Consider the following 57,671-nt stretch of genomic DNA (forward strand, 5'->3'; position numbering starts at 1 on the left):
TGTCGAACAACGGCACGGTGGACTACGGCACGATTTCGGCCAAGAGCTTGAGCGCTACCGACGTCACCAAGCTGCCCGATCGTGACGTGACGATGACGATCAACTGCGAGGCGGCCACCAAGGTTGGTTTTTGGGTAAACGACAATCGGCAAGGAACAGCGTCCTTTATTTTGGAGGACATCGATCCGGCAGCGTGGGCTGTGTATCCCTTGGGCCTGGGTGCTGTGGACGGCAAGAATCTGGGCGCCTATGAAATTCAGGCCCGTGTCGCAGATGCGACGGCAGACGGCGCCGCCGTGGGCGACGTTGTGTATGCGAGCAACGCGAATTCTGGTTCTCTATCGGATAACGGAAACTATACGGATGTAAATTCGGTAGTGTCGTGGTCTGACACCGAAGGCGGCGCCCCGCATGCGTACAAGACCATCTCGCAAGTCCTTCGCATCGTCGGCGGCCTGAACAGCACGGCCAACCTGCCGTCGCTGACATCGAACGTTGAACTGGACGGTTCGGCCACGATCACGTTGGCGTACCTGTAATCGGCTTGACCCGGACGCCTCGTTGAAACCCGCATCGCAACGATGCGGGTTTTTTTTCGGCCGTCTGCCGCTGCCAAGCATTGGCCCCCAACAGTTTCTGACACGTGATTGCGCTACAGTTAGCCCCACACGATTTGTCCACTTCAATAAAAGGCTATCCGATGTCTGATTTTGTAGTCGATCGCGTATTGCTCACTAATGACGATGGTATCGACGCGCCGGGCTTGCGTGCGCTGGAGGACGTGGCGGCCGCGCTGGCGCGCGAGGTATGGATCGTCGCGCCCGAACATGACCAGAGCGGCACCTCGCATTCGATCAGTCTGCATGCGCCGCTGCGCATCGCCGCACACGGCGAGCGCCGCTTTGGCATTTCGGGCACGCCCGGCGATTGCGTGGTGATGGCCGCGCGCCAGATCATGCGCGACACGCCGCCAGACCTGATCCTGTCCGGCATCAACCGCGGCGGCAACCTTGGGCTGGAAACGGTCTTCTCGGGCACGGTCGGCGCGGCGATGACGGGCATGCTGCTCGGCATCCGCTCGATCGCGCTGAGTCAGGTGTTCACTGATCGCAACGCCGTAAAGTGGCATACCGCGCGCGCCCTGGCACCGGGCGTGATCCGCCAACTGGTGGCCACCGGCTGGAGCGACGGCGCGTGCCTTAACGTGAATTTTCCCGATGTGGAACCCGACGCAGCCGGGCCGTTGACGGTATCGCGGCAAGGCCGCGGGCTGGTCCAAGCTATCGACGTGCGCGCGCACGTCGATCCGCGCGGCATTCCTTATCACTGGCTGCAGTTTTCCCGGGCACCGCGCGCCGATGTGGACGACGCGGAGGCCGTGGTGGTGGCGCGCGGCGCCATCGCTGTGACGCCGCTGCAGTTTGAGCGCACGGCCGACGATGTTGCACGCGATCTCGCCGCCGCGCTCGGCGGGCGCTAGTAATTGCGCCCTCAGGTTGCAGACTGAGGATTCCGGCTTGCCTGTAGCAGATTCCAGGCACCAGTGTCGACGGGCGACGGGCGACGGGCGGCCAGGCCAGCGGCAGTCATGGGCCAGCGCCCCCGGCGCCCCCCTCATCGGCCGCCGCAGTCATCGCCCGAAATAGCCCCCAGAAATCAGCCGCGCCCCACCTCGGACTCACGCATCAACAGTGCCACCGGCAGCGTCGCAAACATGTCCTTGGCGCGCAACCACCCCGCATGCGACGTGAGGCTGTGGCCAGTCAGCGCGTCGGTCCATGCGCCGTCGCCCACGTGCAGGCCCGTATCGCGCCAGCATTGCGGTGGCACGCGCGGCAGGGACTGATCGACATGCCGCGCCGCCAGCCGCGTGACTGCCACCACCATCTGCACGTTGCCGCATTGCCGCGCAAACGCCAAGACGTTGTCCGCCAGCTCTCCGCTTGCCGATAGCGGCGTGTAGCTGCCCTGCGCGAACAGGTCGGGTTGCGCCTGGCGCAGCTTCAGCGCGCTGCGGATCAGTTGCTGCTTGATGCGGCCGTCCTGCCAGTGCGAGAGCCAGTGCGCCCAGCCCGCGCGGCAGTCGAGTTGCGCCTGCAGGCGCGCGTAATCCGGGGCACGCCGATTGTCGGGATCAACGAGACTGAAATCCCACGTCTCGTTGCCCTGATAGCGGTCAGGCACGCCCGGCGCGGTCAACTGGAGCAGCGTCTGCGCCAGACTGTTCAGCGCACCGGCAGGGCCGATCCGCGCGGCAAAGCGCCCGATCCGTTCCAGCACGCTGTCGGCCTCGCCGCTGGCCAGCGCAGGCAGAAAGGCTTCGCACGCGGCTTCGTATTCCTCGTCCGGATGCGTCCAACTGCCATGCCGCTTGGCTTCGCGAATCGACTTGCGTTGCCACGCCAGAATCCGCTCGACAAACGCACGCTGCGTCTCTTCCGATTGCAGTGCGAGAGGATCCGCTGGCCACGCGCCCACCAGCGTCTGATACAGCATCAGGCGGTCCACGCCATCGGGGCCCTTTGGCGATGCAATCAGCAGCGGCGCAAGTTGCGCTTCCCAGCTCGCCACGGCGTCGGCCCATTCGTCGGGCAGTTCGCTCAGTACTGCCAGCCGCATGCGCGCATCCTCGCCACGCTTGTGGTCGTGCGTGGCGACGGCCAGCATGGCGTGGGCGAATGCCTTGCGCCGCGCGGCCATGCGATCGTGAAAACGCGCCGGCGCCATGGCCAGCGTGCCGGGATCGCTGCCCACTTCATTGCGCGACAGCAGGCGTCCGTAGCGATAGAACGCCGTGTCCTCGGTCGATTTGGCGGCCAGCGCCGGCATCAGTTGCTGAAGCTTGGTGCGTAGCACGCCGGCGGGCGTGTCCAGCGGTGCGTCATCGCGCAGGCGCTGCACGATGAAATCGAGCGCCGCTGCTTCGTCGGGCGACAGATGCGCGCGCGCCGCGTTGGCTGCGGACGTGACCATGTTGTCGTCATCGGTGGCGTCCCGCTCGTCATCGGCGCAGCCATCGCGCCCGACGCTGGCATCGCCGTCATTGCCGGAAAGCGCGCGGACGTCATCACGCCCGGTGTAATAGCTGCGGTACACGGGAATCGCCGTCATGAAGGCCGACAGCGCGCGATGTAGCGCGTGACGGCTCAGGTCGCGCGTGATCGGCTGCGCACGGGCCGCGTCGTGCAGGCGCGTGCACAGCGCGTCGACTTCGGCCACCAGATGGCGCGCCAACACGCGATGGCGTCCGGCGCGCACTTCGTCGCAGAACTTGCGGTCGCTGCCGCTGATGCCCATCCACAGCATGTTCAGCCGTGCTTCGCCGCGCAGGTCGTGCATCACGGCGCTGACTTCGTCCATGAAGTCGTAGCCGGTCGTGCCGTCCGTCTGCCAGTCGCGCGGCAGCGGCTCGTTCTCGCCAAGAATTTTCTCGACCACCAGCCACGGATGCATCAGTGCCAGCGGCGCGGGCCGCCCGGCGCGCAACGTATCCAGACGCGCGCGCACGCGGCGGCAATAGCCTGCCGGATCGGCCAGCCCGTCGACGTGGTCGATGCGCACGCCGTCGATCCAGCCCTCGCGATAGAGCCGGAACACCAGCGCGTGCACCGCTTCGAACACGTCTTCGCATTCCTCGCGCACGCCGGCCAGATCCGTGATCTCGAAGAAGCGCCGGTAGTTAAGCGTCGCCGCGCCCGCTCGCCACCACGTCAGCCGGTAGTGCTGCTGTTCGAGCAGCCGGTGCAGCGCCTCGGGCTCGTGCGCGATGTCGTCGGAAATATCCTGACTGACGCTGGACTCGCACAGCGGCAGATCGAGGTCGCCATAGCGCAGGCTTGGCGCGCCATCGTCATGGCGCTGCACGGTCAGGGCGCCGGATTGCACGATGTTCCAGTATGGCTCGCCAAGGATCGGCAGCACCACCTTGCCGCGCAGGTCTGCGTCGGCGCACTGCCAGTCGATGTCGAAATAGTGCGCGTAAGGGCTTTGCGCGCCGCGCGCCAGCACATCGCGCCACCATGCGTTGTGCATCGCGTCGGCTGCCATGTGGTTCGGCACGATATCGAGCACGATGCCAAGACCCGCGGCGCGCGCGCGTTCGGCCAGCGCCAGAAAGCCTGCTTCGCCGCCAAGCTCGGGATTGATGCGCGTGAAATCGGTGACATCGTAGCCGTGCGTGGATCCCGGTCGCGCCGTGGTGATCGGCGACAGGTACAGATGGCTGACGCCAAGGCCGGCGTAGTAGGGCACCAGATCGGCGGCGTTGGCAAACGTGAATCCCGCGTGTAGTTGCAGCCGCGCCGTCGCGCGTGGCACGCCGGCGTGGTCCAGATCGGCGGATTGCGTCATGGCGATGTGTTGGGCGAATCGGATGCGGGATGCAGACAGGCGATGCAGCAGTACCCGGGCAGCGTGCCCGCAGTCAGCGACGCGATGGCACCGGCCTGGCTGGCGTGCAGCATCTGCCCGCCATCGCACTCCACCTGCACCGGTGCTTCGCCCAGATTGAGCCAGATCGCCAGATGGCTGCCGTCGCCCATGCGCCAGCGCGCCACCAGTGCCTTGTCGGCAAGCGGCGTGACGCCGGCGGTGCGGCAATCGCGCAGACGCGGCACGATTTCGTGTCGACGAATCGACAGCAGCTCGCCGTAGTAGTGGTTCCACGCGCGGCAATAGCCGTCGGTGTCGTCGCAAACGGGGCGCGACGCGTCGAAAGTTTCCAGTGCATTCGGGTCCGATATCTGCGCCGCGCGTGCGTCGTCGCGGAAGGCGCTCGACGCGGCGAATTCGCGACGGCGTCCGTCGCGCACCGCTTGCGCCAGTTCGGGCGGATGATCGGTGAAGTACAGGAACGGCGTGCGAGCGCCGTGCTCCTCGCCCATGAAGACCAGCGGAATCTGCGGGCACAGCAACTGCAACGCCACGGCGGCGCGCAGCGCATCGGGATCGGCCAGCGCAGCCAGCCGTTCACCAAAGGCGCGGTTGCCGGTTTGATCGTGGTTCTGCAGGAACATCACGAACGCTGTCGGCGAAAGCCCGGCGCTGCGCTTGCCGCGCCGTACCTCGCGCCCTTGCGTGGGACCGTCGGCGTCGCCGCTGCGGTGCGGTGAGACCTCGCCCTGCCACGCGAATCCTTCGGACAGCACGCGCGCCAGATGATGCAGCGCCGGCACGCCGGGTTGTTGAGTGCGCGCGGCGCCCGGCAACGGCGCCTGGTATTCGCGATAGTAGCCGTCATGTTCGTCCGTCAGCAGCACATGCAGCGCGTGATGGGCGTCATCGTTCCATTGCGCGTCGAATCCGGCCTGCAGCAGGCTCGCGTCGTTGTGGTCGTTTTCCAGCACCAGATGGATATGGCGATTGGGCAGGCATTCGCGCAGCGTGGCGGCCAGCTGCGGCAGCCAGCCTTCGTCTTCGATCGCGTGCACGGCATCGAGACGCAGGCCGTCGAAGCGGAACGATTCGAGCCAATAGCGTGCGTTCTCGCCGAAGAAGCGACGCACTTCGGCGCGGCGGAAATCGATGGCGGGGCCCCACGGCGTCTGCCGGTCCTCGCGAAAGAAGGCGCTCGCGTAGCGATGCAGGTAATTGCCTTCGGGGCCGAAATGGTTGTAGACCACGTCGAGCAGGACCATCAGTCCCAGGCCGTGCGCGGTGTCGATCAGCGTGCGCAGATCGTTCGGGCTGCCGTAGCTGTGCTGCGGCGCAAACGGCAGCACGCCGTCGTAGCCCCAGTTGCGCTGGCCCGGAAACTCCGCCAACGGCATCAGCTCGATGGCCGTAAAGCCGAGCGTCGCCAGCCGCGGCAATTGCGCGGCGGCGCCGGCGAAGCCGCCATACAGGCCCACGTGCATTTCATAGATCACGGCCTCCTGCCACGGCCGGCCGCGCCATTCGGTGTGCTGCCATGCGAAGTCGTTGGCCGGACTGTCCGGCGAGCACAGCACGCTGGCGCCGTGCACGCCGTCCGCCTGTCTGCGGGACGCAGGATCCGGCACGATGGTGCCGTCGTCGAGGCGGAACCAGTAGCGCGCCCCGTCACAGCATGGCGCCACCGCTTCGAACCATCCGGAGCGGGCTTCGACCATTGGCACGGGCGCCATGCCAGCCACTTCCAGTCGCACGGTCTGGCCTTGCGCGGCGGCGTCGGGCGCCCACAGGCGGAACCGCACGCGGCCATCGGCGAGCCTGACCGGGCCGAACTGATACGCCTGGGCGCTTTTGTCGCCGCATGGCAGCAGGCGCGCGTCGGCGCCCAACGTCTGCCAGTTCGGGGGAGGCGCCACACCGCCGCGCGGCGGCATGGCGGGGACAGAGCTCATCATGATGCGCTACCTCGGGCAAGAGTCCGGCAAGTTTCAGGCGAGCGTTGCGGCGGGGCCGGGGTCGGCAGCGGACAACGCCGCCGTGTCCGGCACGAGCACCGGGCGGCGCGCGCGGGCGGGCGTGGGGCGCACCGGCACGGTCCCGATCCTCTCGGCTTCAGCTTCGGCATGGGCAGGCGCCACCGGCAGACCGGCCAGCGCTGGCGACAGTGCGCCATACAGCGCCAGATACTGCTGCGCCGGCGATTCCCAGCCGAAGTCGCCTTGCATGCCGCTGCGTTGCAGGGTGCGCCAATGGCGCGGGCGGCCATACCAGCCTAGTGCACGCGCGATGGCCACGCCCATCGATTCGACCGATTCGCCTTCGAACACGATGCCGTTGGCACGCGCCAGCGGACTGGTGCCGTTGCCCACATCGCGCACGGTGTCCGCCAGGCCGCCCACACGCGACACGATGGGCACGGTGCCGTAGCGCATCGCGTACACGGGCGTCAGGCCGAACGGCTCGAAGCGGCTGCCGTGCAAAAGCGCGTCGGCGCCCGCATGCAGCAGATGCGCGTCCTCCTCGCGATAGCCGATGGTCACGCCGACACGTCCGGGATGGCGCTGCGCCAGCGCACTGTATGCCGCTTCCAGCGCCGGGTCGCCGCAGCCGAGGACCACGAACTGCACATCGTCATGCGTGGCCAGCGCCTGCTCGATCGCCGGCAGCGCCACGTCGGCCATCTTCTGATGCGTCAGCCGGCTGCCCATGGCGATGATCGGGTGGTCGGGGTCCTGCGGCAGACCGTGGCGTGCCTGCAGCGCTGCCTTGCATACGCGCTTGTTGGCGATGCTGCGCACGTCATAGCGCTGCGGCAGCAGCCGGTCGGTGGCGGGCGACCATGCATGGGTATCGATGCCATTGGGAATCGCGCCCAACGCCGCCGCGCGGTGGTTGAGCAAGCCATCGAGCCCATGCCCGAAATGCGGCGTCAGGATTTCGCGCGCATAGGTGTGGCTGACCGTGGTGATCCGGTCGGCATAGCGGATGCCGGCCTTCAGGAAATTGATCTTTCCCCAGAACTCGATGCCGTCCGGCGTCAGGCAGCTTGCGGGCAAGCCTATACGTTCGGCGCACTCCATCGGGAACACGCCCTGAAACGCGAGGTTGTGAATCGTGCAGACGCTGGGAATGCGCAGGCCGCGCAGATGCATCAGCAGCGGCGTCAGCGCGGCATGCCAGTCATGCGCGTGCACGAGGCTCGGCACCGGCAACGGCGTCTCGCCAGCGGCAATGGCCGCCGCGGCGTGCGCCAGCGCGGCAAAGCGCTGGGCGTTGTCGCAGTAGTCGCGGCCGGTGGCGTCCACGTAAAGCGAGCCAGGCCGGTCGTACAGCGACGGGCAATCGAGAAAAGCCACGCGCACGCCGCTATCGGGCATCAGCCCCAACAGCAGCCGCGCCGGACTATGTCCGGGAGGCAGCGCCATCGGCAGTTGGATCGTGCCCAGGCTGCGCACGTCGCGCGCCGCGGCAATTGCGCGCGGATAGCCGGGCATCAGGATGGTGACGTCGGCGCCGCGCTGCGCCAGTGCCTGCGCCAGCCCGCCCACGACATCGGCCAATCCGCCGGTCTTGGCCAGGGGCTGCGCTTCCGCCGCGACAAACAAGGTGTTTGCGTTCAAGGTGAGACTCCCGCTCATTGCTGTTCTGTTCTATTTGGGACGTGCTGCCTGCGGCGTCGGTGACGGCGCGGCGTACAGCAATGCGAACTTTGTGCCAGCTTGCGGCGGTGCAAAATGCAGTGCGCTTTCCTTATGCCGTCAACGGCGGACGCCGCGCGGCAGAGCGGACGACAAGGTCTCGGATGTATAAGCTGCTGGCGCTGTTGTAGAAAGTGCAGCGCCGCGCCGGCGAATGGGCCACCTCTGTAAATGTTCGCCGCGCCCTGGCGCGGGAGGGAACAAAGCTTCAGAACCGATGCAGTGGCGTGCGAGGGGGCGTGCGAACGGGCGTGCGAAAAAGCTGTGCGCATCGGCGTCCGGGATCGAGCACCCGGACGCGCATCCGGCGCCGTCTACTTGCAGCGCTCGCTGAATCCGCCGCTGGCTGGCTCGCCTGGATCGGCGGGGCGATGCGGCCCCTGCACCTGGCCGCTCGAGCGTCGCAGCAGGCAAACCGGCACGGCGTTCACATGCCATACGCGCTCGGCGTATTCGCGAATCGCACGGTCGGACGAAAACCGTCCCGAGCGCGCCGACGACAGCACCGACATCCGCTGCCAGCGCTGCGTATCGGCATAGGCCGCCGACACCTCGCGCTGGCACTGCAGATAGGATGCGAAGTCCGCCATCAGCATGTACGGATCATGCTGCAACAGGCCGTCGAACAGCGGACGAAACACCGCGGCATCGCCCTTCGAGAAGAAGCCGTGCTGGATCAGATCCACTACCGCGCGCAGTTCGGGGCTGCTGTCGTAATAGTTGGCCGGGTGATAGCCGGCCGCCTTGAGCGCGTAGACCTCCGTGGCATTGAGGCCGAACGGGAAGAAATTCTCCGCGCCGATGGCGTCGCGCAGTTCGATATTGGCGCCGTCCATGGTGCCGATGGTCAGCGCGCCATTCATCGCGAACTTCATGTTGCCGGTGCCTGACGCCTCCTTGCCAGCCAGCGAAATCTGCTCGGATAGATCGGCCGCCGGATAGATCTTCTGCCCGTAGGTGACATTGAAATTGGGCAGGAACACCACCTTGAGCCGATCGCGCACCTGCGGATCGCGGTTGACCACATCGGCTACCGACGTGATGAAGCGGATCATCAGCTTGGCGTAGTGATAGCCCGGCGCCGCTTTTCCGCCAAACAGGAAGGTGCGCGGCAAGACATCGGCGTGCGGATCGGACTTGATCTGGTGGTACAGCGCGATGATGTGCAGCACGGCCAGATGCTGGCGCTTGTATTCGTGGATGCGCTTGACCATCACGTCGAACATCGATGTCGGGTCCACCGACACGCCGGTGCATTCGTGGATCAGGCGCGCCAGGTCGCGCTTGTTGTCGAGCCGCACGGCCTGCCACTGCTCGCGGAACGCGGCGTCCTCGGCAAAAGGCTCTAGCGCCTGCAGTTGGTCCAGGTCCTTGATCCAGCCGTCGCCGATGGCGTCACTGACCAGCCGCGTCAGGCGCGGGTTGGACAGCGCCAGCCAGCGTCGCGGCGTCACGCCGTTGGTGATGCTGGTGAACTTGTCGGGCCACATGGCGTGGAAATCCTGCAGCACGTCCTCGCGCATCAGCCGCGAATGCAGCTCGGCGACGCCGTTGATGGTGTGGCTGCCCACGCACGCCAGCCCGGCCATGCGCACGTAGCGCTCGCCCTGCTCGTTGATCAGTGACAGCCGCGCCAGCCGCGTCGCGTCGCCGTAGAAGCGGATGCGCACTTCGTCGAGGAAGCGCGCGTTGATCTCGCAGATGATTTCCAGATGGCGCGGCAGGATGCGGCGGAACAGTTCCACCGGCCACTGCTCCAGCGCCTCGGGCAGCAGCGTGTGGTTGGTATAGGAAAACGCGCTGCGCGTGATGTGCCAGGCGTCGTCCCACGCCAGGTCGTGATCGTCCACCAGCAGGCGCATCAGTTCGGCAATGCCGACGGCCGGATGCGTGTCGTTGAGCTGCACGGCGAACTTCTGGTGGAAGCGCGTCACCGGGATGCCGTGCGTGGCCAGCAGCCGCAGCATGTCCTGCAGCGAACACGCGACGAAGAAATACTGCTGCTCCAGCCGCAGTTCCTTGCCCTGCACGGTCTCGTCGTTGGGGTAGAGCACCTTGGTCAGGTTTTCCGAGGTGATCTTGCGGCTCACCGCACCCAGGTAGTCGCCCCGGTTGAAAGTGTGGAAGTCGAACGCCTCGGTGGCTTCGGCGCGCCACAGGCGCAGCGTATTCACCGTGTTGACGCGATAGCCGAGAATCGGCGAATCGAACGGCACGCCGACCACCGTCTTTTCCGGCACCCATCGCACGCGATAGCGGCCGCGGTCGTCGGTGTAGTGCTCGGTGCGTCCGCCCAGCCGCACCTGTACGGCCCATTCGGAACGCTGGATCTCCCACGGGTTGCCGTGACGCAGCCAGGTGTCGGTGGTCTCCACCTGCATGCCGTCGATGATGTTCTGGTGGAAGATGCCGTATTCATAGCGGATGCCGTAGCCGAGCGCCGGGATTTCGAGCGTCGCCAGCGAATCCATGAAGCACGCCGCCAGACGCCCCAGGCCGCCATTGCCGAGGCCCGGCTCTTCTTCCTGCGCCAGGATGTCGTCGAGATCGAGGTCGAGCGACGCCATCGCGCCGCGCACCTCGTCGACGATACCGAGGTTGACGAGGTTGTTGCCCAGATGCGGGCCCATCAGGAATTCGGCGGAAAGATACGCCACCGTGCGCGACGGCTGTGCCTGATAGGTCTCAGCTGTGCTGATCCAGCGCTGTACCAGCCGGTCGCGCACGGTATGCGCCAGGGCCTGGTAGAGATCGTTGCCGCTGGCATGACCGGGAAGCTTTCCCTGCGTATAAAAAACGTGATCGAGAAACGCGCGCCGGATCGTGGCGCTGGACATCGCGGTTCTCGTGTCGTCGCCCTGGTCATGCTGCGACCGGACTTCTTGAGCGGTACTGCGGTTTGCATCGGCATGGGCCGGCCAGAGCCGGGATGCATCGGTCATCACGTAACTCCTACACGAAAAGGACAAATAATCGATATCGATGGGCGCGGCGCGATCTTTCATGCTAGAAATCGTGCCTCCGGCGTCAAGTTACAGACTGCCGGTAAAGCTGGTATGAAAGCTGCTGCACTGACGATTCCATTTTTCACGTGAACGGCTGCGAGGCGCACCATGGCGAACCAGATTCCGCACGACCCCGTACGCAAGCCGGACCCCCGGCCCGACCAGAGTCCCGATCACGGCAAGGAAAAAGGGGATCAGCCGGCACGCAACCTGCCGGACAAGCATCCAACGCCGCCCTCGGCCACTCTGCGTGGGGCGCGTGCCGCGCGAGCGGTGCGACGCTGGTCGACCGCGCGCGGCGCGCATGCAACGTAAGGATTCCAGCACCCTTGGCGCGATCGTTGTACGAATTGCATTCGCGCTATCTGCGGATCGCGAAGCGCCAGCTATGATTAAAAGGCGCTGCCATGGGGGCCACGATAAAACCCGTTGCAGCCGTATGGCAAAGCGCCGCGGAACGCTGCGACGATTGCCGCAAGAATCGTCACAGAGCGCTGCCATATTTCCATAGAACAATCCGAACAAAAGGGACTCCGCATGCCGGACCTGCAGACGGATGGCACGCCAGGCGTAGTCGTGCGCCGGGCGGGGAGGGAATCGATATCGGATGGCGCGCCCGCGCCAGGGGATCGCGCGCGTGCGCTGCTCGATGCCGTGGACGATACCGCGATCTTCGAGATCAGTCTCGACGGGCATGTCTGCCTGTGGACCGAGGCTGCACGCCGCACCCTGCTGTACACCGAACAAGAAGCGCTGGGCAGCCACCTGTCGCGCTTTCACTCCGTCGAATCCGCCGCCACCGGCGAGCCTGCGCGCTGGATCGAGGCTGCCCGGCAAAGCGGACGCGCCGAAGACCGCGGCTGGCGCGTGCGTCGCGACGGCAGCGTGTTCTACGCCAGCGCAGTGCTGGTGGCGTTGCCTGATGCCGATGGCGCACCCAGCGGGTTCGCCGTGGTCTATCGCGACATCACCATCCAGTACGCCGCCGAGGAACATGCGCGGCAGACAGAGGCGCGCCAACTTCAACTGCTGGCGCAGCTCGACGATACCGCGGTGTGCGAACTGAGCGCACAAGGCGAGATCCGCAACTGGAGCCCGGGCGCCGAGCGCCTGTTCGGCTATACCGCGGCCGAGATGGTGGGACAGCCGCTGTCGAGCCTTTATCCGGGCAACGATGCTGCGGCCGATGGCGAACAGACCGGGCTGCAAGCCGTGCGCGCAACCGGCAGCTGGTGCGGCGAGCAACGCCTGCAGCGTCAGGACGGCACAGTGGTGCGCTGCCGCATCCAGCAGGTGCTGCAGCGCGACAGCGCCGAAAGCCTGTCCGGCATCCTGTGGACCGCGCGCGATATCACCGATACGGCGCGGCTCGATGAACTGGAGCGCGCGGGCCATCGCGTGCAGGCGTTCCTCGCCATCCTGGCCCACGAACTGCGCAACCCGCTGGCGCCGATCCGCAATGCGGTCGACGTGATCCGGCTGACGCCGGGCGGCGACACGCGCATTCGCCATTGCGCCGAGATCATCGGCCGCCAGTTGCAGTTGCTGACGCGGCTCGTCAACGACCTGATGGATGTGGGGCGCGTCACCAGCGGCAAGCTGAAGGTGCAACGGGTGCCGATCCTTTACAACGACGTAGTCACCGCATCGATCGAGGCTATCCGCCCGGCGCTGGATGCGGCCAGCCAGACGCTGACGGTCACGCTGCCGCCCGGGCCGGTGTTCGTCAACGGCGACGCGGCCCGGCTGGAACAGGTCATGTCGAACCTGCTCAGCAATGCCACCAAGTACACGCCGCGCGGCGGCACGGTGACGGTGCGCGTCAGGGCCGACGATGGCCAGGTGATCACTACCATCAGCGATACGGGACGCGGTATTGCCGATGCGGCGCTCGAGCGCATCTTTCATCTGTTCGCGCAGGAGGGCGATGCCGACACCGCGCGCAGCGGGCTCGGCATCGGCCTGGCCCTGGCGCGCGCGGTGGTCGATGCGCATGGCGGCGCGATCCGGGCCAGCAGCGCGGGCGAAGGTCGCGGCAGCACGTTCACGGTGATCCTGCCCGAGGTCGAAATGGATGGCGCCGGCATGCAGCGCGCCAGCCCGGCCACATGCACGGGCCAGCGCATCCTGATCGTCGACGACAGCGCCGATTCGGCAGACAGCATGGCCGAGTTGCTGATCGTGCTGGGACACGACGCGCGGCCGGCTTACACCGGCCTGCGCGCGCTGGAGATGTTGCGCGACTTCACGCCCGACGTGGTGCTGCTGGATCTGGAAATGCCGGACATGAGCGGCTTCGAAGTGCTGGCGGTGCTGCGCCGCGAGCATCCCGGCCTGCGTGTGTTCGCTCTGACCGGCCGCGGCACGCCCGAGGACCGGCGACTGACCGAATCCGCCGGCTTCGACGCGCATCTGGTCAAGCCACTGACCGTGGAGGCGCTGTGCCGCGCGCTGGCCGGAGACCTCCGCGCGTGATTTACCCATCGCTGCGCTTGCCGGTATGCGTTGCGCTCGCGCTGGCCTCTTCGCCATTGGCGGTCAGCGCCGCAATACGGCGCCGCACTTCGGGACGGTCGAACACGTTGCGCACGTCGGCGTCGATGCGCCGTTGCCAGTTGGGGTGATCGGCGATCGTACCGGGCAGGTTGGGCTGCTCACGCAGCGCAAGCAGGTCTTCCATCGGCGCCAGGCGCAGCGGTGTCGCGGCGCGCCCGAGCCACTGCAGCACGAGATCGACCGGCGCGGCTTGCGGCGGCGGTTCGTCGCCATGCGCCACGCCTGCGTCGCACATCGCCTGCCATAGCGCGCTGCGCTCACGCGCGCGCGCCGCCATGGCCGACGCTTCGGTTTCATCGGCGCCCAACTGCCGCAGGCGCGCGCGCCACGCGATGTCGTTGCCGGACCACCATCCGACGATGGTCGGCAGATCGTGCGTGGTGGTCGTGGCCACCGCTTGCGCGGGCCATTGCCACGGCGGCAGGAACGGCGCGGACGCATCGGCGTCTTCATCGGCGTCTTTATCGACGCACGCTTCATCGGATGCCTTGGTGCCCGTGTCGGCGGATTGCGGCGTCGCCGCTTCTTTGGCCGCATCCTCTGCCCCAGCCGCGTCGTCATCCTGCGCCGCGCGTTCGAACCACAGCACGTCGATGCCAAGCACGCCGCGTGCTTCGAGCGCGGCGTTCAGCGTTTCCGGCACGGTGCCGAGGTTTTCGCCGATGATGATCGCGCGGTGCCGCCAGGACTCGATCGCCACCAGGCGCAGCAGATCGTCGAGCGGATATGACAGATAGGCGCCGGCGCTGGCGGGCGCGCCCGACGGCACCAGCCAGATGCGCGCCAGGCCCAGCACGTGGTCGATGCGCAAGCCGCCCGCGTGGGCCAGATTGGCGCGCAGCATCTCGATGAATGCGGCGTAGCCATGGCGACGCAATCCGCGCGGCGAGAACACGGCCACGCCCCAGTCCTGACCCAGCGGGTTATAGAGATCGGGCGGCGCGCCTGCATGGCAGCCGTTGATGATTTCGGTCTGGCGCGTCCATGCATGGCTGCCGCCAGGGTCTGTGCCGACGGCCAGATCGGCAATTACGCCGATCGCCATGCCCGCGCGGCGCGCACGCTGCTGCGCGTCGTCGAGCCCGTCGGCAGCCAGCCATTGGACGAAGGTGTGAAAGCCGATGGCGTCGGGATGCTCGGTCGCAAACGCGGTAACGGCCGCGCCGTTCGGTGAGCGCAATGCCACTGGCCAGCGTCGCCAGTCGGCCGCGTCGGCGATGGCTTCTTGCAAGGATTCAGGCGAGAGGCCGCCAGCGGCTTCGCGCTCGCGCACGTCGGCAAGGCGCGCGTTTTGAATCGCTTCGAAGCACGCATGGGCCAGCAGCGCATTGCCGCCGCGCGCACGGAATGCGGCAAATGCCTGACGTTGCGTGGTGCTGAGCAGCGTGTCATGCCGCTCCCACAATGCGCGCAGCAGCGCATGGCGTGCGTGCGCCAGCGCCGGCCAGTCGATTTCCGCGCGCCGCTCGGCCAGTGCCAGCGCGTCGCCCAGGCCCAGCGCGGCAATCGCGTCGGCCACGGCCTGTTGGCCGAACACACGCGCGGGATCGGCGTACAGCGCATTGAAAAAGATCCGGCTCGATGGCGAGTACGGGCTGTAGCGTTCGGGCAGGCCCATGAAGCCCGCGTGCAGCGGGTTGATCGCCACCGCATCGGCGCCGGCACGCGCCGCGGCTTCGGCGCAAAGTGCCAGCGTGCTCAGGTCGCCCAGTCCCGTATCGGCGCCGCGCCGCAGGCCGTAGAGCTGGACGGAGACGCCCCAAGGTTTGCGCGCCTGCGCCGCGCGCGGCGAAGCGGCTAGTGCGTCGGCCACGCCAAAGCATCGCGGCGGCGCCACCGCCACGATGGTTTCGGCATCGCCCAGCAACAGACGGTGATAGCCCCACTGCGCAATCGGCTCGATCTGCATGGCGCTCTCGCTGATGCGCTGCGCCACGCCCTCGATGATCGTCCCGTCCTCGAGATCGAGACGATAGGGCCGCTGCGGCACGGTATGCGCCCACGGCACGATCACGGGCTGATGCTGATCGGCGGTGATCAGCGGTGGCAGCGGCTGCGCGCCGTCGTCAGCAGCCAGCCGCGCGTGCGACGCCGCGCATTCGCCGGCGGATCCACACGGCAGCTCCAGCGCCGTGAGCACCGCGCGCAGGGCCTCGTCGGTCAACGCCTGCGGCCGGTTCCACGCATCGCGCCAGTGCACCTGCAGGCCCGCGCGCGCTGCCAGTTGACGGAGCGGATCGCCGGTGGTCATTGCGATGGACCCTCGTCCTTGGGCACGGCAGCCGCCAGCAGCGCCACGCTGTGCGCCGCCACCTTGTACGCGGGACGGCCTTCCTCGTCGGCCGGCACCGGATCGTCCTCCAGATCGGGCGCAGCGCTATCGAACAACAGACGCCAGTCCTCGCCCGGCGCTGGCGTGCGGAATACTACGTCCTCGTGGGTGGCGTTCAGACACAGCAGGATGACTTCGACCTCTTCCTGCGCCGTGTGCGTGGCGCGGCGCAAGGCCAGCGTGCGCTCTTCCGGGTTGGCCCATTGGTCGCTGTTCAGCTCGTTGCCATCGGGGCCGAACCACGCAATATCGGGCAAGCCCGGCGCCGGTTGCGAGCGTCCGTGCACGAAGCGGTTTTCGGTCAGCACCGGCAACTGGCTGCGCAGCTCAAGCAGGCGGCTCACCACGCGCAACATCGGCGCGTTGGACGGATCGCCCGCGTCATTCCAGTTGAGCCACGACAGTTCGTTGTCCTGGCAGTAGGCGTTGTTGTTGCCCTGCTGGCTGCGGCCCCATTCGTCGCCGGCGGTGATCATCGGCGTGCCTTGCGATAGCAGCAACGTCGACATCATCGCGCGCGCCACGCGGCTGCGCGTTTCCAGGATTGCCTCGTCGTCGGTCGGGCCTTCCACGCTGCCGTCCGGGCTCCAGTTGGCGCTGGCATTGTCGTCGTTGCCGTCGCGGTTGTCCTCGTTGTTGGCCTCGTTGTGCTTGTGGCTGTAGCTGACCAGATCGGCCAGCGTGAAGCCGTCGTGCGCGGTGATGAAGTTGATGCTGGCCCACGGCTTGCGATGACGGCGGTCGAACAGGTCCGCGGAGCCGGTCAGACGGGCCGCCAGTTCGCCACGCTGGCCCGCGTCGCCGCGCCAGAAGCGGCGCACGTTGTCGCGGTACTTGTCGTTCCATTCGGCAAAGCCGGGCGGATGGTTGCCCACTTGATAGCCGCCGGGGCCCAGATCCCACGGCTCGGAAATCAGCTTCACGCGCGACAGCACCGGATCCTGCAGCAACGCATCGAAGAAACCGCAATTGGGATCGAAGCCAGTCGGCTCGCGGCCCAGCGTGCTGCCCAGATCGAAGCGGAAACCATCGACATGGAACACCTCGACCCAGTAGCGCAGCGAATCCATCACCATCTGCAGCACGCGCGGATGCGAAAGATTCAGCGTATTGCCGCAGCCGGTGTCGTTGACGTAGTGCCGTTCGTCGCCCGGCATCAGCCGGTAGTAGCTGGCGTTGTCCAGGCCGCGCCACGACATGGTGGGCCCGAGTTCGTTACCTTCGCAGGTGTGGTTGTAGACCACGTCGAGCAGCACTTCGATACCGGCCGCATGCAGGCGGCGGATCGCGATCTTGACTTCATGGAGCTGGCGGCCGGACATGTACATCGGTTCCGGCGCGAAGAACGCCAGCGTGTTGTAGCCCCAGTAGTTGCGCAGGCCGCGCTCGATCAGGAAGCGGTCCTGCAGGAATGCATGGATCGGCAGCAGTTCGATCGAGGTGACGCCGAGCTTGTGCAGATGATCGATGAAGCGCGGATCGGCCAGGGCGGCAAACGTGCCGCGCGCCTGCGGCAGCAGATCGTCGCGCAGCATCGATGCGCCGCGCACGTGGACCTCGTAGATCGAGGTTTGCGGCCACGGATGGGCGGGCGGGCGATCGTCGCCCCAGTTGAAGCTTTCGTCGACCACCACGCTTTTGGGCATGGTCGGCGCGCTGTCGCGGCGGTCCGGCGTGAGGTCGGCGCGCGGGCTGTTCAGGCGATAGCCGAACAGCGCGTCGGACCAGCGCACCGGTCCGCTCAGCGCGCGCGCATACGGATCCAGCAGCAGCTTGTACGGATTGAAGCGATGGCCGCGCGCGGGCTCGTACGGGCCGAACGCGCGAAAGCCGTATTGCAGGCCAGGCTGTGCGTGCGGCAGATAGCCATGCCAGATCTCGTCGGTGCATTCGGGCAGCTGCAGGCGCTGCACTTCCTTGCGACCATTGGCCGAGAACAGGCACAGGTCGATGCGGCTGGCGTTGGCGGAAAACACGGCGAAGTTGACGCCCAGTCCATCCCAATGCGCGCCAAGCGGCCACGGTTTTCCGGGCAGCAGGCGATCCACGGTATTGCTCGCCATCCAAGAGGCTCCTGTTTGTGGTTGTTGTCGGTGTGGCGGTGATTACAAATCGGTTGCGGGGCGCAAGACCAGCGTCGCCAGCGGCGGCAGCGTCAGCGCCACCGATGCCGGCTGTCCGTGCGATGGCGTCGCGTCGGCCTGCACGCGCCCGCCGTTGCCCAGGTTGCTGCCGCCGTAGACGCCGGCGTCGGTGTTCAGGCATTCCTCCCAGTCGCCCGCAAACGGCACGCCCACGCGGTAGCCGTAGCGCGGCACCGGTGTCATGTTGACCACCACCAGCACCGTGTCGCGGCTGTCGGCCGCGGCGCGGCGCAGATAGGCAAAGACGCTGTTCTGGTGATCGTCGCCCACGATCCACTGGAAACCTTCGGGCCGGTGATCGGCGGCATGGAGCGCCGGCAGGCTGCGATACAGGCGGTTCAAATCGCGCACCAGCGAATGCACGCCGCGATGCGCGGGCTGATCGAGCAGCGCCCAGTCGAGTTCCTCGTCATGGTTCCATTCGCGCCACTGCGCGAACTCGCCGCCCATGAACAGCAGCTTCTTGCCCGGGTGCGTCCACATGAAGCCGTAGTAGGCGCGCAGGTTGGCAAAGCGCTGCCAGTCGTCGCCGGGCGCCTTGCCGATCATCGATCCCTTGCCATGCACCACTTCGTCGTGCGACAGCGGCAGCACGAACGCTTCGGACCAGGCGTAGACCATCCCGAAAGTCATGTCGCTGTGGTGCCATGGACGGTGGATCGGCTGGTGTGACAAATAGCGCAGCGTGTCGTGCATCCAGCCCATGTTCCACTTGAAATGAAAGCCCAGGCCGCCCGATTCCACACTTGCCGTGACGCCGGGCCATGCGGTGGACTCTTCCGCGATGGTCAGCGCGCCGGGGCAGCGCTCGCGCACCAGCGCGTTCATCTCGCGCAGAAAGGCCACCGATTCCAGGTTCTCGCGGCCCCCAAAGCGGTTTGGCACCCATTGGCCCGGCTCGCGGCTGTAGTCGCGGTACAGCATGGACGCCACGGCGTCGACGCGCAGCGCATCGGCGTGGAAGTGTTCGAGCCAATGCATCGCGTTGGCCAGCAGGAAGCCGCGCACCTCGTTGCGGCCGAGGTTGTAGATCAGCGTGTTCCAGTCCTGGTGATAGCCCTCGCGCGGGTCCTCGTGTTCGTACAGCGCGGTGCCGTCGAATTGCGCCAGCCCGTGCGGATCGGTGGGGAAGTGCGCGGGCACCCAATCGAGGATCACGCCGATGCCGGCCTGGTGGCAGCGGTCGATGAACGCTGCAAACCGGTCTGGTGGACCCAGCCGCGATGTGGGCGCGAATAGCGAGAGCGGCTGGTAGCCCCAAGATCCGCCGAACGGATGCTCGGTCACCGGCAGCAGTTCGATATGCGTGAAGCCCAGATCGCGCACGTACGGAATCAGCCGCTCGGCCAGGATATCCCAGCCGCGCCCGGTATCGTTGGCCGCGCGCTGCCACGACATGACATGCAGCTCGTAGACCGACATGGGCGTCGCATAGGGATCGGTGCGTGCGCGCTGTTCCAGCCACGCCGCGTCATTCCACTGGAACGGCGGCGCCATACGGCCCGCGCACGCCACCACCGACGCGGTGGCCGGCGGCAGCTCGGTGGCCTGCGCCACCGGGTCCGCCTTGTCGGGCAGCGCCTCGCCGTGCGGGCCGGTCATGTCGTACTTGTAGCGGCTGCCGCCCGCCGCGCCCATCGCCTGCGGCACGAACAGTTCCCAGACTCCGGACCCCAGGCGAAGCCGCATCGGATGCCGTGCAGGATTCCAGCCGTTGAAATCGCCGATCACCGACACACGTTGCGCGTTGGGCGCCCACACGGCAAAGCGCACGCCGGGCTCTCCCTCGATCGTCAGGCACTGCGCACCGAGGCACTTGCCCAGTTCCAGATGGCGGCCCTCGTTGAACAGATGCAGGTCGAGATCGCCAAGCAGCAGGCCGAACGCGTACGGGTCGGCGCTGATCTGCTCGCTGCCGTCCGGCCAGCGGACGCGCAGGCGATAGTCCTGGACGCCTGGCAGGCGCTGCGCGTCGGGCTGATTGCCGACCGGATTGCGGCCGGTCTCAGGCCAATCGGGCAAGCGGCCCGCGAACACGCCGTCGGGATGCAGTTGCACCATGTCGGCCAGGAAATCCCCATGCGCATCGGTAAGCTGCATGGCTGCAGCGCCGGGTACCACGGCGCGCACCGTCATGCCATGTTCGTCGCGATGCGGACCCAGCACGCCGAACGGATCGGCAAGCCGACCTTCGCGCAGTGCATCGATGACCGGACCCGGCAGGGTCGGCGCGGGCAGGTCGAGCGCGGCGTCATTGCTGGCCATGATCGTCTCCCAGAAGTCTGCGGACCAGACGCGCCAGCCCGCTGGTGGGCAGGTCGATCCACGCCACGCGATTGGCCGCTTCATAGCCCACCTCGTAGGCCGCGCGTTCCAGCAGGAACAGGTCGAGCAGCGGATGCAACTGCTCCGGCGTGGCCCACGGTTGCGCAGCGGCCGCCATGGTTTGCGCATAGCAGTGCAGGAACGCGTTGCCGGCCGTGGCGCGAAAGCGGTCGAGCAGCGCGGCGCGCCGTTGCGCCTGCGCGGGCGGCAAGGTGGCATGGGTGCGTTCACGCCGATCGGTGCCGACCGTGGCCGCCGCGTAATCGAGCGAGCGCAGCAGGCCGGCCACGTCGCGCAGCGGCGACGTCTTGCGCCGGCGGAAGGCCAGCGGCTGGCGCGGTTCGCCTTCGAAATCGACGATATAGGTGTCGTTCTGCGCGATCAGGATCTGTCCCAGATGGAAGTCGCCATGGATACGCGTCTGCAGGCTGCCCGGCGCGGCCGTGGCGAGCCGCGCCACCAGACGCGGCAGTGCGTCGCGGCTGTCCAGCAGCATGTCGATATCGCTGGCGAAATCGCCGGTGGCCGACTTGCGGTGTGCCTTCAGCAGATCGAGCGCCTCGTTCAGCGAATGCAATGCCTCGTTGGCCCATTCGCTGGCATGGTCCTCACCGGCGGATTCGGGCGCAAACGCAGCGTCTTCGGCCGGCCGCGCCAGGACCGCATGGAGTTCGGCCAGACGCCGCCCCAGCGTGCCGACCATCGCGGCATAACCGTTCAGTGACTCGTCGAATTCGTCCTCGCCGTCGGTGGAGGGCAGCGCGTCGTCGATGGTGCGGCCCAGGTAGTCGAGCGTCCAGTCCCAGCCATCGCCCTGGTTGAGGATGTAGCCCTGCAGCAGCATCAGTGTATGCGGCGTGCCGTCAGCGCCGGCGCGCACCACTTCGCCCAGCAGCGGCGCGGAATGTGTGTAGCCGTTGGCGGTCAGGTAGCGCGTCATTTCGGCCTCGGGGTGCACGCCGCCGGCCACGCGCCGCACCAGTTTCAACACCGCGCTGTTGCCGTACGCCAGCGAGCTGTTCGATTGCTCGGCCGACATCCACTGCACCGGCTCGTCTTCCAGCGGCGCGGCGGCCAGGCCCGGTTCGGCCTGGAAACGGATCACGCCGCGCGCGGTTTCCGCCTGCACGCCATTGCGCATCGCCTTCACGATGGCGCGCGCGTACGATTCGAGCACGAAGCCGTCGGTGGCCACGCCGACGCGGCTGCCGCGGCGCACGCGCGCCATTGACAGGCCGTGCACCAGTTGCGGCATGCCGTCCGTGCTTTCGCGGTCCCACAGCAGCGCCACCGGCAGTTGATAGCATTCGGTGCGGCCCGGCAGCGAGACTTCCACTTCGCAGTGCCAGATCTCCTCGCTGTTGTCGACCTGCGCGATCGGCCATGCATAGGCCACGCTCACGCGTTCGATGCGCTCGCCCTTCGATGCAAACCAGCGGCGGCGGGCGAGGTAGTGGGGCAGCACCTCGTTGTTCAGCGTACGGCGCGCGGCTTCCGTTAGCTCGCTGCGTTGGCCGACGTTCTGCAGGACCAGCGTGACTTGATCGATCATTTGTTCGGGGGCATGCACGTGCCAGGCGGGCGGCGCCGCGTCTTCGCTCAGCACAAACCAGTAGAAGCCATACGGCGGCAGCGTCAGCAGATAGGTCAGCTGGCCGATGGCGGGAAACGGCGTGGCGCCTAGCATTTCCACCGGTACGCGCCCGTTGAATTGCGACAGGTCCAGCTCTACGGCCTGCGGCGCGCGCGACAGGTTGGCCACGCACAGGATGTGCTCGCCGTCGTATTCGCGCAGATACGCAAGGATCTTGCGGTTGCCGGGAAACAGGAAGCGCAGCGTGCCGCGGCCGAACGCATGGTGCTGGCGCCGCAGCGCCAGCATGCGGCGCATCCAGTTCAGCAGCGAATGCGGATCGCGCGTCTGCGCTTCGACGTTGACGGCTTCATAGCCATACAGCGGCCCCTGCAACGGCGGCAATACCAGCCGTTCCGGATCGGCATGCGAGAAACCGCCGTTGCGGTCGGGCGACCATTGCATCGGCGTGCGTACGCCGTCGCGGTCGCCCAGGTGGATGTTGTCGCCCATGCCGATCTCGTCGCCGTAGTAGATCACCGGCGTGCCCGGCATCGAGAACAGCAGGCTGTTCATCAGTTCGATACGGCGGCGGTCGCGTTCCATCAGCGGCGCCAGGCGTCGACGAATGCCGAGGTTGATGCGTGCGCGGCGGTCGGTGGCATAGACCTCCCAGAGATAATCGCGCTCGCTGCTGGTGACCATTTCCAGCGTCAGTTCGTCGTGGTTGCGCAGGAAGATCGCCCATTGGCAATTGGGCGGCACTTCCGGCGTCTGGCGCATGATGTCCGTGATCGGAAAACGGTCCTCGCGCGCGATGGCCATGTACATGCGCGGCATCAGCGGAAAGTGGAACGACATATGGCATTCGTCGCCCTGGATGCCGCCGTCCGGGCTGGCCGCGCCGGTGGTGTCGGCCGTGCCGCCGCCGCTGGCGCCGCCAAAGTATTGCTGCGCGTCCTCGGGCCACATGTTGGCCTCGGCCAGCAGCATGCGGCCCGTGTAGTGCTCGTCCAGGTGGCGGCGGATCTTGCGGATAACCTCATGGGTTTCCGGCAGGTTCTCGTTGCTGGTGCCCTCGCGTTCCACCAGGTACGGCACCGCGTCCAGGCGCAGTCCGTCGATGCCGATGTCGAGCCAGAATCGCATCACCGACAGCACTTCGTTGAGCACCTGCGGATTGTCGAAATTCAGGTCGGGCTGGTGCGAATAGAAGCGATGCCAGAAATACGCGCCGGCCTCCGCGTCCCAGCTCCAGTTCGACTTTTCGGTGTCGCAGAAGATGATGCGCGTGCCCGCGTATTTCTGGTCGTTGTCGGACCACACGTAGTAGTTGCGCGCCGCTGATCCCGGCTTGGCCTTGCGCGCGCGCTGAAACCACGGGTGCTGGTCCGACGTGTGGTTGATCACCAGCTCGGTGATCACGCGCAGCCCGCGCGCATGCGCCGCGGTGACAAAGCGCTTGGCCTCGGCCAGCGTGCCGTAGTCGGGATGCACGTTGCGATAGTCGGCAATGTCGTAGCCATCGTCGCGGCGCGGCGACGGGTAGAACGGCAGCAGCCAGATGGTGTCGACGCCCAGGCTTACCAGGTAGTCGAGTTTGGCCAGCAGCCCGGCGAAATCGCCCACGCCGTCGCCATTGGCATCGTAGAAGGACTTGATGTGCAGCTGATAGATGACCGCGTCCTTGTACCAGAGCGGATCCGCATTGAGCAGTGCGGCGTTGGCGCGCTCGGAGAGTCGCTTCATGCCGTTTCTCCTTGTTGTTGCGGGCGCACATACCAGAGCGCAAACGGCAATTCGTGCGGATCGAGGCGGATGCGCTGGCGTTTGCCGTGCCACGTGAAGCGCTTGCCGTGCATGAGGTCCTCCGCGTTTAGCGCGGCGTGGTCGGGCAGTCCCCACTCCCACAGCGGCAGTTCGATGTCGCATTCGCGGGCGGCGCGCGGATCGAGGTTGATGGCGGCCAGCAGCACGTCGTCGCCGAACTCGCGCTGGCGCACGGCCTCCGTGCCCGCCGCGCTGGCCGGATCGCACGGATCGGCGCGCACATAGCGGGCGAAATACAGCACCGCGTCGTCGCTGGCGTGATAGAAGCGCAGCCCGAGATGGTTCTGCAGCGCCGGATGACTGGCGCGAATCTGATTGAGCCGCGCGATCTCGGCCACGATATTGCCCGGCGCCTGCCAGTCGCGCACGCGCAGCTGGTATTTCTCGGAATCGAGATATTCCTCGCGCTCCACGCCGTTCAGCACCAGCGGGGCGCCTTCGCAAACCTCGAAACCGCTGTACATGCCCCACAGGCCGGACAGCAGCGCGGCCAGCGCGGCGCGAATCAGAAACGCGGGACGTCCCCCGTTGTGCAGGAAAAACGGGTTGATATCGGGCGTGTTGACAAAGAAGTGCGGACGATAGAACTCGCGCAACGGGCTCTGCGTCAGCTCGGTCATGTATTCGGTCAGCTCGGCCTTGGTATTGCGCCACGTGAAGTACGTGTATGACTGCGCGAAGCCCAGCTTGGCCAGCCGCGCCATCATCTTGGGCCGCGTGAACGCCTCGGCCAGGAACAGCGTGTCCGGATATCGGGCGCGCACATCGGCGATCATCCATTCCCAGAACGGCAGCGGCTTGGTATGCGGATTGTCGACGCGGAAAATCCGCACGCCCTGTTCGGCCCAGAACATCACCACGTCGCGCAGCGCCTGCCACAGCTGTTCGCCGGCCGGCGGAGCGGCGTAGAAATCGACGTTGACGATGTCCTCGTATTTCTTGGGCGGATTCTCGGCGTAGCGCAGCGTGCCGTCGGGCCGGTGCGAGAACCACTCGGGATGCTCGCGCAGCCACGGATGGTCGGGCGAGCACTGGATGGCGAAGTCGAGCGCGAGCTCGATGCCCATCGCGGCCGCCGCCTGGCGCAGCCGCTGGAAGTCCTCGAGCGTGCCCAGTTGCGGGTGGATCGCGTCGTGGCCGCCTTCGGCGCTGCCGATCGCGTAGGGGCTGCCGACGTCGCCCGGCTCGGCCTTCAGGCTGTTGTTCTTGCCCTTGCGGTGTGCCTGGCCGATGGGATGGATCGGCGGAAAGTACAGCACGTCGAAGCCCATCGCGCGAATTGCCGGCAGACGCCGGATCACGTCGTCGAAGGTGCCGTGGCGATTGACGTCGCCGCTTTCCGATCGCGGAAACAGCTCGTACCAACTGGCGAAGCGTCCGGCCAGACGATCGGCCTCGATCGGCATCGCGGTGGGATAGCGGCTGGCGAACGGCCGGCCGGCGGGCGTTGCCATGGCCGCGCGCATGGCGGCTTCGGTGCGAGGTGAAAGCAGTATTTCCAGGCGCAGCGCATCGTCGCCGGCTGCTGCGTCGAGATCCGCCAGCAATGCGGCGGCATCGTCGATGCCGCTCGCCTGCGGGCTGTTCAGCGTTTCGGCTACCAGCCGCGTGCCTTCCTCGATCTCGAGCGTGATCTGCACGCCGGCCTTGCGCTTCTTGCCGATTTCGTCGAGCCAGCTTGCAAACGCATCACGCCAGGCTTCGACCGTGAACTCATGGCGTCCCAGCGCCACCATCGGAATGCTGCCGCGCCAGCGGTCGTTGTCCACGTGCGTCATCGGCGCGGCGTGCCACTCCTGGTCGCCCGGGCCGCGCCACAGCACCGCCGCGGCCAGCTTGTCGTGACCGTCCATCCAGATGTCGGCGGTTACCTCCACGCGCTCGCCGACCACGCGGCGCACGGCAAAGCGGCCGTTGTCGACGCTGGGCGAGAGATTTTCGATGGCCACGCGCGGAGCGGCCAGCGCCGACGCCAGCGCGCGGTTAGTGGTCTTGCGCCCGTTGGGCGCGCGCTTTGGCGCGGCAGCCGCAGGCGCGGGCCGGGCTTCGTACAGGCGGATGTCGGCGGGCGGCAATGTGATGGTGCTGGAAGGATCGAGCGGCGTATCGGCTTCCAGCGCGCTGCCCGGGCCGCCTGCGGCGGGTGTCAGCGTGGCGGCCGGCTGCGGCAAGGCGCCCAGCACGCGGTCCGCGCCCAGGCAGGCGGGCTCCAGCGGGCAGGGATTGACCACCACCGTAAGCGCCGGTGCGGCGGGCGCGCCATTGGCGGCATACCTCGGCACGCGCGCCAGTACCGTCAGCGGGGCGCCGGGGCCGCTGACGTGCCGGATGGCAACGGCCGGTTCGGGATCGCGCGCGGTCAGCCACGCGTTGGCCTGCATCAGTTCGTGCGTGAGATCGTAAGGCGCGTCGACGATGTCGCCGGCTGGGCCGTCGCCCTGTCCCGCAGAGGACACGGCACTGCCATCGAAGCTGGCGGCCTGCGCTGCGGCAGCGCCCGTTTCATACCCGGCCGGCACCAGCCAGCCGTCGCCGATGGCGGCGGCGGTCCAGAGCGCGCGGCGCGCAGCCAGCACGTCGACGCCGTCGGGCGCCAGCGCCGGCGCCGCCAGCACGCGGCCGAAGCGGCGCAGCCGGGCGATCTCCTCGGTCAGCCAGGCGCTGCGATAGTCCCACCAGGGCAGCGACGAGAACGCGCCGTCGAACGGCACGCTGGCGAGCTCTTCGAGTTGCGCGGGCGAAGTGCCGGGCGTCCAGGCCAGGAACAGCGCGTCGCCCTGACGCCGCACGGTTTCGATCAGTTCGGTCCAGTGTCTAGCGGCCACGCGCGCCGGGGCACGGCAGCAGAAACCGGCCGCGCCGGCCTGGACGGCGTCGCCAAGCTGCGCGCTCCACCACGCCACCAGTTGCTCGGCAATCGCGTCGTCGAACCATCGCGCGCGCACGCCGGGCAGATGACTGTCCGTAGCGTCGGGGCTGCCCGACGGACGCGCGTGATCGACCCAGCCGTCATGCTGGCCGGCGATGTTCGACGGCAGTCGATCGAGCGCCAGATCGAGCAGCGGGGCAAGCCCTTCGGCGCGGCAGGCCTGTAGCGCCTGGTGCAGGGCGTCTTGCGACGTGTGAGGCGCTGACCAGCCGGCCAGCAGGATATGGTCGAATCCGAGCGACGCGGCGCGTACCAGCGCGTCGCGATCCACTGCCCGGGCGTCCGTCAGATTGAGTTGGCATATGCGCACTGCAAGAGTCCTCTGGCCGTGAGCGCCCCGGGGCAGGTTGGGCGCGCGACGTCTGTTTCGTCTGTTTCAATTCGGACCGGACATGCGAATCACGTGCCAGTGTGCGCGCCGCGACAGGATTTTCAGCACGGCCGTGGTGGAGCAACGGAATGGTGGAGATCGACGGTAACCGGACCAGGAAGGCGGACCTGTCAGGGTTGTAAAAATTGCGTGCGTGGCGCCCTGTTCAGGGTAGGAATGGCGTGTGCGTCGGGCGCTCCACATCCTCCGTTCGGGTGACGTGATGCGTCGATGCGCAGGCGACCGACTGTGCGAAATGGAAGATGGCGGGCAAAAAAAACGCCGGGAGACCCCGGCGCGCCATCAGCTCGTGCGGTACACGTCGAGCCGGTTATAGAGCGTCTTCAGGCTGACGCCGAGCGCCTTGGCGGCCTGGCGTTTGTCGCCGTCGAAGCGGGCCAGCGTGGCCAGGATAATCTCGCGCTGGGTATCGGCCAGTGTGGTGCCGACGCGCACGCTGACCACGCCGTCCACCGTGGTGGGCCGGGGCGGCTGGCTGGACATGCCGGGGTTGCCGATTTCCACCTGACGATCGGCCAGGATGTACGCGCGATAGATCGTGTTCTTCAGTTCGCGGACGTTACCGGGCCAGTCGTAGCGCGTCAGGCGTTCCAGCGATCCGGGCGCGAAGGTCTTGTCGGTCTGCTCCATGGCGTTGAATTCATCGAGAAAATGGCGCGCCAAGACGGTGATGTCCTCGACGCGTTCGCGCAGCGGCGGAATATGGAGCGGAAACACCGCCAGCCGATAGAGCAGGTCTTCGCGCAGTTGGCCGCCGCGCACGGCTTCCATCGGGTCGCGGTTGGTGGCGGCCAGGATGCGCACGTCGCTCACCAGCGGCGTATCGCCACCGACACGATGGAACGAGCGGCTTTCCAGTACGCGCAGCAGCTTGATCTGCATCTCCACCGGCATCTCGGTGACTTCATCGAGGAACAGCGTGCCGCCCTGCGCCTGTTCGAAGTAGCCGGCTTTCTGGTCGAGCGCGCCGGTGAAGCCGCCTTTTTCGTGCCCGAACAGTTCCGATTCGATCAGCGTCGGGGCAATCGCGCCGCAGTTGACCGCCACGAACGGGCCGTTGCGGCGATTGCTGCGGTCGTGTACGGCCCGCGCCACCACCTCCTTGCCAGTGCCTGATTCCCCCACCGCCAGCATGGTGACGTCGGTCACGGCGACGCGGTTGAGCTGGGCGATGAGGCGTTGCATGGCTGGCGACGTGCTGTCCCAGAGCGGCGAAACCTGGGCCGGGGCGGCACGGCGCCCCGGCGTGCGGGCCGGGGGCGGGACGGAGCGTCCGGAAGGGAGCGTGGCAGTGGTTGACACGGATTTGTCTGGCGCGCCGCCCTGTCCCGCCGGGGGCACATATGCCGCGATGGGGGGTGCGAGCGCTTCATGATGGTGAAGATGCCTATCATGCTATCCGCTCGAGCGCCCAGTGGCTACCGCCCGAGGACGCGTCGCGGCATGATCCCACAGGCGTGTAAGACAGACACTGGCATATCGGCCAGTGTGCAATCATTACACTTCAGCCTAAACCGGCGCGCGAGGCGGCAGTCTCCAACCGTGCGCCTAACTATCATTCCACCGCTTCGGCCATGACATCCCGACGCTGGTCAGACGACGTTCCCTACTTGCGCCTATGCCCCACATCCTGATCGTCGACGACGATGAAAACGCCTGCGCGGCGCTGGAGGAAATCGTTGCGATCGAAGGTTTTTCCTCCGCCTCTGCCGGCAATCTGCGCGAAGCGCGGCTGCAACTGGGATGGCGCATGCCCGACGCCATCCTGGCGGACTTGCGTCTGCCGGACGGCAGCGGCATGGAGTTGTTTGACGAGGTGGGATCGGCCGGCGTCGAGGTCATCCTGACCACGGGTTATGCCAGCGTCGAGTCCGCGGTGGAAGCGCTGCGGCTGGGCGCCACCGACTATCTGGTCAAGCCGATCAACGTCACGCGCCTGCAGACCGTGCTCAAGCGCATCGCCACCACGAGCGAGCTGCGCGCGGAAATTCATTCGCTGCGCGGCGAGTTGCGGCGCTACGGCCGCTTCGGCCGGCTGCTGGGCAGCTCCGAGGCCATGCAGGCGGTCTATGACCAGCTCAGCAAGGTTGGGCCGACCGAAGCCACCGTGCTGCTGATCGGCGAGAGCGGGACCGGCAAGGAACTGGCCGCGCAGACCGTGCACGAGTTGTCGGCGCGCCGGCGTCAGCCGTTCCTTGCGGTCAACTGCGGCGCGATCTCGCCCACGCTGATCGAAACCGAAATGTTCGGTCACGAGCGCGGCAGCTTTACCGGCGCCGACCGCCAGCACAAGGGCTACTTCGAACGCGCCGACGGCGGCACGCTGTTTCTCGACGAAATCACCGAGATGCCGCTCGAATTGCAGGTCAAGCTGCTGCGCGTGCTGGAAAACGGCACGTTCATGCGCGTGGGCACCAACCGCGAGCAGCATGCCGACGTGCGCGTGCTGGCGGCCACCAACCGCAATCCGGAGGAAGCGGTGGCCGAAGGCAAGCTGCGCGCCGACCTCTATCACCGGCTCAATGTGTTCCCGATCGAACTACCGCCGCTGCGCGCGCGCGGCGACGACGTGGTGCAGATCGCCAACACCATGCTCGAACAATTGAACGCGGAACAAGGCACGCAGCGACGCTTCTCGTCCACCGTGCTGGAAAGCCTGCGCATGCACGCCTGGCCCGGCAACGTGCGCGAGCTGCGCAACTTCGTGCAGCGCGCCTACATCATGGCCGACCAGGATGTGATCACCGAGGTACAGATCCCACTGCAGGTGGCCGCCGCGCCCACCAGCGGCACGGCTATGGTGTCGGTGCCGGTGGGCATGTCGCTGGCCGAGGCTGACCGCCAGCTGATCTTCGCCACGCTGGAGCAATGCGCCGGCGTGAAGAAGCATGCGGCGGAAATTCTGGGTATCAGTTTGAAAACTTTGTACAACCGGCTGGAGGATTATGCGGCCAAGGGCGAACTGCCCGAATGGCTGCGCACGTCGCGCAACGGTGACGCCAGCCCTCCGGCGGCCTCATAAGCGCGCGTGAGCCGCGGTCCCGCGAGGCGATTCGCCACGGCATGGGCCGATCGCGCAGCAACGCGCCCGCCGGGGCGCACGATTCTTGCGTGCAAGGTGCCATTGCAATTTCCCAAGTGCAGATCAATGGTTGAGCAGCGACATGGCTGACGCCCCCAGAAACCCTTCCAGTGATGCACGCGATGCATCGAGCGCGCTACCGCAGTCCCACGATGTCTGTGATCCCTGCGATGCGCCGTTGCCCGTGCACAGCATCAACGAGGTAACGGCCCTGATGGAGCAGGCTTCTCATGACCTGCGCTCGTCGCTGAATGCGATCCAGAGCTGGAGCTACGTACTCGATCGCTCGATCGATGCGATGGCCGGCCCCGCGCAGCGCGCGCTGGCAGGTATGCGCTCGGGCATGCAGCAGCAGCTGGCACTGATCGAGGAAATGGAAGAAGGCGTGCGCCTGCTGGCGGATGAACGCACCCCGGCGTGGGAAGAAGCCGATCTGCGCGTGGTGGCCGAACAGGCGATTGCCGATAAGCGGCCCGCAGCCGAGGCGCGAGGCGTGATGTTGACCGATCTGGATTGCCGTAGCCCGCAAGGGCGCGATTTTCTGGTGCAGGGCGATTCGCTGCGCATGGCGCCGCTGCTCCGGCACCTGCTGGTGCACTGCATCTGGCGCGCTGCCGCGGGCGGATCGGTCAGCGTGCACCTTACCGCGGAAGACGACTACGTCAAGTTCCGGATTACCGAGAGCCCGCCGGTCGAAAAAACGCGCGGCGCCAGCCGCCTGGCGGCGCTGAGCGATTTCTTCGCGCGCCGCATCCCGCCCGATGGCGGTCATTCGCCGCGCCAGAGCACCGCGCTGCTGCTGACGCGCCGCATGGTCGAACTGCAGGGCGCGCAACTGACCGCGGAAAACGAAGCGTGCGACACCGATAGCGTGACGATCTGCATCGCCGTCCGTTTCCCGCGCAAGCATTCCGCCTAAGCCCAGTCTTCGCTTCCACCTCATGTGCTGCGGCAGTTTTTACCGCCGTGCGCACAAAGTGCAGCGCCTTGTGCGCTGCAACGTCTCTCATGCGCCGCGTCGCGCGCCTTTCCTGTCGTGCCGCTATCGTCATAGTACCGCCTCGATAACGCCGCCATAACGCGGCTGGCCGTCGCCGCGGGGCGGATCTGGCCCGCGTCGCGTTGCGCACGCCTCGGCGCGCGCGTGCGCTGGCCCGGCACTTGCATCGTATGCACACGGAGCCCCGCCAACAGGGGATCCCAACTCGATATGCGATATGCAACTGGAGAGACGCCATGGCACGAGAATCGAAGGGATCGCACAAGCCGTCCGCCAAGCCTTCGACGCAGGCATCGGACAAATCCACGCACGGCAAATCCGATAAGCCGGCCCGCACATATCAGGCCGCTGTCGACGAATCGTTGGACATGACGTTCCCGGCCAGCGATCCGATTTCGCCGGGTGCTGCAGTGCACGCGGAAAAGCAGACCCAGACCAAGCGCGACGACGTCGACTGGAAACTCAAGAAGGGCAGCGAACACCAGCCGACCGGCGAAAAGGCCGCGGCGCACCGCAAGGGCGCCACCGACAAGCGCTGAAGCGCGCGAAGGCGCAGCGCGCCGCGAGATGTCGCGCCAGTTGGCGCCGGCGAGCCGAGCGATTGAAATTCCGAAGCGCCGGCTTGTGCGCCTGGACACCATTGCATTGCAACATGCCTTGAACGGAGCCTCAGGATGTCTACGATCATCGCAGGACGATTCGATACGTTTGCCCGGGCCGAGACGACCGCAACGCGTTTGATGGCCAAGGGCGTCAAGCAGGACGATCTGAACATGTTCTATGTGAATCCGGCCGGCCAGCACGCGGCATATCCGATCGGCGGCGACCACGCGGCCGACCCGGCTGCGCGAAAATCCGGCAAGGGCGCTGGCCGTGGAGCGTTGATCGGCGCGGTTATCGGCGCGGGTATCGGCATCTGCCTCGCGGCGGCGGTGCGCGCCTGGTATGGCGCGAACCTGCAGCCGTGGGTGCTGGTACTGGTGGTGGCATTTGCGACCGGGCTCGGCGCGTATGGCGGGTCGCTGGTTGGCGCGCTGTCGCTGACCAGCCAGCGTAGCGGCCGCATGCGTCACGCGGGCGTTTTGCTGGCCGCGCATGTCAGTCCCGATAACACCACGCTGGTCGCCAACGAACTGCGACAGAACGGCGCGCAGGACGTGGAGCGCGCTGAGGGCCAATGGCGCAACGGACGCTGGGAAGATTTCGATCCCCTGGCCGCGCCGGTGCCTGTGGGCCGCACCAGCGCGAGCGAGCGCGCGTGATCGATTCCCTTTTTATTTTTCACCCAGAGGAGCTGCTCATGAAGCCCGTTGAACCACAAGTACCCCCGCCGCCCGGCGGCCCGGTGCGCGGCGCCGCGATCATCGGCGATGTCGATCAAACAGGAGCCGGCTGCGGCCCGTTTGTGATGGCCTCCGATACGCTCGAGGGAAACAAGGTCGTCGATCCGTCGGGCGAGGAAATCGGCACGATCGACCACATCATGCTTGACGTGCTTGGCGGTCGCATCGCGTATGCGGTGCTGGCGATGGGCGGCTTTCTGGGCATCGGCGAGCGCCTGCATGCGTTGCCCTGGTCCGCCCTGACGCTCGACACGCGCCGCAAATGCTTCGTGCTCGGCGTCGAAAAAGAGCGGATCAAGGCCGCTCCTGGTTTCGACAAGGAGCACTGGCCCACCATGGCGAATTCGCAATGGGCCACCAGCATTCACGAGTACTACGGTATCTCGCCTTACTGGGAAAAGGATCGCTACGATCCCTGGGCTTGAACGCCAGTATTGTCACCACCCGGCTCGGGCGGATGCGAGCCGGGCAAGAATCCGCCGCCTCGCGTTACTGCGCATGCGAGGCGGCTTTCGTTTCTGGATCCGTTATACCTTGTGGTTGACCTGGCCCGGCGGCTTGTTGGAAGGGTCGGCGCGCATGCCGGTGGCTTCCGGCGGCTGTCCCATCGGTTCCTGGGGCGGCGGTACGCGCGTGGTCAACTGGTTTGACACGCCCAGGATGCCGGGCGGGGTGGACGCGGCCTTTTCGATGCGCTGCGCGATGTCTATATCTTCCACGCGGCCGGTGATCGTTACGCGCCGATCCACCACGTGCACGGCCACGCCGTCCGGCATGTCGCCGCCGCACGCTTCGGCGATGCACGTGCCGACGCGCTCGCGCAGTTGTTCGTCTTCGTCGTCGTTGTGAAGCCGCTCGGGCGATGCGTTTGCAGTCTGCGTCATGGTGGTTCCTTTCCTGTCGGACAAGAGATGGACGCGGCCAGCTTCTTGCCGCGCACGCACACCGGTGAGACGCAATCGTCATGCCCACGCGGAGCGCCCAGGTTCACGTCGAGGTTTGTAGAAACGACGTGTCACGGTGCCGGATGACATCCTTGTAGGACGCCACCGACTGAAACTGCATGAGGGCGCTCCCTACAATGTAGTCAGTCCTGCTTCGCATGGGAGCGATTCATGCCACAGCCAACCAATCGCCGCATTCTGCATTTATTCGATCGCTTTGCCGGCTCCGCCACGCGGCAGGCGGGCTCGCCGGTGGCGTTCGTGCTGGCCGTGCTCGTGGTGGTGATATGGGCCGTCACCGGGCCGATGTTCAAGTTCTCGGAGACATGGCAACTGGTGATCAACACGGGCACCACCATCATTACCTTCCTGATGGTGTTCCTGATCCAGCAGAGCCAGAACAAGGACGCCCTTGCCGTGCACCTGAAGCTCAACGAGTTGCTGGCGTCGCATCGCGAGGCCAGCAACCATCTGGTCTCGATCGAGGACCTCGACGAGGAAGAACTACGCCAGCTCGTGGCGTTCTACCGGCAGCTCGCGAAGCTTGCAGACGAGGAGGGCGGCGTGAAATGCAGCCACTCGATCGACGAGGCCAATCTGAATCACCGCGACAAGCGGCAGGCGCAGCTATCGCGCCACGGACGCCACCATCCAGCGGTCCAGCAGGAAACGGGAGAGGCGTCCGCCGCGGCTTGAGCGCATCGGCGCAATCGGGCCGATGCGTGCGCGCGGTCCTTCCGTACACCGTACAACCCATGGCGTAGAAAGCGGCCTGGCCGCACAGGAGCCCACATGGCGACCCACGCGACTCCCCAATCGGCCTCGGCCGCGGCGATCGACATCGACGCTGCGCCCGATCCCGTCAGCCGCGACGTTCGGGTGGTGGCCTACGGCCGCGCCGATTGTGACGATCCGCGCAGCCACCAGGGCGCCACGCTCGCCGGCATCGCGCAGCGCGTGGCGCGGCTGGCCGGCTTCACCTATGCGGGTAGTTATGACGCCGCAACGCACCGCACCGCCGACGGGAAGCTTTACTTCGTGCCCGAGCAAACGCTGATCGGTCTCGATCACGCGCGGCAGCTTGGCATCACAAGCCTGCAGAATCTGTTTGGCGGCGTAGTGCCGCACGCCTTCATCGGCACCAAGGCGATCTCGCATGGGCTCGTGTCTCCCGACGCGCAGGCGCCGGAAGGGTGGAGCGAGGCGTTTGCCGCGCATGTGCGCGACCACGTCCTGCCCGGATTCACGGCGTTCTCGCTCGACGATGCGCGTCGCGCCGGGCAACGCATGCTGAGCGATGGCGCGGTGCGGGTCAAGGAGCCGTGCGGGATCGGCGGGCTGGGACAGCAGGTGGTGCGCAACGCCGCCGAGCTTGACGCGGCGCTGGCCGGCCTGGACGCCGATCGCGTGGTCCGGGAAGGGCTCGTGCTCGAACGCAATCTTGACGACGTGGTGACGTACAGCGTGGGGCAGGTGGAAATTGGCGATCTTCGCGCAAGCTACTGCGGCACGCAAACGCTGACGCCCAACAATGCCGGTCAGGAAGTCTATGGCGGCTCCACGCTGCGCATGGTGCGCGGCGGGCTGGAGGATCTGTTGGCTCACCCGGTGGAAGCGCATTTGCGCGATGCGGTGCGCGCGGCCATCGCCTATCACGCGGCGGCTGTCGCGTGCTTTCCCGGCGTGTTGGTATCGCGCTGCAACTACGACGTGGCGCTGGGCCGGCACGGCGCGCAGGCCTGCCTCGGTGTGCTGGAGCAGTCGTGGCGCGTGGGCGGCGCGACCGGCGCGGAACTGGCGGCGCTGGCCGCCTTTCAGGCCGATCCGCAATGCGTGCGCGCCACCGCCAGCACGCGAGAAATCTACGGAGCTGACGTCACCGTGCCGGCGGGCGCGGACGTCTATTTTCAGGGAGAAGACCGCAGTGTCGGTGCACTGACCAAGTACGCAATTCTGGAGTCCGTTTCCAATGGCCACACATGAAGAATCGATAAAGATCCATACCGATGGCGGCGTCATCGCCGGGACAGTGATCTCGCCCGCCACCAAGTTACCCGGCGTGCTGTTCGTGCACGGCTGGGGCGGCAGTCAGCAGCAATATCTGGCACGCGCCCGTGAAGTGGCGGGGTTGGGCGCGGTGTGCATGACGTTCGACCTGACTGGCCATGCCGGCACGGCCGCGCAATACGAGACCGTCAGCCGCATGCGCAATCTCGCCGATGTGCTGGCCGCCTACGACATGCTGGTGCGGCACCCCGAGGTCGACCGCAACGCCATCGCGGTGGTGGGCAGCAGCTACGGCGGATATCTGGCAGCGGTGTTGTGCGAACTGCGCTCAGTACGATGGCTGGCGTTTCGCGCACCCGCGCTCTACATGGACAGCGGGTGGGAATCGCCCAAGCGCCAGCTGCATCGCGACCAGGATCTGGTGGCGTATCGGCGCAAGGTGGTGGCGGCCGAGAGCAATCGGGCGCTGCGCGCCTGTACCAACTTCAAGGGCGACGTACTTGTAGTGGAATCCCAGCACGACAACATCGTGCCGCACACGGCGGTGCTCAGTTACGTCGATGCGTGCATCCAGGCCAGTTCTATCACCTACCGCGTGCTCAAGGGCGCCGACCACGGCCTGTCGTCCGAAGACAGCCAGCGCGCCTACACCAAGCTATTGCTGCGCTGGCTGCGCGAAATGGTGACCGAGGCGCGTACCGGCCCCGCGGTGCCAAGCCGGCCGTCGAAGCCGTCCAGCGCGACATCGGCGCCCCATCACGACGATGGCCTGTCCACTGTGCCCGACGAGCCGGCACAGGCGGTGACGGCGGGCGACGACGACAACGATCCGCAGGTCATTGCCGCCCAGCCGCGGCGGAGCGCTTGAGGGTCGAGGGGACGCCGCTTGCAAGACTTGCACGATTGGCGCGCGGCTGGCGTGTAAAAACTGCCATGTCCCACAGCGATCACATGTTCGGCGGATGGCATGGCTTGTGCAGATCGTTGCCATATGAGCTCCGCCAATCCTGCCACTCCCCAACCTGACGATGACACAGCCGCCACGGCGGCGGCGCTGAAACGCGTGGGTTTGCGCCACGTCGACGACAGCGAGCCCGGCATTAAGCGGCGCCGCAGCGGGTCCGGTTTTGCCTATGTGGGCCCGGACGGCAAGCGTGTCGACGAGGCTACGCTCGCCCGCATCAACGCGTTGGCCATCCCGCCCGCCTACGAGTCGGTCTGGGTGTGTTGCGATCCGTCCGGTCATTTGCAGGCGACAGGGCGCGATGCGCGCGGCCGCAAGCAGTACATCTATCACCCGGACTGGGCCGTACTGCGCGATGCCAACAAGTACACGCGCCTGATGGCGTTCGGCAGGGCCTTGCCAAGGTTGCGCGGACGCGTGACGCGCGATCTGGCGCGCAACGGTATGCCGCGTGAAAAGGTGCTTGCCGCAGTGGTGGCGTTGCTCGACGCCACGCTGGTAAGGGTGGGTACGCCGCGCTACGCCGAGCAGAATCGTACCTACGGTCTCACCACGCTCCATCGCAAGCACGTTGTGGTGCGGGGCAGTCGGCTGCGCTTCCAGTTCACCGGAAAGAGCGGCGTGACGCACGATGTGTCCGTCAACGATGCGCGGCTGGCGCGCGTGGTGCGCAACTGCGCGGAACTGCCCGGACAGCGGCTGTTCAAGTACAAGGATGGCGAGGGCGACGTCCGCGAGATCGGATCGGTCGACGTCAACGCCTATCTGCACGAAGTGATGGGCGGCGATTTCACGGCCAAGGATTTCCGCACGTGGGCAGGCAGCGTGCACGCGCTGGCGCTGTTGCGCAAGACGGCGGCCGACAGCGAAACCGCACGCAAGAAGGCCGTGGTGGAAGTCATTCGCGAAGTTGCACGGCGGCTGCGAAATACGATGGCGGTCTGCCGCAAATGCTACGTGCATCCCGATGTGCTGACGGCGTTCATGGCCGATACTTTGCAAGCCTTACCGGCACCGCGTTCCGCAATTCGCCTGCGCGCCGACGAAGCGAGATTGCTGGCCTTGCTGGAAAGTACCCAGGCGCCCGCGGCCGCGGCTCGCAAGGCAGCTTGATCGCGTGTAAAGCGGGCGGATGCATGGGAATGTGGTGCGACCATGCACGGGCTTCTCATCGCTTTCTCATCGCTTGTTCACCGCATTTACCCGGCACGCCTATTGCATCGATACGTGCATCACAACAACATCCAGCACGTAGCAAGCGAGGCCCAAGGTGGAACAAGTCATTACGCGGAGCACGCAGGCCAATGGCAGCGGCGCGGCAACCGCCCGAACAGCGCAAACAGCCAAGACAATACAAACAGCACGACAAGAGCGATCGGAAGAATCAGCCGCGCACGCATCGCTTTGCGCTACGCATGCGCCGACGATTCTGCCCGATGTCGTCCTCCCTCATCCCCATCCCAATGCGCGGCATATTCGCGCGGCGCGGCTTGCGACGGTGGCCCGCGCCAAGGGCAGCAGCGCGCGTGCCCTGCGTGGCGCCGATATGCGGCAGGCGCGCGTGCTGATGCAGGCGTTGTGCGAGATGCGTCTGGAATTGCGCAGCCCCGATCAGGCATGGCTCGCAGCGACGCTGGATACGCGCCACACCACGACCATGGCGATGTGGCGCAATCGCGATCGAGCCGTTTTCCTGCAGCCCGAGATCGAGCGCGGCATCGAGGAAAGACTGCACGCGGGCTTTCGTCATGCGCGCAGTGGCAGCACGCACGAAGCCGCCAACGAATTCAAGCGCGCGTATTTTCTGCTGTGCTGCGCGCTGACGCACGCACGCGATATGGCGCGCCGCAACGCCGCCGCATCGGACGCCGCCGCGCGTTCTGAAGGCTGAGGCCGCCGAAAAACGCGGGGGCTAGCGGCGTGCCGGCTTGCAGGGACCGATATATCCCGGCAGTTCGCGCGCGGCCGGGCTCATCGCTAGCCTGACCCCACGCGCGAGCGCAGTCGCGAAGCTGTGATGGCTGTCGAGTGGGCCGTCGATGTGCTTGCGGAAAAAGTCGGCCCAGCGGAAATCCGGATACGCGGCCTTGACCTTGCGATAGCCGCCGGCCAACTGCACAAACGCTTCGAGACTGCGGTACGGGTCGTCGCGCATACCGTGGATATCGCCGGGAAGCTCTTTCAACGGCCGGCGCTTGCCGTGTTCGTCATAGGGATGAACCATGTGCGTGTCGATCATGTGCTTCCAGAACTTGCGTGGCGAAAGATGGCTCAGGTCTGCCCGCACGATCGCAGGCACCATCACGATCCCCATCTCGTGCCACGCACGCACCCAGTGGTGGTGATCGACCACATACAACGTCTGTTCGGGACCGAGCACTACATGAATCCGGTGCTTGTCCAGAAAGCCCGGCAATTCCGCATGCGACAGGCGCCGCGTGACGTGGATTTTCTGCGCGACGTGATAGCCGCCCACCGTGATCTGGGTGGGGCGCAGATGATCGACTGGAACCATCAGTCGGGCACCTTCCCTGAGCAGGCGTACTGGTTCCTTCCGCTTGGTGGTCATCGGCCGTCGTGTGCGAGTGGACGATGTGCTGCAGGCAGCAAGGTTCGTGCCGTGCCGCCGATGCGCGCGCAGGCCATGCGCGCATGTGGCGCCGGGAAAGCTTGCCATCGTTTGTAACCCTTACCCGTGCGGTGGCACGCCGCGACGCTGCGCGCCGCGCACAGCCGTGCGGCATGGAAATTGCGCCATGCGCTGGCAGATCGGTTATCCGTTATTCAATGGGAGCGCTCGATGTCCACGCCACAGAAAGTACCGCCCCAGCACCAGGCGCGCGAGCCGGGGCTGGAAAGCGAGATGACGCCACGGCCGGACAGCGGCGCCGACGACTATGTCGGCAGCGGCCGGCTAAAAGGCAAGGTGGCGCTGATCACCGGCGGCGACAGCGGCATCGGCCGCGCGATTGCCGTCGCCTTCGCGCGCGAGGGCGCAGACGTCGCCTTTTCATATCTCGACGAACATGAGGATGCCCAGGAGACCGAGCGACTGATCACTGAGTCGGGACAGCGCGCGCTGGCGATGGCGGGCGATATTGCCGATGTCGCCCACGCCGACAAGATCGTGGCTGACACCATTGCCCGGTTTGGCCGCCTCGACATCCTGGTCAACAATGCCGCCGAGCAGCACCCGCGCGAATCGCTCGAAGAGGTCTCGCCGGGGCAAGTCGAGGCCACGTTCCGGACCAACGTGTTCGCAATGTTTCATGTGACTCGTGCCGCGTTGCCGCAATTGCAGAAGGGTGCGGCGATCCTCAATACGACGTCGGTGACGGCCTACCGCGGTAGCGCTCATCTGCTCGACTATTCAGCCAGCAAGGGCGCCATCGTCGCCTTTACGCGGTCGCTGGCGCTGCAGGTGGTCAAGCGCGGTATTCGCGTCAACGGCGTGGCGCCGGGACCTATCTGGACGCCTTTGATCCCGTCGACATTCAGCGCGGAGGAAGTGGCCGAGTTCGGGACCAAGACGCCGATGGGACGCCCCGGTCAACCGTTCGAAGTGGCCGCAGGCTACGTGTTTCTGGCATCCGACGCGGCGAGCTACATCACCGGTCAGGTCCTTCACATCAACGGTGGCGAAGTGGTCAATGCCTAGGTCCGCATGGCAGATTGGATTCCGCCATCAACATGGAGAGCGAGCATGTCATCGATTGTCGCAGGACGTTTCAACTCGATTCCCGAAGCCGAACAGATCGCGCAGAAGCTCTATGCACGCGGCTTTTCGGTGTGGGATGTATCGATCATGTCGGTCAATCCCGGCGGTGCGCGCCCGCCCGGCGTTTTGCTCGCGGCACGGGCCAAGGGCGAGCGCCGCGACGAAGCGCTAGACGTCCTGCGCGAGGGCGGCGCATGCGACATCGAGCGCGCCAGCGGCAAGTGGGACGGGGGCCAGTGGGTCGACTTTGATCCGCACCAGCCGCCGACCTTGGTGGACGACGTCGCGGGCGAGTGCTGGCCCGCGCCGTCTGCCGCCGCGACGCAGTCATCGCACCGCGGCGCGGACGATGCCCGGCGCGACCACGCCGGCCCGGTCGCCGCGGAGGCGGTTGCGGAACAGAGCACAGGCAACGAGGATCCCGGCAGCGAGCTCGAGCATTACGTCGATCGCCAAGTGGCCAGCCATAACTGATCGTGATGCGGCATCGTGCCGTGATGCGGCGCCGCATGGAGGATGTCGATGGAATTGCATGCCATGGCCGATCTCGATACCCTGCGTCCCACGCAATTGACGCTGGGGCTGTATCAGGTGCGGCAAAAGATGGATGTCTCCGCCAGACCGCGCGAGCCCGAGGCGCTCAAGCGGTTCCTGAGCGAGCACCGCATCAAGACCATCGTCGGCCCCGGCGGGGCGCTGTTTATCGCCGACCATCACCACTGGACCCGCGCGTGGCTGGAGCTGGGATGGCGGCGCGCGCCGGTGGTCATACTCGACGATTTGAGCGGCCTGCCGCCTGGCAAGTTCTGGAAGCGCATGCGTAAACTGGGACACGTGCATCCCTATGACGAGCACGGCAAGCTGCTCGATACGGCCGCGTTGCCGTCCACAGTGATGGGCATGCGTGACGATCCATACCGCAGCCTGGCGGCGTTCACGCGCATGGCGGGGGCGTACCGCAAACCGGGCAATGCCTATGGCGACTTTCGCTGGGCGGGGTTTTTTCGGCGTCATGTCGAGGAGGACATGAAGAGCATCGCGGGATTTGCCCGCGCGATGACGGTGGCAATTCCACTGGCGCGCAGTAGCAAGGCGCGGCGACTGCCGGGTTTCATTGGGCGCTGCGATTAGACGGGTGTGAGCGTTGGACGCCGGTAGTCGACGTCGATAGGCGCTGGGCGCGCGCCGATACGCATGCCAATAAAAACCAAGCCCCTCGTCCGCATGACGCAGACGAGGGGCTTAGGAGCGATAAGGCGCGCTTAGCTCTTGGACTTGTGCATCGGCTTGCCCTTTTGCTTGGTGGAAGCCATTTTTTCAAGCTCGCTCTTACTCATCGATTTGGCCATCGACTTCGATGCGCCCTTGAGAGAACCGGCGGTGCGCTCGCCACGTTTGGCTGAAAGCGCGGCTCCGGCCGCCATTTGCTGTGCCTTCGATTTGGCTGGCATGTCGATCTCCTTCGATGCGAGGTTCAGAAGAATCGTCGCGGCGTCGCGATTCGCGCCGCAACGGGCAAATGCGGTTTGCAACGGCTGTCACCTCTGGCCGCCTTTATCCGCGCCTATATCCGGCCCAACACCACCAGAATCACAACGATGACGACGACCAGCCCGAGACCGCCGCTGGGTCCGTAGCCCCAACCGGAGCTGTACGGCCACGTCGGTAGTGCGCCGATCAGCAGCAGGATAAGAATGATCAAGAGGATGGTTCCAATGGCCATGTCGTGCTCCTTTGTTGTGGTGCGGGCGGCGCGGCGGCATTTGGTGCCCCGCGCTGCGCTGTCCCGGTGATTACAGGTTAGAACAGCGCCGACCATCCCCAAGGCAGGCAGGGGCTGAATTCACTGTAGGAATATGACGACACTTCGGCGCCGCGAGTGGGCGCGTTTGTCGGCGCACCGGCGCGCAACGGGGTGCGCGCGGCTGGCGGCGTGGGTGGCGTGTGCGATGCGGCCGCGCCGGGCTTAGTATGCGGCGCTGTAGATGGCGTGAGCGTCGGCTTCCAGCACTTCGCGCGGGTTATTCACGAGCAGCCGCGTCTGCAGCATCGCATCGCTGGCCATGCGCGCGATATCGGTCTGCTTGACGCCGACTTCGCGCAGCGTGCGCGGAATGCCAGTGGCCGCGATCAGTCCCTCGATATGCGCGATCAGTGCCGCAGTCTTGGTTTCCGCGCTGCCAGTGGTGCCGGGCAGCACCACATCGGCCAGTTCGGCGTAAAGCTGGCATGCGGCAGGCGCATTGAACTTCATCACATGCGGCAGCACCAGCGCGTTGGACAGGCCGTGCGCAACGTGGAAGATGCCGCCGATCGGATACGCCAGCGCGTGCACTGCGGCCACCGGCGCATTGGCGAACGCCTGGCCTGCGAACATCGCGCCCAGCAGCATTGCTTCGCGCGCGCCGCGGTCTTCGCCGTTGTCGCAGGCCCGCATCAGGTTCTGCGACAGCAACTGCAGCGCGCGCACCGCCAGCATGTCGGAGATCGGGTTCTTCAGATGCGCGGTCGTGTAGGCCTCGATGGCGTGCACCATGGCGTCGATGCCGGTGGCGGCGGTGGCCGCGCGCGGCAGACCGAGCGTCAGCTCGGCATCGAGAATCGCCAGGTCGGCGATCAACTGGGGCGCAACCACGCCCATCTTGGTGGTCTCGCCCGTGGTGACGATGGACACTGCGGTGACTTCGGAACCGGTGCCGGCGGTGGTCGGCATCTGCACCAGCGGCAGGCGCGTGCCCGTGACCTTCTTCACGCCGTACATTTCGCCGATGGTCTGCGTGGCCGGCAGCAGCACGGCGATCAACTTGGCGACATCCATCGACGATCCGCCGCCGAGCCCGAGCACCACTTCCGCGTTGGCCTGGCGCGCGCGTTCGGTGGCTTCCAGGACCACGTGCTCGGGCGGGTCGGCAATCACATCGTCGATCACCGTGACCTGCCAGCCGTGCCGGGCAAGGTCTTCCAAGGCTGGCGCCAGCAGTCCGCTTTTGGCGAGAAATCCATCGGTCACGACGCACAGCCGATGGGCCTGCGCAAACGCCTCGCGCAGCAACGCGCCAAGGCGCCGCGCGGCGCCAAATTCGACGACGACCGTGGGCACAGTCTGAAAGCGGAAAGGGTTCATGGTGTCTCCGGGAGGATGTCCGATGGCTGGTTTCTTATCGTGCCGCCCCGCGGCGCTTTGCACGCGCGGAGCGGCGAGCGGTGACGCTTTACATCTGCAGGCAAAGATACTTGATCTCGAGATATTCCTCGATGCCGTGGCGCGATCCCTCGCGGCCTACGCCCGATTGCTTGATTCCGCCAAACGGCGCCACCTCATTCGAGATCAGCCCGGTGTTCAGGCCGACCATGCCGTATTCCAGCGCCTCGGCCGTGCGCCAGGCGCGCGCGATATCGCGTGTGTACAGATACGCGGCCAGGCCGTATTCGGTGGCGTTGGCGGCGGCCACGGCGTCCGCATCCTGCTTGAAGCGGAACAGCGGCGCCACCGGCCCGAAGATTTCCTCGCGCGCCATGCGCATATCGGCAGTGGCGTCCGCGATTACGGTCGGCGTATAGAAGGTGCCGCCCAGCTTGTGCGCACCGCCGCCGGTCAGCACGCGCGCGCCCTTGGCGGTGGCGTCGTCGACCAGCGATTTCACTTTCTCGATGGCCGCGTCTTCGATCAGCGGGCCGATCAACACGCCGTCTTCGAGCCCATTGCCGACGCGCAGCTGGCCCGTGCGTTCGGCGAATTTCGCGGCGAACGCGTCGTAAATGCCGTCCTGGACATAGAAGCGGTTGGCGCAGACGCAGGTCTGGCCGCCGTTTCGATACTTGGCGGCGATCGCGCCTTCCACGGCAGCGTCCAGGTCGGCGTCGTCGAACACAATGAAGGGCGCATTGCCGCCCAGTTCCAGCGACAGACGCTTGACCGTCGGCGCGGACTGGGCCATCAGGATGCGGCCCACTTCGGTCGATCCGGTAAACGACAGCTTGCGCACGATCGGACTGCCGGTCAGCACGGCGCCAATGGTCTTGGCGTCGCCGCTGACCACTTGCAGCACGCCAGCGGGCACGCCCGCGCGATGCGCCAGTTCGGCCAGCGCGAAGGCCGACAGCGGCGTCAGCTCGGCCGGCTTGATCACGATGGCGCAGCCCGCGGCCAGTGCCGGCGCGGCCTTGCGCGTGATCATCGCGGCCGGGAAATTCCACGGCGTGATGGCGGCGCACACGCCCACTGGCTGGCGCAGCGTGACCAGGCGCTTGTCGGCCGCGGGCGTGGCCAGCACTTCGCCATCCACGCGCTTGCCTTCTTCGGCAAACCATTCGATAAAGCTTGCCGCGTAGGCAATCTCGCCCTTGGCCTCGGCCAATGGCTTGCCCTGTTCGCGCGTCATCAGGTAGGCCAGGTCGTCGGTGTTGGCCAGCATCAGGTCGAACCAGCGGCGCAAGATGATCGCGCGTTCCTTGCCAGTGCGGGCCGCCCAGGCCTTCTGAGCCGCTTCGGCCGCGACCACGGCGCGCTCGGTTTCGGCCGTGCCCAGATCGGCAACGCGGGCGATCACCTCGCCCGTGGCGGGATCGGTCACGTCGAACGTGGCGCCCGAATCGGCGCCCACCCATTGGCCATCGACATAGGCCAGCTGCTTGAATAGCGAGGGATCCTTGAGTTTCATGGCGTGTGATTCCTGGAAGTTGGCCAACGCGCGACCCGACAAGGTCCCGCTTGCGCAAGTTCAATAGATTGAACTATATTCGGTAAGTTGAACGATGGGCCGATGATACGCCCATCCTCGGCAGACCGGCAATAGGCATCGCCGTTCCTTCAAAATCATCGGTCTCCCGCCCGTCGGCAGCCACAACCCTCACGCTCATGCCCAAGTCCAGCTACGACATATCCGACGACACCCCGGCCGCCCGGCCCACCTCGCCGGCCGTGGTGCGCGCGGTGCAGGTGCTGGACGCTATCGCGGCGGCCGGCGAGCCGCTCACGCTGGCAGACCTGACGCGCCTGACCGGCGCGCCCAAGAGCTCGCTGCACGGGATGTGCGACACGCTGGCCCAATTGCAATTGATCAAGCGCCTGCCCAACGGCGGCATGGCGCTCGGTCCGCATGTGATGAGCTGGGCCAGCGCGTTCCTCTCGCGCACGCAGATCAGCGCGGAATTTCAGGCCTTGTGGGACGAGACCGATGCGTTTCACGACGCAACCGTCACGTTGTCGATGATGGACGGCGCCGAAGTGGTCTATCTGGCCTGCCAGAACGGCGATCGTCCGCTTGGCGTGACGTTCCGCATCGGCATGCGGCTGCCCGCGCCATACACGGCCACCGGCAAAGCCATGCTGAGCACGCTGCCCACGGCGGACGTCCATCGCCTGTTCGCCGACGGCATGCCCGCGCCGCTCACGCGCGCCAGCGTGGCAACCTTGAGGGCGCTGGCGGACGAACTGGAACAGGTGCGTGCGGCGGGATACTCGATCGACAACGGCCAGATGCGCGAAGGCATGACGTGCTTTGGCGCGCCGGTGTTCGAAGCGATGCGCGCGCGCGCGGCCGGGGCCATCGCCGTCAGTTTCCTCAGCAGCGAGATCGACGCCGTCACCGGCGAGCGCATCGGCCGCCAGGTGCGCGAGTTGGCCGACCGGCTGTCGGCGCGGCTGGGTGCGCCGCAGTAGCCGGCGCGACGGCATCGGCGTCAGTGATTGACGCGCGCGCTCAGGTCATCGGCGTGGCCGATTTGCACTACGTCCGAACATAAGGAAACGGCTACTTCGTTTTGTTATTGCGCGGCGTCAATGGCTTGAATTCGGTGAATCGCTAGCATCCGGAAGTTAATTTTCCAGATCCTGACGATGACTCAAGCTTCGGCGGACACCATCCGCCGCCCTCAACTGGTGGCGCCGGCCGGATCGCTCGCGGCGCTGCGCATGGCGCTGCAGCACGGCGCCGACGCGATCTACCTGGGCCTGCGCGATGCCACCAACGCGCGCAATTTCGGCGGCCTGAACTTCAGCGAGGAAGACATTCGCACCGGCGTGGCCGAGGCGCACGCGCGCGGCGCGGAGGTGCTGTTCGCGATCAACACGTTCGCCCAGATGGGGCAGGTCGAGCGCTGGCACCACGCCGTCGACGCTGCCGCCGCGCTGGGCGCGGACGCCGTGATCATGGCCGACGTCGGCCTGATCGCCTACGCGGCGGCGCGACACCCGTCGCTGCGCGTTCATCTTTCGGTGCAGGGCAGCGCCACGCATGCCGACGCCATCGAACTGATGCGCGAACGATTCGGCATCCGGCGCGTCGTGCTGCCGCGCGTGCTGTCGGTGCCGCAGATCGCGCGCCTGGCCAGGCAGACCAGCGTCGAACTGGAGGTGTTCGGTTTCGGCAGCCTGTGCGTGATGGCCGAAGGGCGATGCTTGCTGTCGTCGTACGCCACCGGCGATTCGCCCAACAACAAGGGCGTCTGCTCGCCCGCGCACGCGGTGCGATGGGACGAGCGCGACGGCACGATGCAGGCGCGCCTGTCCGGCATCCTGATCGACAGCTACGCGCCCGGCGAACCGGCCGGCTATCCCACGCTGTGCAAGGGCCGCTTCACCGTGGAGGGCGAACACGGCTACGTGCTGGAAGAGCCCACAAGTCTCAACGCGGTGTCGCTGCTGCCGGCGCTGATCGATATCGGCGTCGCCGCGATCAAGATCGAAGGACGCCAGCGCAGTCCGCGCTATGTGGCCGACGTGGTGGGCGTGTTGCGCGCCGCCATCGACGATGCCTGCCGCGACCCGCGCCGCTTCGTGCCGCGCCAGGACTGGCAGGCCACGCTGGGCCGCCATGCCGAAGGCGATCAGGTCACGCAAGGCGCCTATGACCGCCCGTGGCGCTGATGCTTCGCACGCCGGCGGCGCCGGGGCGCACGCGCGCAGTGCGCCAGCCATCCCCGCCGAACCCGCTTTCAGGTCGTCCTTGCGATCGTCCTGCTGCGCGGTCTCCCAATTGCCCGTTCCATCGTCCCTTGCCATGACCTTCCCCCCGCATTCCGAGTCGTTCCGTATCGCACTGGGTCCGCTGCTCTACTACTGGCCGCGTGCCGCGGTGCTGCAGTTCTACGCGTCGGTGGCCGAAGCGCCCGTCGACCGCGTGTATCTTGGCGAGGCCGTCTGCACGCGCCGCCATGAAATGCGCTTCGACGACTGGATCGACGTGGCGCAGATGCTGAACCATGCCGGCAAGCAGGTAGTGCTGTCGACGCCGGTGCTGGTGGAATCAGAAAGCGATATCGCTGTGATGCGCCGGGTCTGCGCGCAGGACGATTTCATGGTCGAGGCCAACGATCTAGGCGCGGTGCGCTGCATGGCGCATCGGCCGTTCCTGTGCGGTCCGCATCTGAATGTCTATCACGCCGACACGCTGGCATGGTTTGCTCAGATGGGCGCGCGCGGGTGCACGGTGCCGGTCGAAATGGACGGCGCAACCATGATGACGTTGGCGGTTGCCCGCCCGGCCGGCATCGCGCTGGAAGCGATGGTGTGGGGCCGCATGCCGCTGGCGTTTTCGGCGCGCTGCTTTACGGCGCGGCATCACCGGCTGCGCAAGGATGCCTGCCAGTACCGCTGCCTCGACTATCCGGACGGGCTGGTGGCCAGCACCGGCGAGGGTCAGGCGTTCTTCACGCTGAACGGCATCCAGACCCAGTCCGCGACGTGCCTGGACCTGTGCGCCGAAGTGTCGCGCATGGCGGCGGCGGGTGTCGACTTCATGCGCGTCAGCCCGCACGCGAGCGGCACGCTGGAAGCGATTGCGCATCTCGATGCGATCCGGCGCGGATTGCGCGAAGCCGGGCCAAGCCCGGCGCTGCCCGCCGACGCCGCGCCCAGCAACGGCTACTGGAGCGGGGCGCCCGGCATCCGCTGGACCGCACCGGCAGGGGAGCCCGCATGACGGTGCTGACATCGTTGATGAAGCGCGTGCATCGGCAGATGCCCGCGCCTTTGCGCGCCGCGCCACTGGTGCTCGCAATGGAAGCGCTACGGCGGGCCGGCTGGCTTGAAGCGCCCGCGGCTCTGGACGGCAAGACGTTCTCGCTGACGGTGGAGGATGTGGCGCTTGAAATCCGCTTTCACTGCGCCAACGGACGTTTTCTTCCCGGCCCGTTCGATGGGCGCGAAACGGATCTGACGCTGCGGGCTGGCGCGCTCAGCTATCTGCGGCTGATCGGCGGCCACGCCGATACCGATACGCTGTTCTTCCAGCGCAAGCTGTCGATTCGCGGCGATACGGCATTGGGGCTCGAGGTCAAGTACTGGCTCGACGCCGCGCCACGGCCCGACTGGCTTGGCAGCGTGGCGCAGCGGCTGGCGCTGCTGTTTCCCGAGCCGCGCGCCACGTGAGCCTCCACGGCGTCGCGCCGCGCCTGCCACAGCGTTTGTGGCGATGCGGTGCGATGCAGCGTCGGTGTGAAGCTTGCGTTGGGGGGATGGCGCAGGGTTTGAGCGCCCCGCCCATGATGGCAGCGGCCGCGTCAGAACTCGGACTCAGAACTCGGGCTCAGAACTCGGGCTCAGAACTCGGGCTCAGAACTCGGGCTCAGAACTCGGGCTCAGAACTCGGGCTCAGAACTCGGGCATCACGCCGCCGTAGCGCGTGCCGCGCTGCTTGAAGCACTGGCTGGCTCTTAGCACCGCGCACGGTACGTCCGACAGGCCTTCGACGGCGTCGAACTGCATCAACGTACTGTGGAATGCCTCGGCGCCCCGTGCATGCACCATCGCGTAGAGGTTGTATTGCCAGTCGGGCAGCCGGCGCGGCCGGCGATAACACATCGTGACGTCCTGCACATGCGCCAGCCGCTGGCCGATCATGTCGACGAGCGCATCGGGCACGTTCCACACGCACATGGCATTGTGCGTGTAGCCAAAAGGACGATATCGGAGAATCGCGCCAAAGCGCCGGATCACGCCGGAGGTGCGCCAGTTGTCCAGGCGCTCGAGCACATCGTCCAGCCGCAGGCCGCTGCGTCGCGCCAGCACGTGGTAGGGCGACGGCGTCAACGCGAGGCCGCTTTCCAGCGCGGCTGCCAGGCGCCAGTCCGCTTCGTCCAGATTCGGGCGCGGCGGCGGCCGCAAGGCTTGCGCCGAACGTGCCGGCGCACGGCGAGGGCCGCCCAGCAGCGGACCGGTATCGACGCGATATTCGCGTTCGAGCGGAAGATCCAGCGGTTTCTGGCCGACGTCCGCGGCGATCCGCGCCAGAACGTCGTCCAGCCCGCGACGATCGCGCGCACCGGCCGCAAACCAGAGGTTGTATCGATGCCCGGCGCGCGCGTGGTGCTGCGCGACATTCACGTCGCCGTTGATGCGGTCGACCACGCGCTCCAGGTCGATCTGCGGCACAGACAGCGCGGCAACCGTGCTGGCGCCGATCGTATTCGGGGCAAATACGGCGCCGATGCGGCTGATGCGGCCATTGCCCAGGTCGCGCGCCAGCAGGCTCAGGACGGTGTGTTCGGAAAGGCCGACGGCTTCGGCGGCAAGCTGGTAGGGACGCGCATGCAGCGGGAAATCGTGTTGCATGCGATGGTAGAGCTGGGCTTCATTGAACATGGCGAGCGGTTGGGACAATGCGTTGAGGGCATGGTGTCGAAACGCAGGCGCCGTATGTGGCAATGAACCGGAACTCGCCCGCATCATGCGGGCACATCATCATGAACTTCGGCAATCGTCTCGTTGACGGCGGTCAAACTGGATCGAGATGATATGTAGCATTCGCCTTGGTACTGTTGCGCTCCATACGAACTGCGTAGAGTGCAACGGCCAGTGCCGCCAGCCCGGCCAGCGACGCCACCCAGGGCAGCGCCGTAAGGCCCAGACCATGGTCGACCACCAGTCCGCCCAGCCACGCGCCCAGCCCATTGCCCAGATTGAACGCGGCGATATTGAAGCTCGACGCGAGGTTCTCGCCCGGGCCGCGGGCATGGCGCAGCACGCGCAACTGCAAAGGCGACACCGTCGAGAATGCGGCGATGCCGAGCACGCCGACGAAGACCACCACCGCCACGGCGTTGTGCACAGACAGCGTCATCGTGGCCAGCGTCAGCGTCAGCATCGCCAGCGCGCCGAGCAGCGCCCCGGTGGGCCGGCGATCCGCCATGCGTCCGCCCAGCACATTGCCGATGATCATGCCGCCGCCGAACAGCAGCAGAATCGGCGACACCGCGGCTTCGCTGAAGCCGCTCACGCGCGTCAGCAGCGGCTGCACATAGGTGATCACCGCAAATATCCCCATCGACTGCAGCACCGTCATCAGCAATCCCAGCAGTACCTGAGGGCGACCGATGGTCTTCAATTCGTCGGCAAGGCGCACCGGGGCCTCGTGCGTGCGGCTGTTCTTGACCATTACCGCAATCACGACGAACGACAACAGGCCGATGGCCGTCATGGCCCAGAACGTGGCGCGCCAGCCGAAGTGCAAGCCAAGCCAGGCGCCGGCCGGCATGCCCAGCAGCGTGGCCAGCGTGAGTCCCGAAAACATGATCGAGATCGCCGACGCGCGACGGTTGGCGGGCACCAGTCCGGTGGCCACTACGGCGCCGACGCCGAAGAAGGTGCCATGCGTGAGCGATGTCACGACGCGCGCCACCATCAGCGTGGTGTAGTCCGGCGCGAGCGCGCAGGCCGCATTGCCGATGGTGTAGAGGATCATCAATCCCATCAGCACATTCTTGCGCGGCATGCGGCGCGTCAGCAGGGTCAGGACCGGTGCACCGGCAAACACGCCGAGCGCGTAGCCAGACACCAGCATCCCCGCTGCGGCGATCGTGACGCCAAGATCGGCCGACACCTGCAACAGCAGGCCCATGATGACGAATTCGGCACATCCAATGCCAAACGAGCCGGCGGTCAGCGCGTACAGCGCCAGCGGCAGCCGGCCCGGAGGCGTCGCCTGCGGCGCGGCCGATGACGGGATCGACCCAGAGGGTTGAGGGGAAGACGAGGGCGAAATCATGTTGGGTCTCCAGCAAGGCCGGCGGCAGAGAGAAGGGAGCAGTGTGGGCATTTCCAATTTTCTCGGAAACGGGCAATATCAATAATAAGTTTCAAATCTTCGTTGAGAATCATGGATCGTATTGGTGACATCGGATTGTTCCTGCGGGTGCTCGACCTTGGCTCGATCAGTGCCGCGGCGCGCAGTCTCGATCTGTCGGTGGCGGTGGCAAGCCAGCGCCTGCAGCGTTTGGAGCGCGACCTTGGCGTTCGCCTGCTGCATCGCACCACGCGCCGGCTGCATGCCACGCCGGAGGGCGCCATCCTGGCCGAGCAGGGACGGGTACTGGTGGAGGATCTGGAGGCGCTGTCGAGCTCGTTGCGCCAGGCGGGCGCCGGCGTCACCGGCACGCTCAGGCTGACCACCTCGGCGTCGTTCGGCCGCCAATATGTGTCGCCGCTGCTGCCGGACTTCCTGCGCGCGCATCCCGGAGTCAACCTCAGCATCGACCTGACCGACCACGTGCTCGATCTGGTCAGCAGCGGCTACGACCTGGCCATCCGCATCGGTGCGCTGGAAGATTCGACGCTGGTGGCGCGCAAGCTGGCGGACAACCAGCGTCTGCTGTGCGCATCGCCGGCGTACCTGCGCGAACACGGATATCCGGAGTCGCCAGCGGATCTGGTGCGGCACCAGTGCCTGGTATTGGTGGGGGCGCAGGGCCGCGCCGACGTCTGGCGCTTCGAGGATGGCAGCGGTGGGGAGATTGCGGTGCGCGTGCGCGGCCGGATCGAGGCCAACACCGGCGAACTGCTGTCGGACGCGGCGCTGGCGGGTTTTGGTATCGCGCTGCATTCCATCTGGCATGTCCGCGAAGACTTGCGGACCGGGCGGCTGGTGCAGGTGCTTCCGAATTTTCCGATGGCGGTCAACGGCATTTACGCGGTGATGCCGCAACGGCGACTGGTGCCGCCGCGAGTGCGCGCATTCGTCGATTTTCTGGCCGATCGCTGGCGCGATAACCCTCCCGGCGCACCCTGGCCACCCTGATCTGCTTAATTCTTGAGCAGCCCGGTGCGGTAACGCACGGATGCGGCCGGCGCCGCCTGTTAAGTCAGGATATCCACAGAACCTGTGGATATCCTGAAAGTTCCCCCGGATACTACCGGCTTGCACGTCGCGGCTGTGCCGTGCCGCCAACCTCGCCTAATTGTCAGCTTCTTGCCCGCTATGTTCACGATCCGGTTATCCACAGCTTCATTTGCCGTCCTCGCCGCGGCGCTGCAGGCAGGTTGCGTGTCCTATTACCGGGTGCCGTCGGATGCGCCGTACGCCAGCGTGCGGTTGACTAGCGACACGGACAACCGCACCACCTTCAACGTGCTGGATCCGGATGCCTGCCCGAAACCCTATCCGCGGGTGCTGGCGGGCATGGGCAAGCAACTGGCGGCGATGGGTCGGGAAACGGGGCTCGATATGGCGGGCAGGTCTGTGGAGCCGCCTGCGCGCACGCGCGAGCGCAAGGTGCTGCCGGGCAAGCGGATTTATATCGCGGCGATCTCTTATGCGGCGCCGCCAGCTGAGGACATGCGATGCGCGGCGGGAGTGTCTTTCATCCCGCAAGCGGGCGGGCAGTACGAGATCCGGTACACACGGGACGAGACCGCGGCGCATTGCGCGGCCCGCGTATTGCAACTGCAGCCCCAGGCCGACGGGGGCGCAGTGCTGGTCCAGGAATCGACGCAGCAAGGGTTCCGCGCATTGCGCGCGGAATACCTGTGCGAGTCGCGCTAGGCGCGCGCCGGGCGTCAGGACCGTGACGCCAACGGCCCCAATCAGGCCTGTTCGATCAGGAAGCGCTCGGGGCGCTTGCCCAGCCATGCCGGGGCGCGGCCACGGCCCGACCACGTCTTGCCGGTCTTGGGGTCGCGATACTTCGGGGGCAGCGCCGAAGTCTTCTTCGGGGCGCCGCCGGTGCTGCCGGCAGGGCGTCCGCGACGGCGCTTCGGGGCGATGTCTTCCGCGGTCAAATCGTATTCGACCATCAATTGGCGGATCTGCTCGATCACGCCGGATACCTCAGTGGCACGGACTTCGTGCAGCTTGGCTTCCAGTGCTTCTTTTTCGGCCAGCAGTTGCTTGTATGTCGGCATTTTTTGGATCCCCAGTGCAGAGTGGCAGCCCGTTGCATGAGCCATGCATTGCGGCCGCATAACAAAAATACTACAAGAATTATCCGTGCAAACACGATTCAAACGTGAAATGCAAAAAAAACTGGCCAGATCGATGTCAAACCGGCAGGCAATCGACTCGATTATCGATCGCTGCCGGTGATCAACCTTTGGGTTTCATCGACGGCGGATGGCATCGTAACCAAAAGCGGCAATTGGAAGCAATACGCCCATGCCAATTTTCGTCAATTTACCGCTCCCGGGTCCGGATAGATCAATTGGGCGCTCGTCGCAAGTCAATTGTAAGGTTGACACGGTGCGCGTCCAGACTGGCTTGCCAATTTGCTACCTCAATGGCCATTCGCATGAATGCCGTAGTGGGGCAATTCCGCCATGTCGCTGTGGTGTCAGCGAATCAACATTCATCCGAAGATTCCGATGCTGACAAATTTATCATTGCGTTTTCCGAGACGAGATCGGAAAGCGCCAATCGCGGCGACGCTTTGATGAAGCGATACGGCGACGGCGTCGGAAATTCAGATTGTCCGACGCGGCATCGCGGTAATTCGTGGGAGCGGAAATTCGGAAGCGCGGTGTCGCTATCGGCGTGCCGTTTTATTTCGATCGCGGTGCAACGGCGGGTGCGCACAAATAAAAAAGCCCTCGGAGGGAAAGTCCCCGAGGGCGGCAAATCCACCGGTGATCCCAGGTGGAGGAGACATCGTGGTTGTGGATGTCGCAGTGCGCGATTCAGGTTAGATGGCCCAGCCTCCGGCATAAAACGCGGCCAGTGCCACGGCAATTGCCACGGTGCCAATATTGAGCTTGCGCCATTCGCCGGCCACGATGCGGCCAATCACCAGCGTGCAGAAACCAAGCATGATGCCGGTGACGATATTGCAGGTCAGCACAATGAACACCGCGCAGACCAGACCGGCCAGCGAGTCGACCAGATCGTCCATATGCAGGCGCGAGACGCTGGAAAGCATCAGCAGGCCCACGTACATCAGCGCGGGCGCCGTGGCGTACGACGGCACCAGTCCGGCCAGCGGCGAGAGGAACATCACGGCAAGGAACGCCAGGCCGACGGTGACCGCGGCCAGCCCGGTGCGCGCGCCAGCCGCCACGCCCACCGTCGATTCGATGTAGGCCGCCGCAGGCGCGCCGCCAAAGAACGCCGAGAAGATCGAACTGACCGAATCGGCGGTCAGGGCGCGGCCGCCATTGTGGATGCGGCCAGTGGCGTCAAGCTGGTTGGCCTGTCCCGCCACGGCGCGGATCGTGCCGGTGGCGTCGAAGACCGCCGTCATCACCAGTGCCAGCACGCTCGGCAGCACCGCTGTGCTCAGCGCGCCGCGAATATCCATCGCACCAATCAGCGATGCATGGCCCGGTGCCGACAGCGTCGGCAGCGCGAACACGCCGGTGAACTTGACGGCCGGATCGAATATCAGGCCCAGCGCGGAGATGGCGATGATAACCAGCAGGATGCCGCCGGGCACGCGACGGCGTTCCAGCCCGAAGATCGCGGCCAGCCCCAGCACGGACATCATCACCGGGAAGGCGGTGATGTGACCCAGCGCCACGGGCAGTCCCGGGCCGGGGTTCTTGACCACCAGCCCGACTTCGTTCGAGGCGATCAACAACAGGAACAGGCCGATGCCGATGCCCGCGCCGTGCGCCACGCCGGCGGGCAGGTTGCGCAGGATCCACGACCGCACGCCAGTCACGGAGATCGCGGTGAATACCACGCCCATCAGGAACACGGCGCCAAGCGCTACCGCCGGCGACAGCTTCTGCCCCAGCACCAGCCCGAATGCCATGAACGCGGTCAGCGAGATGGCGCAGCCGATGGCGATCGGCAATCTGGCCCACAGGCCCATCAGCAGCGATCCGAAGGCCGTGGTCAGGCATACGGCCACGAACACCGCGCTGGTATCGAAGCCGGCTTTGCCCAGCATGCCGGGCACCACGAACACGGCATACACCATCGCCATGAACGTGGTGATGCCGGCAACGACCTCGCGCCGCTGGGTGCTGCCGCGCGCGCTGATCTCGAAATACTGGTCGATCCTGCCCGCGGCTTGCGATGCGGGGCGTACGGCCTCTGCGTCCTTGACGGACGGATAGGGCTGTTCGATCATGCTTGTCTCCTTGCTGGGGCGCTGCGCGCGTCCGCGTACGGATCGTGCGTCAGTCTCGTCTCACGTGGTTCCGGGTGTGCGAGGGCGGAGGTCCCGTGGCATCGGGCGAAGGGTGCGGGCGTCTCGTTCCTCGGTGTCCGGCGCGGGGGCCGGGGGCCGGTCGGCGCCTCTGGCGGGCGGGATCTCGGCGAGGCTCAAAGGTAGGCGAGGCATCCTGCGGGTTCATCATCGGCCGCGCATGCGCAACATGCCCGCGACCGAATAACCACGGCCGCGCGGTGCTCCGCAAGGCTCAGGGATTTCCCTCGGTGGCGCGTGGCGACGCCGTCCAGGCCAGCTACACGTCACAAGCGCGCCGCGGGAGCGCTGCGGCGCTAAAGGTCGCGCGCCCCGCGCCGATAGCCCTTTGGCAACACCCATATTCACCAAGCCAGCGGAGCCACAGCATGACCAGCGCGATGAGGGACATCGACGAGCGCACCAACCTGACCAACAACAACCAGTTCGAGTTGCTGTTGTTCCGACTTGGCGATGCGACACACAGCGGACAGTCCGAACTGTTCGGCATCAACGTATTCAAGGTGCGTGAAATCCTGGTCATGCCTTCCGTGACGACCGTGGTGGGCGCGGGACCATCGATCCTTGGCATGGCCGATATCCGCGGTCAGGTGATCCCTGTGATCGATCTGCCGCGGCTGCTCGAATGCACGCCGAAATCGGGCCTGAACATCATGCTGGTGACCGAATACGCGCGATCGACGCAGGGCTTCGCCGTCGAGGCCGTCGAGGAAATCGTGCGCCTGGACTGGAGCCAGGTGATCTCGGCCGAGACCAGTGTGAAGGGCGGGCTGGTGACCAGCATCGCCAAGCTCGATGCGGGCGGCGACAATCCGCGCCTGGTGCAGGTGCTCGACGTCGAGCAGATCCTGCGCGACGTCCTGCCGACTCGCCAGCCCGATGTGGATCCGTCCACCGTAGGCCCGCAACTGAATCTGCGCCCGGGCAGCAAGGTGCTGTGCGCCGACGATTCGGCGCTGGCGCGCGGCCTGATCGAAAACGGCCTCAAGGCGATGGGCGTGCAGGTGGTGATGACCAAGACCGGCCAGGAAGCCTGGGAGATGCTTGGCCAGATCGCCGACCTCACGGCAAGCCAGGGCAAGACCATCCGCGACGAAGTGGCGCTGGTGCTGACCGACCTGGAAATGCCGGAGATGGATGGCTTCACGCTGACGCGCAAGATCAAGGCCGATGCGCGGCTGAAGTCGCTGCCGGTGGTGATCCATTCCTCGCTGTCGGGCGAGGCCAGCGAAGAGCACGTGCGCAAGGTCGGCGCCGACGCCTACGTATCGAAGTTCCTGGCCAAGGACCTGGCCGATACGATCCGCGGCGTGCTGGCGCGCCATCCGTAACGCACGTCGGCCAAGCCGGCTTCCGAAAGGCGTCGCGCACAAGACGCCGTCGTCATGCACCGGGACACAAGCGGCGACCGCATTCGCATCGCGCGAAGCGCGTCGCCGCTTGTCGATTGCTGCGCCATGTTGCGCGATGTGTCGGCATCGCTTAGCGCGCCTGATGCGCCGCCGTCAAGCACAAAACGTCGCCAATCAGCACCGCTTCACGGCACGCATAAATCCCGTCGCAACGCAACAAAGCCCCCGCAATTCTGACTGCACAAAAAAAAGGCAGTCCAGCTCGATCCAGTACCGGCGCGGGCTGGCAGGTTGTCAAGAGGGGGATTATCCACGCAACCTGTGGATAGTTCGGCGAGGCCGCGCAGCAGTTGCCGGCAGGGATGCCGGCGCGGCCAGCCGTGTCGTCGCACAACGCGCGGCGTGATTGCCGCGCGCGTTTATTTGGGTTGCGCCACCGTGCGCAGATATGGCTTCAGCGTCTTGAATCCGTCCGGATATTTTTTCTTCGCGTCGTCGTCGGACACCGAAGTCGGAATGATCACGTCGTCGCCCGGTTTCCAGTTGACCGGTGTCGCCACCGTGTGTTTCGCGTTGAGCTGCAGCGAATCGAGCAGGCGCAGCACCTCGTCGAAATTGCGTCCCGCGCTCATCGGATAGACCAGCATCGCCTTGACCTTCTTGTCGGGGCCGATCATGAATACCGAGCGGATGGTGGCGTTGTCCACGGCCGTGCGCGCCCCGCCGCTGGCTTCGGGATGAATCATGTCG

The 57,671-nt window shown here is 66.2% G+C and carries 44 protein-coding genes (1 of these 44 running past the window's edge); 23 read left to right on the forward strand and 21 right to left on the reverse strand.

Annotated elements, in window-relative coordinates; genetic code table 11:
- Both F7R19_RS17090 and surE read left to right on the forward strand, forming a co-directional pair.
- Window positions 1-539 (forward strand): DUF1120 domain-containing protein (locus F7R19_RS17090; RefSeq protein WP_150981378.1); only part of this gene is annotated, 539 nt, incomplete at its 5' end.
- A 161-nt stretch (window positions 540-700) separates the two neighbouring features.
- The gene (surE, locus tag F7R19_RS17095) at window positions 701-1,480 is read left to right on the forward strand and encodes a 5'/3'-nucleotidase SurE (RefSeq protein ID WP_150981379.1); all 780 of its coding nucleotides are present in this window, start codon (window positions 701-703) and stop codon (window positions 1,478-1,480) included.
- A 176-nt stretch (window positions 1,481-1,656) separates the two neighbouring features.
- Here surE and treY read toward each other — a convergent pair whose 3' ends face one another.
- From treY to F7R19_RS17115, 4 genes are all read right to left on the reverse strand, one after another.
- Entirely contained in the window at window positions 1,657-4,350 is a 2,694-nt protein-coding gene (gene treY, locus F7R19_RS17100; protein ID WP_150981380.1) for a malto-oligosyltrehalose synthase, read from the reverse strand.
- Window positions 4,347-6,323 carry a malto-oligosyltrehalose trehalohydrolase gene (gene treZ / locus F7R19_RS17105; protein WP_407648935.1) on the reverse strand — a complete coding sequence of 659 codons (1,977 nt, stop codon included), beginning with the start codon at window positions 6,321-6,323 and terminating at the stop codon, window positions 4,347-4,349. The genes treY and treZ overlap by 4 nt, the downstream gene beginning before the upstream one ends.
- Window positions 6,324-6,359: 36 nt before the next feature.
- Window positions 6,360-7,991 carry a glycogen synthase GlgA gene (gene glgA / locus F7R19_RS17110; RefSeq protein ID WP_170292604.1) on the reverse strand — a complete coding sequence of 544 codons (1,632 nt, stop codon included), beginning with the start codon at window positions 7,989-7,991 and terminating at the stop codon, window positions 6,360-6,362.
- 392 nt (window positions 7,992-8,383) lie between these two features.
- A complete protein-coding gene (locus F7R19_RS17115; RefSeq protein ID WP_407648934.1) occupies window positions 8,384-10,906 on the reverse strand; it encodes a glycogen/starch/alpha-glucan phosphorylase in 2,523 nt (840 codons plus the stop codon).
- 705 nt (window positions 10,907-11,611) lie between these two features.
- Here F7R19_RS17115 and F7R19_RS17120 point away from each other — a divergent pair.
- Entirely contained in the window at window positions 11,612-13,549 is a 1,938-nt protein-coding gene (locus tag F7R19_RS17120; RefSeq protein WP_150981384.1) for a PAS domain-containing hybrid sensor histidine kinase/response regulator, read from the forward strand.
- A gap of 1 nt (window position 13,550) precedes the next feature.
- Here F7R19_RS17120 and malQ read toward each other — a convergent pair whose 3' ends face one another.
- From malQ to F7R19_RS17150, 6 genes are all read right to left on the reverse strand, one after another.
- Window positions 13,551-15,881, reverse strand: a complete 2,331-nt coding sequence (gene malQ / locus F7R19_RS17125; RefSeq protein WP_150981385.1) for a 4-alpha-glucanotransferase — start codon at window positions 15,879-15,881, stop codon at window positions 13,551-13,553.
- Complete coding sequence (gene glgX / locus F7R19_RS17130; RefSeq protein WP_150981386.1) at window positions 15,878-18,025, reverse strand: glycogen debranching protein GlgX; 2,148 nt, start codon at window positions 18,023-18,025, stop codon at window positions 15,878-15,880. The genes malQ and glgX overlap by 4 nt, the downstream gene beginning before the upstream one ends.
- A gap of 42 nt (window positions 18,026-18,067) precedes the next feature.
- A complete protein-coding gene (gene glgB / locus F7R19_RS17135) occupies window positions 18,068-20,371 on the reverse strand; it encodes a 1,4-alpha-glucan branching protein GlgB (RefSeq protein ID WP_150981387.1) in 2,304 nt (767 codons plus the stop codon).
- Entirely contained in the window at window positions 20,358-23,753 is a 3,396-nt protein-coding gene (gene treS, locus F7R19_RS17140) for a maltose alpha-D-glucosyltransferase (RefSeq protein WP_150981388.1), read from the reverse strand. Before treS ends, glgB begins: the two co-directional genes overlap by 14 nt.
- Complete coding sequence (locus tag F7R19_RS17145; protein WP_150981389.1) at window positions 23,750-27,073, reverse strand: alpha-1,4-glucan--maltose-1-phosphate maltosyltransferase; 3,324 nt, start codon at window positions 27,071-27,073, stop codon at window positions 23,750-23,752. The genes treS and F7R19_RS17145 overlap by 4 nt, the downstream gene beginning before the upstream one ends.
- Before the next feature lie 363 nt (window positions 27,074-27,436).
- On the reverse strand, window positions 27,437-28,456 hold the full coding sequence (locus F7R19_RS17150; RefSeq protein WP_061956989.1) for a sigma-54 interaction domain-containing protein: 1,020 nt from the start codon (window positions 28,454-28,456) through the stop codon (window positions 27,437-27,439).
- Between the two features lie 316 nt (window positions 28,457-28,772).
- Here F7R19_RS17150 and F7R19_RS17155 point away from each other — a divergent pair, with 316 nt between their 5' ends.
- The 5 genes from F7R19_RS17155 to F7R19_RS17175 all read left to right on the forward strand — a co-directional run bounded on the left by F7R19_RS17155 (window position 28,773) and on the right by F7R19_RS17175 (window position 33,004).
- A complete protein-coding gene (locus F7R19_RS17155) occupies window positions 28,773-30,176 on the forward strand; it encodes a sigma-54-dependent transcriptional regulator (protein ID WP_061956988.1) in 1,404 nt (467 codons plus the stop codon).
- A 142-nt stretch (window positions 30,177-30,318) separates the two neighbouring features.
- Window positions 30,319-31,155: a sensor histidine kinase gene (locus F7R19_RS17160; protein ID WP_223506205.1), complete on the forward strand. Its 837-nt coding sequence runs from the start codon at window positions 30,319-30,321 to the stop codon at window positions 31,153-31,155.
- Between the two features lie 317 nt (window positions 31,156-31,472).
- A complete protein-coding gene (locus tag F7R19_RS17165) occupies window positions 31,473-31,775 on the forward strand; it encodes a hypothetical protein (RefSeq protein WP_223506203.1) in 303 nt (100 codons plus the stop codon).
- A gap of 135 nt (window positions 31,776-31,910) precedes the next feature.
- The gene (locus F7R19_RS17170) at window positions 31,911-32,498 is read left to right on the forward strand and encodes a hypothetical protein (RefSeq protein WP_061956987.1); all 588 of its coding nucleotides are present in this window, start codon (window positions 31,911-31,913) and stop codon (window positions 32,496-32,498) included.
- A 38-nt stretch (window positions 32,499-32,536) separates the two neighbouring features.
- Window positions 32,537-33,004 carry a PRC-barrel domain-containing protein gene (locus tag F7R19_RS17175; protein ID WP_061956986.1) on the forward strand — a complete coding sequence of 156 codons (468 nt, stop codon included), beginning with the start codon at window positions 32,537-32,539 and terminating at the stop codon, window positions 33,002-33,004.
- 102 nt (window positions 33,005-33,106) lie between these two features.
- On the opposite strand, the gene F7R19_RS17180 is transcribed toward F7R19_RS17175, so the two are convergent.
- Complete coding sequence (locus F7R19_RS17180) at window positions 33,107-33,463, reverse strand: BON domain-containing protein (RefSeq protein WP_150981390.1); 357 nt, start codon at window positions 33,461-33,463, stop codon at window positions 33,107-33,109.
- Window positions 33,464-33,694: 231 nt separating this feature from the next.
- On the opposite strand from F7R19_RS17180, the gene F7R19_RS17185 reads away from it, so the two are divergent.
- From F7R19_RS17185 to F7R19_RS17205, 5 genes are all read left to right on the forward strand, one after another.
- Entirely contained in the window at window positions 33,695-34,219 is a 525-nt protein-coding gene (locus tag F7R19_RS17185; protein ID WP_061956984.1) for a low affinity iron permease family protein, read from the forward strand.
- Between the two features lie 96 nt (window positions 34,220-34,315).
- Window positions 34,316-35,506: a DUF3182 family protein gene (locus tag F7R19_RS17190; RefSeq protein ID WP_150981391.1), complete on the forward strand. Its 1,191-nt coding sequence runs from the start codon at window positions 34,316-34,318 to the stop codon at window positions 35,504-35,506.
- Window positions 35,493-36,398: an alpha/beta hydrolase family protein gene (locus tag F7R19_RS17195; protein ID WP_061956982.1), complete on the forward strand. Its 906-nt coding sequence runs from the start codon at window positions 35,493-35,495 to the stop codon at window positions 36,396-36,398. The genes F7R19_RS17190 and F7R19_RS17195 overlap by 14 nt, the downstream gene beginning before the upstream one ends.
- A 123-nt stretch (window positions 36,399-36,521) precedes the next feature.
- Window positions 36,522-37,607: a DNA topoisomerase IB gene (locus F7R19_RS17200; RefSeq protein ID WP_150981392.1), complete on the forward strand. Its 1,086-nt coding sequence runs from the start codon at window positions 36,522-36,524 to the stop codon at window positions 37,605-37,607.
- A gap of 385 nt (window positions 37,608-37,992) precedes the next feature.
- Window positions 37,993-38,385 (forward strand): hypothetical protein, encoded by a 393-nt coding sequence (locus F7R19_RS17205; protein ID WP_150981393.1) that lies wholly within the window; start codon window positions 37,993-37,995, stop codon window positions 38,383-38,385.
- A gap of 21 nt (window positions 38,386-38,406) precedes the next feature.
- On the opposite strand, the gene F7R19_RS17210 is transcribed toward F7R19_RS17205, so the two are convergent.
- A complete protein-coding gene (locus F7R19_RS17210; protein ID WP_150981394.1) occupies window positions 38,407-39,063 on the reverse strand; it encodes a ParB-like protein in 657 nt (218 codons plus the stop codon).
- A 231-nt stretch (window positions 39,064-39,294) separates the two neighbouring features.
- Here F7R19_RS17210 and F7R19_RS17215 point away from each other — a divergent pair, with 231 nt between their 5' ends.
- From F7R19_RS17215 to F7R19_RS17225, 3 genes are read left to right on the forward strand one after another with little or no spacing between them, the layout of a single operon-like run.
- Window positions 39,295-40,152, forward strand: coding sequence for an SDR family oxidoreductase (locus F7R19_RS17215; protein ID WP_150981395.1), 858 nt, complete (start codon window positions 39,295-39,297; stop codon window positions 40,150-40,152).
- Window positions 40,153-40,197: 45 nt separating this feature from the next.
- A complete protein-coding gene (locus F7R19_RS17220) occupies window positions 40,198-40,686 on the forward strand; it encodes a hypothetical protein (RefSeq protein WP_061956979.1) in 489 nt (162 codons plus the stop codon).
- A gap of 48 nt (window positions 40,687-40,734) precedes the next feature.
- Window positions 40,735-41,343 carry a ParB-like protein gene (locus tag F7R19_RS17225; RefSeq protein ID WP_223506201.1) on the forward strand — a complete coding sequence of 203 codons (609 nt, stop codon included), beginning with the start codon at window positions 40,735-40,737 and terminating at the stop codon, window positions 41,341-41,343.
- Between the two features lie 131 nt (window positions 41,344-41,474).
- Here F7R19_RS17225 and F7R19_RS17230 read toward each other — a convergent pair whose 3' ends face one another.
- From F7R19_RS17230 to F7R19_RS17245, 4 genes are all read right to left on the reverse strand, one after another.
- Window positions 41,475-41,663 (reverse strand): DUF3008 family protein, encoded by a 189-nt coding sequence (locus F7R19_RS17230; protein WP_061957022.1) that lies wholly within the window; start codon window positions 41,661-41,663, stop codon window positions 41,475-41,477.
- A gap of 113 nt (window positions 41,664-41,776) precedes the next feature.
- Window positions 41,777-41,935 carry a DUF3309 family protein gene (locus F7R19_RS17235; RefSeq protein WP_150981397.1) on the reverse strand — a complete coding sequence of 53 codons (159 nt, stop codon included), beginning with the start codon at window positions 41,933-41,935 and terminating at the stop codon, window positions 41,777-41,779.
- 243 nt (window positions 41,936-42,178) lie between these two features.
- Window positions 42,179-43,336: an iron-containing alcohol dehydrogenase gene (locus F7R19_RS17240; protein WP_061956976.1), complete on the reverse strand. Its 1,158-nt coding sequence runs from the start codon at window positions 43,334-43,336 to the stop codon at window positions 42,179-42,181.
- Window positions 43,337-43,424: 88 nt separating this feature from the next.
- Window positions 43,425-44,873 (reverse strand): NAD-dependent succinate-semialdehyde dehydrogenase, encoded by a 1,449-nt coding sequence (locus F7R19_RS17245; RefSeq protein WP_150981398.1) that lies wholly within the window; start codon window positions 44,871-44,873, stop codon window positions 43,425-43,427.
- A 197-nt stretch (window positions 44,874-45,070) separates the two neighbouring features.
- On the opposite strand from F7R19_RS17245, the gene F7R19_RS17250 reads away from it, so the two are divergent.
- The 4 genes from F7R19_RS17250 to ubiT all read left to right on the forward strand — a co-directional run bounded on the left by F7R19_RS17250 (window position 45,071) and on the right by ubiT (window position 48,583).
- Window positions 45,071-45,874: an IclR family transcriptional regulator gene (locus F7R19_RS17250; protein WP_150981399.1), complete on the forward strand. Its 804-nt coding sequence runs from the start codon at window positions 45,071-45,073 to the stop codon at window positions 45,872-45,874.
- A 177-nt stretch (window positions 45,875-46,051) separates the two neighbouring features.
- Entirely contained in the window at window positions 46,052-47,080 is a 1,029-nt protein-coding gene (ubiU, locus tag F7R19_RS17255) for a ubiquinone anaerobic biosynthesis protein UbiU (RefSeq protein WP_170292605.1), read from the forward strand.
- Window positions 47,081-47,213: 133 nt separating this feature from the next.
- On the forward strand, window positions 47,214-48,134 hold the full coding sequence (locus F7R19_RS17260) for a U32 family peptidase (protein WP_150981400.1): 921 nt from the start codon (window positions 47,214-47,216) through the stop codon (window positions 48,132-48,134).
- Window positions 48,131-48,583 carry a ubiquinone anaerobic biosynthesis accessory factor UbiT gene (gene ubiT, locus F7R19_RS17265; protein WP_061956972.1) on the forward strand — a complete coding sequence of 151 codons (453 nt, stop codon included), beginning with the start codon at window positions 48,131-48,133 and terminating at the stop codon, window positions 48,581-48,583. The genes F7R19_RS17260 and ubiT overlap by 4 nt, the downstream gene beginning before the upstream one ends.
- Window positions 48,584-48,805: 222 nt before the next feature.
- On the opposite strand, the gene ahbB is transcribed toward ubiT, so the two are convergent.
- Window positions 48,806-49,795, reverse strand: a complete 990-nt coding sequence (ahbB, locus tag F7R19_RS17270) for a siroheme decarboxylase subunit beta (RefSeq protein WP_150981401.1) — start codon at window positions 49,793-49,795, stop codon at window positions 48,806-48,808.
- Between the two features lie 133 nt (window positions 49,796-49,928).
- Window positions 49,929-51,197, reverse strand: coding sequence for an MFS transporter (locus F7R19_RS17275; RefSeq protein ID WP_061956970.1), 1,269 nt, complete (start codon window positions 51,195-51,197; stop codon window positions 49,929-49,931).
- Window positions 51,198-51,308: 111 nt separating this feature from the next.
- On the opposite strand from F7R19_RS17275, the gene F7R19_RS17280 reads away from it, so the two are divergent.
- Both F7R19_RS17280 and F7R19_RS17285 read left to right on the forward strand, forming a co-directional pair.
- Entirely contained in the window at window positions 51,309-52,226 is a 918-nt protein-coding gene (locus tag F7R19_RS17280) for a LysR family transcriptional regulator (RefSeq protein WP_150981402.1), read from the forward strand.
- Between the two features lie 84 nt (window positions 52,227-52,310).
- On the forward strand, window positions 52,311-52,970 hold the full coding sequence (locus F7R19_RS17285) for a hypothetical protein (protein ID WP_223506199.1): 660 nt from the start codon (window positions 52,311-52,313) through the stop codon (window positions 52,968-52,970).
- Between the two features lie 41 nt (window positions 52,971-53,011).
- On the opposite strand, the gene F7R19_RS17290 is transcribed toward F7R19_RS17285, so the two are convergent.
- Window positions 53,012-53,329, reverse strand: a complete 318-nt coding sequence (locus tag F7R19_RS17290) for an H-NS histone family protein (RefSeq protein ID WP_061956967.1) — start codon at window positions 53,327-53,329, stop codon at window positions 53,012-53,014.
- Between the two features lie 773 nt (window positions 53,330-54,102).
- The gene (locus F7R19_RS17295; protein ID WP_150981403.1) at window positions 54,103-55,491 is read right to left on the reverse strand and encodes an NCS2 family permease; all 1,389 of its coding nucleotides are present in this window, start codon (window positions 55,489-55,491) and stop codon (window positions 54,103-54,105) included.
- Window positions 55,492-55,937: 446 nt separating this feature from the next.
- On the opposite strand from F7R19_RS17295, the gene F7R19_RS17300 reads away from it, so the two are divergent.
- Window positions 55,938-56,900 carry a chemotaxis protein gene (locus F7R19_RS17300; protein ID WP_061956964.1) on the forward strand — a complete coding sequence of 321 codons (963 nt, stop codon included), beginning with the start codon at window positions 55,938-55,940 and terminating at the stop codon, window positions 56,898-56,900.
- 440 nt (window positions 56,901-57,340) lie between these two features.
- On the opposite strand, the gene F7R19_RS17305 is transcribed toward F7R19_RS17300, so the two are convergent.
- On the reverse strand, window positions 57,341-57,671 hold the 3' portion of the coding sequence (locus F7R19_RS17305) for a peroxiredoxin (RefSeq protein ID WP_061956963.1). Its footprint extends 323 nt past the window's final position; 331 of the gene's 654 nt are visible here — the last part of the coding sequence; the start codon falls outside the window, past its right edge — the gene reads right to left on this strand; the stop codon is at window positions 57,341-57,343.

The organism is Cupriavidus pauculus (assembly GCF_008801835.1).
Classification (GTDB): Bacteria; Pseudomonadota; Gammaproteobacteria; order Burkholderiales; family Burkholderiaceae; genus Cupriavidus; species Cupriavidus pauculus.

What these genes read in the sequence shown, in the direction of transcription:
- F7R19_RS17115 (WP_407648934.1), bottom strand. Translation starts at nt 10,906, where the DNA reads ATGTCCAGCGCCACGATCCGGCGCGCGTTTCTCGATCACGTTTTTTAT.
- F7R19_RS17185 (WP_061956984.1), top strand. Translation starts at nt 33,695, where the DNA reads ATGCCACAGCCAACCAATCGCCGCATTCTGCATTTATTCGATCGCTTT.
- F7R19_RS17295 (WP_150981403.1), bottom strand. Translation starts at nt 55,491, where the DNA reads ATGATCGAACAGCCCTATCCGTCCGTCAAGGACGCAGAGGCCGTACGC.
- F7R19_RS17300 (WP_061956964.1), top strand. Translation starts at nt 55,938, where the DNA reads ATGACCAGCGCGATGAGGGACATCGACGAGCGCACCAACCTGACCAAC.
- F7R19_RS17220 (WP_061956979.1), top strand. Translation starts at nt 40,198, where the DNA reads ATGTCATCGATTGTCGCAGGACGTTTCAACTCGATTCCCGAAGCCGAA.
- F7R19_RS17180 (WP_150981390.1), bottom strand. Translation starts at nt 33,463, where the DNA reads ATGACGCAGACTGCAAACGCATCGCCCGAGCGGCTTCACAACGACGAC.
- F7R19_RS17165 (WP_223506203.1), top strand. Translation starts at nt 31,473, where the DNA reads ATGGCACGAGAATCGAAGGGATCGCACAAGCCGTCCGCCAAGCCTTCG.
- F7R19_RS17215 (WP_150981395.1), top strand. Translation starts at nt 39,295, where the DNA reads ATGTCCACGCCACAGAAAGTACCGCCCCAGCACCAGGCGCGCGAGCCG.
- F7R19_RS17280 (WP_150981402.1), top strand. Translation starts at nt 51,309, where the DNA reads ATGGATCGTATTGGTGACATCGGATTGTTCCTGCGGGTGCTCGACCTT.
- glgX (WP_150981386.1), bottom strand. Translation starts at nt 18,025, where the DNA reads ATGGCGAGCAATACCGTGGATCGCCTGCTGCCCGGAAAACCGTGGCCG.
- F7R19_RS17240 (WP_061956976.1), bottom strand. Translation starts at nt 43,336, where the DNA reads ATGAACCCTTTCCGCTTTCAGACTGTGCCCACGGTCGTCGTCGAATTT.
- ubiU (WP_170292605.1), top strand. Translation starts at nt 46,052, where the DNA reads ATGACTCAAGCTTCGGCGGACACCATCCGCCGCCCTCAACTGGTGGCG.
- F7R19_RS17225 (WP_223506201.1), top strand. Translation starts at nt 40,735, where the DNA reads ATGGAATTGCATGCCATGGCCGATCTCGATACCCTGCGTCCCACGCAA.
- malQ (WP_150981385.1), bottom strand. Translation starts at nt 15,881, where the DNA reads ATGACCACCGGCGATCCGCTCCGTCAACTGGCAGCGCGCGCGGGCCTG.
- F7R19_RS17245 (WP_150981398.1), bottom strand. Translation starts at nt 44,873, where the DNA reads ATGAAACTCAAGGATCCCTCGCTATTCAAGCAGCTGGCCTATGTCGAT.
- F7R19_RS17195 (WP_061956982.1), top strand. Translation starts at nt 35,493, where the DNA reads ATGGCCACACATGAAGAATCGATAAAGATCCATACCGATGGCGGCGTC.
- glgB (WP_150981387.1), bottom strand. Translation starts at nt 20,371, where the DNA reads ATGGCCAGCAATGACGCCGCGCTCGACCTGCCCGCGCCGACCCTGCCG.
- F7R19_RS17190 (WP_150981391.1), top strand. Translation starts at nt 34,316, where the DNA reads ATGGCGACCCACGCGACTCCCCAATCGGCCTCGGCCGCGGCGATCGAC.
- F7R19_RS17290 (WP_061956967.1), bottom strand. Translation starts at nt 53,329, where the DNA reads ATGCCGACATACAAGCAACTGCTGGCCGAAAAAGAAGCACTGGAAGCC.
- F7R19_RS17170 (WP_061956987.1), top strand. Translation starts at nt 31,911, where the DNA reads ATGTCTACGATCATCGCAGGACGATTCGATACGTTTGCCCGGGCCGAG.
- F7R19_RS17200 (WP_150981392.1), top strand. Translation starts at nt 36,522, where the DNA reads ATGAGCTCCGCCAATCCTGCCACTCCCCAACCTGACGATGACACAGCC.
- F7R19_RS17160 (WP_223506205.1), top strand. Translation starts at nt 30,319, where the DNA reads ATGGCTGACGCCCCCAGAAACCCTTCCAGTGATGCACGCGATGCATCG.
- F7R19_RS17175 (WP_061956986.1), top strand. Translation starts at nt 32,537, where the DNA reads ATGAAGCCCGTTGAACCACAAGTACCCCCGCCGCCCGGCGGCCCGGTG.
- F7R19_RS17260 (WP_150981400.1), top strand. Translation starts at nt 47,214, where the DNA reads ATGACCTTCCCCCCGCATTCCGAGTCGTTCCGTATCGCACTGGGTCCG.
- surE (WP_150981379.1), top strand. Translation starts at nt 701, where the DNA reads ATGTCTGATTTTGTAGTCGATCGCGTATTGCTCACTAATGACGATGGT.
- F7R19_RS17120 (WP_150981384.1), top strand. Translation starts at nt 11,612, where the DNA reads ATGCCGGACCTGCAGACGGATGGCACGCCAGGCGTAGTCGTGCGCCGG.
- treY (WP_150981380.1), bottom strand. Translation starts at nt 4,350, where the DNA reads ATGACGCAATCCGCCGATCTGGACCACGCCGGCGTGCCACGCGCGACG.
- F7R19_RS17155 (WP_061956988.1), top strand. Translation starts at nt 28,773, where the DNA reads ATGCCCCACATCCTGATCGTCGACGACGATGAAAACGCCTGCGCGGCG.
- F7R19_RS17210 (WP_150981394.1), bottom strand. Translation starts at nt 39,063, where the DNA reads ATGACCACCAAGCGGAAGGAACCAGTACGCCTGCTCAGGGAAGGTGCC.
- F7R19_RS17275 (WP_061956970.1), bottom strand. Translation starts at nt 51,197, where the DNA reads ATGATTTCGCCCTCGTCTTCCCCTCAACCCTCTGGGTCGATCCCGTCA.
- F7R19_RS17235 (WP_150981397.1), bottom strand. Translation starts at nt 41,935, where the DNA reads ATGGCCATTGGAACCATCCTCTTGATCATTCTTATCCTGCTGCTGATC.
- ahbB (WP_150981401.1), bottom strand. Translation starts at nt 49,795, where the DNA reads ATGTTCAATGAAGCCCAGCTCTACCATCGCATGCAACACGATTTCCCG.
- ubiT (WP_061956972.1), top strand. Translation starts at nt 48,131, where the DNA reads ATGACGGTGCTGACATCGTTGATGAAGCGCGTGCATCGGCAGATGCCC.
- treZ (WP_407648935.1), bottom strand. Translation starts at nt 6,323, where the DNA reads ATGAGCTCTGTCCCCGCCATGCCGCCGCGCGGCGGTGTGGCGCCTCCC.
- treS (WP_150981388.1), bottom strand. Translation starts at nt 23,753, where the DNA reads ATGAAGCGACTCTCCGAGCGCGCCAACGCCGCACTGCTCAATGCGGAT.
- F7R19_RS17230 (WP_061957022.1), bottom strand. Translation starts at nt 41,663, where the DNA reads ATGCCAGCCAAATCGAAGGCACAGCAAATGGCGGCCGGAGCCGCGCTT.
- F7R19_RS17250 (WP_150981399.1), top strand. Translation starts at nt 45,071, where the DNA reads ATGCCCAAGTCCAGCTACGACATATCCGACGACACCCCGGCCGCCCGG.